This window comes from Streptomyces sp. NPDC025273 (genome assembly GCF_040638585.1).
In the GTDB taxonomy this organism is placed as follows: Bacteria; Actinomycetota; Actinomycetes; order Streptomycetales; family Streptomycetaceae; genus Streptomyces; species Streptomyces cinereorectus.
In genome coordinates, this window is sequence record NZ_JBEZYP010000013.1 from 1 (window position 1) to 57,671 (window position 57,671).

At 72.4% G+C, this 57,671-nt stretch carries 36 protein-coding genes and 3 pseudogenes (1 of these 39 running past the window's edge); 17 read left to right on the forward strand and 22 right to left on the reverse strand.

What is annotated here, in order from left to right; genetic code table 11:
* Both AB0F38_RS21230 and AB0F38_RS21235 read right to left on the reverse strand, forming a co-directional pair.
* On the reverse strand, window positions 1–1,418 hold a 1,418-nt coding region (locus tag AB0F38_RS21230), incomplete at its 3' end, for a condensation domain-containing protein (RefSeq protein ID WP_361895486.1).
* Window positions 1,419–1,482: 64 nt separating this feature from the next.
* A complete protein-coding gene (locus AB0F38_RS21235; protein ID WP_361895489.1) occupies window positions 1,483–3,477 on the reverse strand; it encodes an AMP-binding protein in 1,995 nt (664 codons plus the stop codon).
* Between the two features lie 325 nt (window positions 3,478–3,802).
* Here AB0F38_RS21235 and AB0F38_RS21240 point away from each other — a divergent pair, with 325 nt between their 5' ends.
* The 8 genes from AB0F38_RS21240 to AB0F38_RS21275 all read left to right on the forward strand — a co-directional run bounded on the left by AB0F38_RS21240 (window position 3,803) and on the right by AB0F38_RS21275 (window position 20,807).
* Entirely contained in the window at window positions 3,803–4,576 is a 774-nt protein-coding gene (locus AB0F38_RS21240) for an alpha/beta fold hydrolase (RefSeq protein ID WP_361895492.1), read from the forward strand.
* Window positions 4,573–7,680: a condensation domain-containing protein gene (locus AB0F38_RS21245; protein ID WP_361895495.1), complete on the forward strand. Its 3,108-nt coding sequence runs from the start codon at window positions 4,573–4,575 to the stop codon at window positions 7,678–7,680. Before AB0F38_RS21240 ends, AB0F38_RS21245 begins: the two co-directional genes overlap by 4 nt.
* Window positions 7,681–7,725: 45 nt before the next feature.
* A complete protein-coding gene (locus AB0F38_RS21250; RefSeq protein WP_361895497.1) occupies window positions 7,726–7,926 on the forward strand; it encodes an MbtH family protein in 201 nt (66 codons plus the stop codon).
* 33 nt (window positions 7,927–7,959) lie between these two features.
* Window positions 7,960–12,411 (forward strand): amino acid adenylation domain-containing protein, encoded by a 4,452-nt coding sequence (locus AB0F38_RS21255; RefSeq protein ID WP_361895499.1) that lies wholly within the window; start codon window positions 7,960–7,962, stop codon window positions 12,409–12,411.
* A gap of 71 nt (window positions 12,412–12,482) precedes the next feature.
* Window positions 12,483–13,487, forward strand: coding sequence for a guanitoxin biosynthesis L-enduracididine beta-hydroxylase GntD (gntD, locus tag AB0F38_RS21260; RefSeq protein WP_361895502.1), 1,005 nt, complete (start codon window positions 12,483–12,485; stop codon window positions 13,485–13,487).
* A gap of 81 nt (window positions 13,488–13,568) precedes the next feature.
* Entirely contained in the window at window positions 13,569–16,199 is a 2,631-nt protein-coding gene (locus AB0F38_RS21265; protein WP_361895505.1) for an amino acid adenylation domain-containing protein, read from the forward strand.
* A gap of 317 nt (window positions 16,200–16,516) precedes the next feature.
* Entirely contained in the window at window positions 16,517–18,373 is a 1,857-nt protein-coding gene (locus tag AB0F38_RS21270; protein WP_361895509.1) for a BTAD domain-containing putative transcriptional regulator, read from the forward strand.
* Window positions 18,354–20,807 (forward strand): M28 family peptidase, encoded by a 2,454-nt coding sequence (locus AB0F38_RS21275; protein ID WP_361895511.1) that lies wholly within the window; start codon window positions 18,354–18,356, stop codon window positions 20,805–20,807. Before AB0F38_RS21270 ends, AB0F38_RS21275 begins: the two co-directional genes overlap by 20 nt.
* A gap of 479 nt (window positions 20,808–21,286) precedes the next feature.
* Here AB0F38_RS21275 and AB0F38_RS21280 read toward each other — a convergent pair whose 3' ends face one another.
* The 5 genes from AB0F38_RS21280 to AB0F38_RS21300 form a co-directional block, all read right to left on the reverse strand.
* The gene (locus AB0F38_RS21280; protein WP_361895514.1) at window positions 21,287–21,799 is read right to left on the reverse strand and encodes a hypothetical protein; all 513 of its coding nucleotides are present in this window, start codon (window positions 21,797–21,799) and stop codon (window positions 21,287–21,289) included.
* Between the two features lie 64 nt (window positions 21,800–21,863).
* Entirely contained in the window at window positions 21,864–22,868 is a 1,005-nt protein-coding gene (locus AB0F38_RS21285) for a 3-oxoacyl-[acyl-carrier-protein] synthase III C-terminal domain-containing protein (RefSeq protein WP_361895516.1), read from the reverse strand.
* A 347-nt stretch (window positions 22,869–23,215) separates the two neighbouring features.
* Complete coding sequence (locus AB0F38_RS21290; protein WP_361895519.1) at window positions 23,216–25,375, reverse strand: 2-oxo acid dehydrogenase subunit E2; 2,160 nt, start codon at window positions 25,373–25,375, stop codon at window positions 23,216–23,218.
* On the reverse strand, window positions 25,372–25,629 hold the full coding sequence (locus tag AB0F38_RS21295; RefSeq protein WP_361895522.1) for an acyl carrier protein: 258 nt from the start codon (window positions 25,627–25,629) through the stop codon (window positions 25,372–25,374). The genes AB0F38_RS21290 and AB0F38_RS21295 overlap by 4 nt, the downstream gene beginning before the upstream one ends.
* Window positions 25,617–26,633, reverse strand: a complete 1,017-nt coding sequence (locus AB0F38_RS21300) for a thiamine pyrophosphate-dependent dehydrogenase E1 component subunit alpha (RefSeq protein WP_361895524.1) — start codon at window positions 26,631–26,633, stop codon at window positions 25,617–25,619. Before AB0F38_RS21300 ends, AB0F38_RS21295 begins: the two co-directional genes overlap by 13 nt.
* A gap of 302 nt (window positions 26,634–26,935) precedes the next feature.
* Here AB0F38_RS21300 and AB0F38_RS21305 point away from each other — a divergent pair, with 302 nt between their 5' ends.
* Together AB0F38_RS21305 and AB0F38_RS21310 are read left to right on the forward strand one after the other, a co-directional pair.
* Window positions 26,936–28,414, forward strand: a complete 1,479-nt coding sequence (locus tag AB0F38_RS21305) for an FAD-dependent monooxygenase (protein WP_361895526.1) — start codon at window positions 26,936–26,938, stop codon at window positions 28,412–28,414.
* Between the two features lie 12 nt (window positions 28,415–28,426).
* Window positions 28,427–29,674 (forward strand): metallophosphoesterase, encoded by a 1,248-nt coding sequence (locus tag AB0F38_RS21310; protein ID WP_361895529.1) that lies wholly within the window; start codon window positions 28,427–28,429, stop codon window positions 29,672–29,674.
* Window positions 29,675–29,715: 41 nt separating this feature from the next.
* Here the strand turns inward: AB0F38_RS21310 and AB0F38_RS21315 are convergent, their stop codons facing one another.
* The 7 genes from AB0F38_RS21315 to AB0F38_RS21345 form a co-directional block, all read right to left on the reverse strand.
* The gene (locus tag AB0F38_RS21315) at window positions 29,716–32,208 is read right to left on the reverse strand and encodes an excinuclease ABC subunit UvrA (RefSeq protein ID WP_361895532.1); all 2,493 of its coding nucleotides are present in this window, start codon (window positions 32,206–32,208) and stop codon (window positions 29,716–29,718) included.
* A gap of 120 nt (window positions 32,209–32,328) precedes the next feature.
* Window positions 32,329–32,739, reverse strand: a complete 411-nt coding sequence (locus AB0F38_RS21320; RefSeq protein ID WP_361895535.1) for an ACT domain-containing protein — start codon at window positions 32,737–32,739, stop codon at window positions 32,329–32,331.
* A gap of 501 nt (window positions 32,740–33,240) precedes the next feature.
* Window positions 33,241–35,076: a hypothetical protein gene (locus AB0F38_RS21325; RefSeq protein ID WP_361895538.1), complete on the reverse strand. Its 1,836-nt coding sequence runs from the start codon at window positions 35,074–35,076 to the stop codon at window positions 33,241–33,243.
* Complete coding sequence (locus tag AB0F38_RS21330; protein WP_361895541.1) at window positions 35,073–38,957, reverse strand: DUF5682 family protein; 3,885 nt, start codon at window positions 38,955–38,957, stop codon at window positions 35,073–35,075. Before AB0F38_RS21330 ends, AB0F38_RS21325 begins: the two co-directional genes overlap by 4 nt.
* Before the next feature lie 3 nt (window positions 38,958–38,960).
* Entirely contained in the window at window positions 38,961–40,196 is a 1,236-nt protein-coding gene (locus AB0F38_RS21335; protein WP_361895544.1) for an AAA family ATPase, read from the reverse strand.
* Window positions 40,193–45,364 (reverse strand): hypothetical protein, encoded by a 5,172-nt coding sequence (locus tag AB0F38_RS21340; protein ID WP_361895546.1) that lies wholly within the window; start codon window positions 45,362–45,364, stop codon window positions 40,193–40,195. The genes AB0F38_RS21335 and AB0F38_RS21340 overlap by 4 nt, the downstream gene beginning before the upstream one ends.
* Window positions 45,361–46,221, reverse strand: coding sequence for a DUF4132 domain-containing protein (locus tag AB0F38_RS21345; RefSeq protein ID WP_361895549.1), 861 nt, complete (start codon window positions 46,219–46,221; stop codon window positions 45,361–45,363). The genes AB0F38_RS21340 and AB0F38_RS21345 overlap by 4 nt, the downstream gene beginning before the upstream one ends.
* 226 nt (window positions 46,222–46,447) lie before the next feature.
* On the opposite strand from AB0F38_RS21345, the pseudogene AB0F38_RS21350 reads away from it, so the two are divergent.
* Window positions 46,448–46,582: pseudogene (locus AB0F38_RS21350) on the forward strand (plasmid stabilization protein); the annotation flags it as partial.
* A 214-nt stretch (window positions 46,583–46,796) separates the two neighbouring features.
* Window positions 46,797–48,329 carry an FAD-dependent oxidoreductase gene (locus tag AB0F38_RS21355; RefSeq protein ID WP_361895552.1) on the forward strand — a complete coding sequence of 511 codons (1,533 nt, stop codon included), beginning with the start codon at window positions 46,797–46,799 and terminating at the stop codon, window positions 48,327–48,329.
* A gap of 442 nt (window positions 48,330–48,771) precedes the next feature.
* Here AB0F38_RS21355 and AB0F38_RS21360 read toward each other — a convergent pair whose 3' ends face one another.
* Entirely contained in the window at window positions 48,772–49,086 is a 315-nt protein-coding gene (locus AB0F38_RS21360) for a CDGSH iron-sulfur domain-containing protein (RefSeq protein ID WP_361895554.1), read from the reverse strand.
* A 697-nt stretch (window positions 49,087–49,783) separates the two neighbouring features.
* On the opposite strand from AB0F38_RS21360, the gene AB0F38_RS21365 reads away from it, so the two are divergent.
* Window positions 49,784–50,320, forward strand: coding sequence for an isochorismatase family cysteine hydrolase (locus AB0F38_RS21365; protein ID WP_361895557.1), 537 nt, complete (start codon window positions 49,784–49,786; stop codon window positions 50,318–50,320).
* A gap of 400 nt (window positions 50,321–50,720) precedes the next feature.
* Complete coding sequence (locus AB0F38_RS21370; protein WP_361895560.1) at window positions 50,721–50,942, forward strand: SDR family NAD(P)-dependent oxidoreductase; 222 nt, start codon at window positions 50,721–50,723, stop codon at window positions 50,940–50,942.
* 190 nt (window positions 50,943–51,132) lie between these two features.
* On the opposite strand, the pseudogene AB0F38_RS21375 reads toward AB0F38_RS21370, so the two are convergent.
* Window positions 51,133–51,373 (reverse strand): annotated as a pseudogene (locus AB0F38_RS21375) (ISAzo13 family transposase); the annotation flags it as partial.
* Window positions 51,374–51,662: 289 nt separating this feature from the next.
* On the opposite strand from AB0F38_RS21375, the gene AB0F38_RS21380 reads away from it, so the two are divergent.
* Window positions 51,663–53,057 carry a serine/threonine-protein kinase gene (locus AB0F38_RS21380; RefSeq protein ID WP_361895562.1) on the forward strand — a complete coding sequence of 465 codons (1,395 nt, stop codon included), beginning with the start codon at window positions 51,663–51,665 and terminating at the stop codon, window positions 53,055–53,057.
* A gap of 130 nt (window positions 53,058–53,187) precedes the next feature.
* Window positions 53,188–53,319 (forward strand): annotated as a pseudogene (locus AB0F38_RS21385) (IS701 family transposase); the annotation flags it as partial.
* 32 nt (window positions 53,320–53,351) lie between these two features.
* On the opposite strand, the gene AB0F38_RS21390 reads toward AB0F38_RS21385, so the two are convergent.
* A complete protein-coding gene (locus tag AB0F38_RS21390) occupies window positions 53,352–54,317 on the reverse strand; it encodes a pirin family protein (RefSeq protein WP_361895565.1) in 966 nt (321 codons plus the stop codon).
* 120 nt (window positions 54,318–54,437) lie between these two features.
* Between AB0F38_RS21390 and AB0F38_RS21395 the strand changes: the two genes are divergently transcribed.
* Entirely contained in the window at window positions 54,438–54,794 is a 357-nt protein-coding gene (locus tag AB0F38_RS21395; protein WP_361895568.1) for a tetratricopeptide repeat protein, read from the forward strand.
* 72 nt (window positions 54,795–54,866) lie between these two features.
* Here AB0F38_RS21395 and AB0F38_RS21400 read toward each other — a convergent pair whose 3' ends face one another.
* From AB0F38_RS21400 to AB0F38_RS21420, 5 genes are all read right to left on the reverse strand, one after another.
* Window positions 54,867–55,571 (reverse strand): TetR/AcrR family transcriptional regulator, encoded by a 705-nt coding sequence (locus AB0F38_RS21400; protein ID WP_361895571.1) that lies wholly within the window; start codon window positions 55,569–55,571, stop codon window positions 54,867–54,869.
* A 13-nt stretch (window positions 55,572–55,584) separates the two neighbouring features.
* Window positions 55,585–55,719, reverse strand: a complete 135-nt coding sequence (locus tag AB0F38_RS21405) for a hypothetical protein (RefSeq protein ID WP_361895574.1) — start codon at window positions 55,717–55,719, stop codon at window positions 55,585–55,587.
* Window positions 55,720–55,863: 144 nt separating this feature from the next.
* Entirely contained in the window at window positions 55,864–56,613 is a 750-nt protein-coding gene (locus tag AB0F38_RS21410) for an SDR family oxidoreductase (protein ID WP_361895577.1), read from the reverse strand.
* 244 nt (window positions 56,614–56,857) lie between these two features.
* Complete coding sequence (locus tag AB0F38_RS21415) at window positions 56,858–57,643, reverse strand: CbtA family protein (protein ID WP_361895580.1); 786 nt, start codon at window positions 57,641–57,643, stop codon at window positions 56,858–56,860.
* A gap of 27 nt (window positions 57,644–57,670) precedes the next feature.
* Window position 57,671: a 1-nt sliver of a CbtB-domain containing protein gene (locus AB0F38_RS21420; protein ID WP_361895583.1), read on the reverse strand. It continues 215 nt past the right edge of the window; just 1 of its 216 coding nucleotides falls inside the window; its start codon lies off the right edge, out of view; the stop codon is cut by the window's right edge — 1 of its three bases falls inside, at window position 57,671.

A 57,671-nucleotide genomic window follows, 5' to 3' on the forward strand; every position in this document is an offset into this window, starting at 1 on the left:
TCCACCCGACCAGCCACCCTCCCCACCAACCGCCCACCCACCGACAACACACCCAACCGCTCCCGCTCCCCCACCGACCGCACATCCACCCCGGCCAACTCACCGTCCGGGTCCCCCACCAGTGCGGTGAGAGCGGAGAGGAAGCGGCCGGCGAGGAGGGCGGCGGTGTCGGCGGAATACAGGTCGGTGTCGTAGCCGAGGAAGCCGGTGACGCCGTCGTCGCCCTGCCAGAGGTACAGCTCGCAGTCGTTGCGGATGGTGGCGGGTGCCATCACCATCGGCCGGACGGGCAGGTCTCCCAGGCGGGCCTCGGGCGGTCGCGGCTGGAGCACGAAGAGCACGTCGAACAGGGCGGTGCCCCGTTGCCCGGCCTGTTCCGCCACGGTCTCGATGGGCACGTGGGCGCCGCTGTACGCGTCCAGGCAGGTGTCCCGGACCGTGTGGAGCACATCACGGACGGTACGGGCACCGGTGGTGTCGGTGCGCAGCGCGAGCATGGTCGCGAGGGGACCGATGGCGCCCGGCGCGCGGTGGCGTTCACGGGTCGCGACGGGTGATCCGACGGTGATGTCCGAGTGTCCGGCCGTCCTTGCGAGGGTCAGATGGAAGGCGGCGAGCAGCACCATGAAGGGCGTCATTCCGGTGCTGTCGGCCACGTCCTTCACCCGGCGCATCAGTTCGGCGTCCACGGTGACATCGACGTGGTCGGAGCGGAAGCGCCGGGTGCCCGGTCGGGGCCGGTCCGTGGGCAGCGAGAGCGGGCTGGCGTCGGCCAGGCGGTCCCGCCAGGCAGCGAGGTCGGCCGGGTCAGGGGTGGCGGGGACTGCGGGCAGCGGGGTGGCCGGGCCGAGGGGCCGGTCCGCGTACAGGGTGTCGAGTTCGGCGAGGAACACGCCGAGGGACCAGCCGTCGGCCACGATGTGGTGGGCGAGGAACTGGAGCCGGGCGGTGCCGTCGGCGAGGGTCCAGACGGCGACGCGCCACAGCGGGCCGGTCGCGAGGTCCATGGGGGCGGCTGCGCGGGCGTCCGCCTCGGCACGCGCCCGGGCGCGGCCGGCGTCGGGGCCGAGCTGGCCGAGGCCGGTGACGGTCAGGTCGGGTACGGCGTCGGCCTCTGGTGTGACGGCGCAGGCGGTACGGTCCCCGTGGGGGAAGGTGGTGCGCAGCACTGCGTGCCGACGGGCGAGGGTGCGCAGGGCGGTGGCGAGGCGGTCGGTGTCGAGGGGGCCGTCGATCTCGGCGTCGAAGCGGAGAATGTTGGCCGCGGTGCCCGGGTGGATCTCCTCGAACAGCCGCAGGCCCAGTTGGATGGGACTGACCTGGGGGACGACGGGTGCGGTGGTGTCCGGTGTGCGGGCACGCCAGCGGGCGAGGAGGTCGCGGCCGAGGTCGGCGGGTACCTGAAGGTTGTCTGACACAGGCGTCGTCCTCCGTGTTGTCACCGGACGTGGTCCTCCGCTTGGTTGCCGGGTGTGGGCGGCCTCATTCGTGGGCCATGAGGGTCCTGACGCGTTCCATTGCGTCGGCGTAGGGCACCTCGTGGTCGGCCCAGCGCTGGGCGAGGCGGGCGGTCAGCTCTCGGGGCGACTGGGCGCGGAGCACGTCCTCGACCCGTACCTGGAGGGTGAGGGCGTCCTCGGCCACGGCGGCGATCTCGGCGGCGCGCAGGGAGTCCCCGCCCATGGCGGCCAGGGTCTCGTCGGGTCCGCAGGAGGGGACCTGGCAGACGGCGGCGAAGATGGAGGAGAGGAAGAGGGTGAGGAGTCCCGCGTCCTCGGCCGTGGCGGTGACCGGTGTGGCGGTGACGGCGGTTCCCCTGAGGTCGCCCGCGAGGTGGCGGGTGCGGGCCAGGGAGTGCTGGACCTTTCCGCTGGTGGTGCGGGGGATGGTTCGGGGCGGGCAGAGGACCACGGTGTGGACGCGGACGCCGGTGGCGGTGAGGACGCGGGTGCGGATGTCGGCGGCGAGGGCCGCCGGGTCGTGGTCCTTGCCGGCGACCTCGATGGCGATGACGACTTCATCGTCGGGTCCGCCGAAGGCCGCGGCGGTGGGCCGTACGGCGGGGTTGTCCTCGGTCGCGGCGGAACACAGGTCGTGGGCGTGGTGGTTGACGCCGTTCTGGATGAGGACGTCCTTACGGCGGCCGGTGACGGTGAGGTGTCCGGCGCGCAGCCGGCCGAGGTCGCCGGTGCGCAGATGACGGGTGCCGTCGAGGACGCCGAAGAGTTCGCTGTCGGGGGTGCCGGTGCTGTTCCAGTACCCGTTGCTGATGCTGGGGCCGCTGATCCAGATCTCGCCTTCGTCGCCTTCGGGGACGGGTGTGCCGGTGGCGGGGTCGACCAGGGCGAGGAGGTGTCCGTCGACGACGGGGCCGCAGTCGACGCGGCCGTCCTCGTCCACGCCGCGGTCCGGCCCGGTCCAGTGGTGTCCGGTGACGATGAGGGTGGCCTCGGCCAGGCCGTAGCAGGGCAGGAACGCCTCGGGGCGGAAGCCGTGGGCGGCGAAGCGGTCGGCGAACCGGTGGAGGGTCGCGGGACGGATGGGTTCGGCGCCGTTGAAGGCGAGCCGCCAGGTGCTCAGGTCGAGTCCGGTGAGGTCGGCGGTGGCTGCGCGCCGGTCGCACAGGTCGTAGGCGAAATTCGGTCCGCCGGTGTGGGTGATGCCGAGTTCGCTGATCTGCCGTAGCCAGGCGAGCGGATTCTTGAGGAAATGTACGGGGGACATCAATCTGACCGGAAATGCCCCGTGGACGGGTGTGAGGATGAATCCGATGAGCCCCATGTCGTGATAGGGCGGCAGCCAGGACACGACCCGGGCGGTTTCATCGAGTTGGAACACCTCGGTGATCGCCCTGATGTTGGCGAGAAGATTCCGGTGTTCCAGGACGACGCCTTTCGGCTGTCCCGTACTGCCCGAGGTGTACTGGATGAGAGCGGGGTCCTCGGGTGCGGCGGCGGTGCGCAGGAGGTCGGCCAGGACGTCCGGGTCTGGATTCCCGTCCGCGTTCTCCTTTGCGGTTGCGTCGCCGTTATCGCCGTCGGCGTCGTCGAGGGTGAGGACGCGTGGCATGTCCTCGGGGCTCATGCCGGCGGTGAACAGTCCGAGCACCGCCGGGTCGGCCAGCAGGGTGCCGGCCCGGGAGTCCTCGAGCATCCGGGTGAAGCGGGCCGCGATGCGGTCGGTGGAGCCGAAGATCGGCGGATAGGCGGGAACGGCGGGCACCCCGGCGAGGAAGCAGGCCCAGACGGCGACGACGAAGTCCAGGCCGGGCGGGTAAAGCAGCAGTACGGGCCCGTTGCCCCTGGTGTCGGCGCGCAGCAGCGGCGCCACCCTGGTGGCTCGTACCAGCAGTTCGCGGTAAGTGAGGCTGTCCACTCGCCCGTCGTCGTGCAGGTACTCGTAGGCCGTCTGATCGCCGCGGGTGGCGGCGTGCGCGACGAGGGTGTGCACGAGTGTGGGGCGAGCGGGGCTCGGCATCGGCGGACTCCATTCCCTCGGCCGCGGGCGGCCCGGTGTCGGATCGGCGGATCAGGAGAGTGTGGGGCTCGGTGACGGGACGGCATGACGGCGACACACTTCGGCGCCGACGCAATTAAAAGGGCGCTGTCTCTCACTCGGCTCTCACTTCCTTATCGCTCGCCTCTCAGTCAGGCATGGGGTCATTGAGTGCCCTCCGAGGGAACTGGTAGGGATTAGATCGGTGGGATTGGATTTCGCATCGCGGTCCGGTCGGAGATTCCGATCCGGTGCCGGTCCACCACATTCTCGCGTTCTGCGTTCGCCATCTCCGATGGAGGTAGAGGTGCGCCCGACCCGACTGAGTTCCCGTTGGTTCCGATCCTTCGGCGACGTCACCGATCCGGTCAGCGAGGTGGTGTGCTTTCCGCATGCCGGGGGCAGCGCCGCGATGTTCCAGAACTGGCACCGGTACACCTCGGCGCTGAAGATCACCGCGGTGCAGTTGCCCGGCCGGGAGGTACGCCTCGGGGAGCGCCCGTTCCTGGAGATGACCGCGCTCGTGGACGCGCTGGCACCGGCGCTCAGCCCGCTGACCGGGCGGCCGTACGCGTTCTACGGGCACAGCATGGGCGCGCTGGTCGCCTTCGAGGTGCTGCGGCGGTTCACGGAGCTGGAACTGCCCCTGCCCACGGCGTTGTTCGTGTCCGGCCGGGACGCCCCGCAGTACGGGGACCAGGAGCAGGTCCACCATCTGCCGGACGCGGAGCTGCTGGAGCGGCTGCGGGCCTGGGAGGGGATGGAGCCGCAGGACCTCTCCACGTACGAGGAGCTGGTCACGCTGATGCTGCCCACCATCCGGGCCGATCTGACCCTGGCGGAGACCTACGGGTACGTGCCCGGGCCGCCGCTGCCGGTGCCGGTGCGGGTGCTGCGCGGCAGGCGGGACCCGCTGGTGCGGGACGGGGACGCGGGCTGGGCCCGGCAGACCTCGGCGGACTGCTCGGTGCACGAGTTCGACGGAGGTCATTTCTTCGTGCAGGACCACGAGAGGAGCGTCGTGACCCACATCGGGGCGGCGCTCGGCGTATCGGCCGCGAGGGAGGCGGGAACCCAGTGAGCAGTTCCTCGTACGCCGGGGGTGTCGGCAGCGGCGAGTCCCGCGACTACAGCGACTACTTCGTGCTGCCGGCCGCGCCGGCGCAGCGCAGTCTGTGGTTCGTCTGCCAGTTGAACCCGTCGAGCAACGCCGCGTACAACGTGGTGAGCGCGGTGCGGCTGACCGGTGAGCTGGACGTCGTACTGCTCCAGCAGGCGGTGAACGCGGTGGTGGCGCGGCACGAGAGCCTGCGCACCGGGGTCGGCCTGGTCGACGGCGATCCGCACCAGTTGGTGCTGCCGGAGGCGCTGGTGTCGCTGCCGGTGGTCGACTGCGCGGGCCTGCCACCCGGGGCGGCCGAGGCCCGGGTGCAGACGCTGGCCCGGGAACAGGCGGCGGTGCCGTTCGCGCTGGACGCGCCTCCGCTGCTGCGGCTGGTCCTGGTGCGGGAGGCACCGGACCGGCACACCCTCATCGTGACGATCCATCACCTCGTTTGCGACAGCTGGTCCATGGACGTGTTCTACGGGGATCTCGCCGACGCCTACCGCGGGTTGCGGGAGCACGGCGAGGCCGGTCTCGGTGAGCCGGCGGTGCAGTACGCCGATTATGTCGGCTGGCTCGATGAGCAGTTGGCCGGGGAGCGGATGGAGCGGATGATCGCCCACTGGCAGGCGGCGCTGTCCGGTACGGCGCCGCTGGAGCTGCCGGTCGACCGTCCCCGGGAGCTGGGTCGCGGCGGGGACGGCGGCCGGGTGGAGGCGCGCCTGGACGGTGTGACGACGGCAGCACTGGAGGAGCTGGCCAAGCGGTCCGGCGGGACGCTGTTCATGGTGCTGCTCACCGGTTTCATGGCGACGCTGGCCCGGGTGACGGGCCAGGAGGACGTGGTGGTGGGCACGCCGGTGGCGGGCCGGCACCATCCGGATGCGGAGCGGCTGGTCGGGTTCTTCGCGAACACCCTTGTGCTGCGGGCCCGGTTGCCCCTGCTCGGCGGGTTCGGGACGGCGGCCGAGGTGGTGCGGGACGCCTGTCTCAGCGCCTTCTCGCACGACCGGATGCCGTTCGACCGGCTGGTGCAGGAGATGCGGCAGACCCGCGCGCTGGAGCGCAATCCTCTCTTCGACGTGATGTTCTCCATGCCGAACACCCCGGCGGCGGAGGTGCGGTTGCCCGGTCTGACCATGGCGCCGGTGGAACTGACCCGTACGGCGGCCAAGTTCGACCTGTGGCTGACGGTGCTGCCGGACGGGGACGGGCTGCGGCTGCAGCTGGACTACGACCGGGGTCTGTACGACGAGGCGACAGCGGCCCGGATCGTGGAGCTCCACCGGCTGGTGCTGGCGGACGCGCTGCGGGACCCGGCGGTCCCGGTGGGGGCGCTGCCCCTGGCCGCGGACCCGGCCCCGGCCAGGACCGCGGGCGGGCAGGACCCGGCAGGGGTCCCGGCGAGGGTGACGGTGGCGGAACTGCTCGCGGAGCGCGGCGCGGACAGCATGGTGCTGTCGTCGGCGGACGCCGTGCTGACGCTGGGCGAGTTGCGTGAGTGGGCGGCGGATCTGGCCGGTCGGCTGCGCGCCGAGGGCATCGCCGGGCCGGACGTACGGGTGACCACTCCCCCGGTGCCGTCGGCGGCGCTGGTGGCCGTGCTGCTGGCGGTGTTCGAGGTCGGCGCGGTGCCCGCGTACGGGCAGCGGCACGACCGGGCAGGTGCCTTTGTCCGGCGGGCCGAGCAGGAGGACGGCGGCTGGCTGATCACCACCGGGCCGCGGTTCGACCCGGTGGAGGACACCGCGGCGTCCGGTCCGGATGCGCCGGCCTGGTCGGCGCAGGACACGGACCCGGAGGGCGCCGGGGCGGCTCTTTCGCACGGGGCGCTGGCCGCCGCGCTGGCGGCTGTCGCGGACCGGCTGGGGGTGACCCCGGAGGACGACGTGCTGCTGCTGGACGGCGGCGCCCCGCCGTCCCTGGTGGATCTGCTGATGCCCTTGGCCCACGCCCGCAGTCTGATGCTGTCGGGGGTGCAACTGGCTCCGGCCGGGCCGCCCGGCGCGTTCGTCCTGGCCGATCCGCCGACCTGGCGCCGGGTGCTGACCGAGGGCTGGGAGCCCCCGCCGGGGGCACGGCTGGTGTGTGTCGGTGAGGTGCTGGCGCCCGATCTGGTGGACATGCTGGCGCGGACCGGCCGCACGGTGTTCCTGGGCCGCCCCGGCCCCGGGGCGACGGCGGCGCCGGCCGCGCTCGCCCCGCTGGACGAGGGACGGGGTCGGCGGCTGGGACCGGCGCCCGCCGGGGTGGTGCGGAGTGCGCTGGATGTTCTGGGCAGGCCCGTGTCCGCCGGTCTGGTCGGCGAGTTGTCCGTCGCCGACGGGACGGGCGCCGCCGTACCGGTGGGGCTGCGGTGCCGCCTGGCCCGGGACGGGGCCCTGGATGTGGTCGGGCCCGGTGAGGGCCGGCTGTTCGCCGGGGACCGCGCCGTGCCGGCGGCGGCCGTCGAGAGGGTGCTCACCGGGTTCCCGGGGGTGGCGGCCTCGGCGGTGACCACCGATCTCGGGCAGAGCCGTCTGGTCGCCTGGCTGGTGCCGGACGGCACCGTCGCGGCCGGCACCGAGGCGGAACGTGAGGCGTTCGCCGCCGACGTCCGGGGCCGGGCCCGGTCCGCGCTGCCCGGCTACCGGGTCCCGGCGGTCTTCGGGGTCCTGGACGAACTGCCCCTGTGTCCCGGCGGCGGGCCCGACCGGGGTGCGCTGCCGGAGCCGCCTGCGCAGGCGCCGCGCGACCCGGTGGCACAGGTGCCGCCCCGCAACGGGGTGGAGCGCCGGGTGCTGTCCATCTTCCAGGACGTGCTCGGGCTGTCGGTGGTCGGTGTGCACGCCGACTTCTTCGGGCTCGGCGGGCACTCCCTGCTCGCCGCGAAGATGCTGAGTCGCGTCCGGGCCGAGTTCGGTCTCCAGGTGCCGGTGCGCGACTTCTTCCGTCTGCCGACACCGGCCGGGCTGGCCGCGGCCATCGAGGAACTCGAACGGGCCCGCGACCGCAGACCGACCGCCGACGAGGCGCTGCTCGCCCAGCTCGCCGGGATGTCCGACGACGAGATCGACCAGCTCCTTCGCCATCTGAACTGACCGGATCATCCGGACCGGTCATCCGACACACCACGAGGAGCCCACATGGGTATCGACGACGCCGACACCGTCTTCCAGGTCGTCATCAACGAGCAGGACCAGTACTCGATCTGGTTCGCCGACCGGGCGGTGCCCGCGGGCTGGGCCGCCGAAGGCCCGGCCGGCACGAAGCAGGAGTGCCTCAAGCACATCGAGCGGGTGTGGACCGACATGCGTCCTCGTTCGGTCCGCGAACGCTCCGCCTGACCGCATCCGACAGCTAGGACGGGAGTCCACCGAATGAGCGGGCAGCACGAGATCAGTTCCCTGACGTCCGAGGAGAAGCGCGCGCTCCTGGCGGGCCTCCTGGACGCTTCCACGAACGTCACCAGCAACCTGACCCTGGAACAGCGCCGACTGTGGCTGCTGATCCAACTGGACGAGAAGCGGCCCTGGCAGACCAGCACCGCGGTGCGGCTGACCGGCCGGACCGACGCGGCCGTACTCCAGCAGGCGCTGTCGACGGCCGTGCAGCGCCACGAGGTACTGCGTACGACCTTCCGCACGGTGGACGGCCATCCGCTGGCCACCGTCAGGCCGGTGGCGTCGCTGCGGCTGCCGGTGGTCCAGGTGGACCCGGAGCGGCTCGACGCCGAATTGGCCCGGATAGCGGCCTCCGAGACCCGCCGCCGGTTCGATCTGGCGCAGGGCCCGCTGGTGCGGGCGAGTCTGCTGCGGCTCGGCGAGGAGGACCATGTCCTGCTGCTGACGATCCATCAGCTCGTGGCCGACCGGCGCTCCGTGAGGCTGTTCACCGACGAGGTGCTCACCGGGTACGCGAACCTGCTCGGCGAGAGCGGGCAGGCCGCCGCCCTCGCCACCGAGCCGCAGGCGCTGGCCGCCGCCCAGCGCGCCTGGCTGACCAGCGACGACGCCGAGAAGGACATCGAGTACTGGCGGGCCCGTACGACGGGTCTGAGCACCCTGGAGCTGCCCACCGACCGGCCCCGGCCGCCGGTGAAGACCATCGGCGCCGACGTGGTGACGGTGCCGGTGCCGCGGGAGCTGCAAGCCAGGCTCGACGCGTTCACGTCCGGCACGGGTCAGCGGCTGTCCCGGCTGCTGCTCGCCGGCTACACCGCGGTGCTGTCCCGGCACGCCCAGCAGCAGGCGTTCGCGGTCGGTGTCCCCGTACCGCCGTCGTGGCAGGACGGTGCCGGGGACCTGGTCGGCCCGCTGGAGAACACCCTGCCGGTGCGCTTCGACCTGGAGGCCGGCGAGTCCCTGAACAGACTGCTGCGGCGGACCGACTCGGCCCTGGACGAAGCCCTGGAGCACGCCCGGCTGCCGTTCGAGCAGATCGTGGAGGCGGCGCACCCTCCACGCGACCTCAGCCACACCCCGCTCTTCCAGGTCCTGTTCGGCTTCGAGGAGGAGTGGAGCAGCCGGGAGCTGCCGGGAGCCATTGCCCGGCCGCTCAACCTGCCGGTGACCTGGACCCCGCACGACATCGACCTGTACGCGGTCCGCCGTGACGGGGAGTTGTCGCTGCGTGCCCACTACAACACCTCGCTGTTCGACCGGGCGACCACCGAACAGCTGCTGGAGCGGATGCTGTTGCTCCTGGACTCCGCGCTCGCGGACCCGGACCGCCCGCTGTCCGACCTGTCGCTGCTGTCCGGCCCGGACCGGGAGCGGCTGGCCGCGTGGAACGCCACGGCGACCGAGCACACCGGGCCCCGGCTGCTGCACGAGCTGGTCGGGGAGGCCGCGGCGGCCCATCCGGACGCGCTGGCGCTGACGTCGAGCTCGGCGGAGCTGACGTACGCCTCCATGGATCTGCGGGCCGAGGCGCTGGCCGCGCGGCTCACCGAACTCGGCGCGGGCCCGGAGTCCCTGGTCGGTGTGCTGGCCGACCGGTCGGTGCACACCATGGTCGCGCTGCTCGGTGTGCTGAAGTCGGGCGGCGCGTACGTGCCGCTGGACCCGTCGTACCCGGCGGACCGTATCGCGTCGATCGCCGAGGAAGCCGGGATCAGGGTGCTCGTCGGCAGCCGGGGCACACTGGAGGGGCTCGACGGCAAGGCTCCGGGCCTGGAGCGGGTGGCGGTGCCGACCGCCGACCCGGACGCTCCGGTGGCCCGGCCCGCCGTGGAGGTCACACCGGACAACCTGGCGTATGTCATCTACACCTCGGGTTCCACCGGCCGCCCGAAGGGTGTGGCCGTGGAGCACCGGCAGATCACGCACTCCACGCTGGCCCGTTCGGTCATCGAGGGGCCGGGGCTGCCCGAGCGCTACCTGGTGCTGGCCCCGTTCACGTTCGACGCCTCGGGCGGCGGTCTGTACTGGACGCTGCGGCGCGGCGGCACCGTCGTCGTGCCCTCCGAGGCGGAGGTGCTGGACCCGCGGCTGCTCGGTGAGCTGATCCGGGCGAAGGACGTCACCCATGTCGACGGGGTGCCTTCGCAGTACTCGGTGCTGCTGGAGGCCGAGTCGGAGCCGTTCCCCTCGGTGCGCACGACCGTGCTGGCCGGTGAGGTGCTGCCGCCCGGCCTGGTCGAGGCGCACCAGCGGCGCTCCCCCGGCGTGGCGCTGTTCAACGAGTACGGTCCGACCGAGGCGACCGTCTGGGCGTCGGTGCACCCGGTGACCGCCGAGGACGCCGGGGCCGGCCGGGTGCCGATCGGCCGCCCGATCCCCAACACCCGGCTGCATCTGCTGGACAAGCGGCTCAGCCCGGTGCCGCCCGGTGTGCCCGGTGAGCTGTACATCGGCGGCGGCGGTGTGGTCCGCGGTTACGTCAAGCGGCCGGGGATGACGGCGGGCAGCTTCCTGCCCGACCCGTTCTCCGAGGAGCCCGGCGCCCGGCTGTACCGGACCGGGGACCTCGCCCGCTACCGGCAGGACGGCAGCATCGAGTTCCTGGGCCGGGCCGACACCCAGGTCAAGATCCGTGGATTCCGGATCGAGCTGACCGAGATCGAGAACGTCCTGCTGCGCCACCCGCTGGTCGCCGAGACCTCGGTGATCGCGCGGGAGGACCAGCCGGGCGTGCCGCGTCTGGTGGCGTACGTGGTCCCCGTCGTCGGCCGGGTGCTGACCAAGGAGACCCTGGTCAAGCACGTACTGGCGCAGGTGCCGGACTACATGGTGCCGAGCGCGTTCGTGACGCTGGAGCGGATGCCGCTCACCCCGAACGGCAAGATCGACACCGCCGCGCTGCCCGCCCCGGACCTCGGTATCGAGGACTTCGTGGAGCCGGGAACGCAGCTGGAGGCGGAGATCGCGGAGACGTTCTGCTCGCTGCTGGGCGTCGCCAAGGTCAGCGCGATGGCCGACTTCTTCGAACTCGGCGGGAACTCGCTGCTGGTGGCGCGGCTCACCGCGCAGCTCTCCCGGACGCACGACGTGACCCTGCCGGTGGAGCAGATCTTCCGGGTGCCCACGGTGGCCGGCGTCGCCGCGGCGATCGAGGAGGACCGGCGGCAGCGGGACAACGTGGACAGCGAGGTCCTGTACGCGCAGCAGATCAAGGAGCTGCACGCGGAGATCAGGCTGCCCGAGGAGATCACGCCCGGGGACCTGCCGCACTCGGAGTGGTTCAACCCGCGCCATGTGCTGGTCACGGGCGCGACCGGCTATCTGGGCGCGTTCCTGGCGGTGGAGCTGATCCTGCGCACCGACGCGCTCGTGCACTGCCTGGTCCGGGCGGAGAACGAGGAGGCGGCGTGGGAGCGCATGGAGGCAACGCTCCGCAAGTACCACGCGTGGGACGAGTCCTACCGGTCCCGGATGCGGATGGTGGTCGGTGACCTGGCCAAGCCGAGGTTCGGTCTGAGCCCGGACGAGTTCGCCGCGGCCGCGGCCGAGCTGGACGTGATCTACCACAGCGGCGCGGTGGTCAACTTCACCTACCCGTACGAGGCGGCCCGCCCGGCCAACGTCGAGGGCACCAAGGAGGTGCTGCGGCTCGCCACGACCAGGACGCTCAAGTCGGTCCACTTCGTGTCCAGTGTGGACGTGTTCATGGGCACCGGGGCGGAACGGCCGTTCACCGAGGAGGACCTGGACAGCCGTCCGATCCGGATCCCCACCGGCTACCCGCGCAGCAAGTGGCTGGCCGAGAAGATCGTGTACCTGGCCCGTGACCGGGGCATCCCGGTGACCGTGCAGCGCCCGTGGATGATCACCGGCCACACCCAGACCGGCGCCTCGCACCACACCGACTACCTGTACGTGTATCTGCGGGGCTTCCTCGACCTCGGGGTGCTGCCGCTCTACAACGACGTCATCAACGCGGTGCCGGTGGACTTCACGGCGCAGGCCATCGTCTACACCTCACTCAGGGAGGAGAACTTCGGGAAGAACTTCAACATCACGAACCCGGCGCCCACCACGATGACGCAGTGCTACCAGTGGCTGCGGTCGTTCGGCTACGACCTCAACGTCATCGACGAGGAGGACGCCCGTCAGCGGGCGCTGGGCGTCGGCGAGGACCATGTCCTGTTCCCGATGACCCCGCTGCTGAGGGTCGCCTCGATGCGGCACGCCGCGCTCGACCCGGAACTGCAGAAGCAGATCAACCCGCAGGACGAGTGCCGGGTGCTGACCGAGGCCCTCGAAGGGTCGGGCATCAGTTGCCCGCCGGTGGCCGAGGACTGGGCGCACGCCTGCTTCCGGTTCCTGGTCGACGGCGGCTACCTGCCCGCGCCCGAGGACGTCGTCGTACCTCAGGACTCCGTCAACTGATCGTCAGGACAAGGAGGACTCGTGAAGACACGAGGCTACTCCCGTACGGATCAACCGGGAGATGAGCGCCGATGATCCGTTACGTGGACCTGGACGCGGCCGAAGGAGCCGCGCTGGACGAGCTGACCCGCTCGGTCCTGCGGGACCACGGGGCGAGCAGCGCCCCTGCCCTGCTGGACGACCTGTCGGTGGTCGCCCACCGGCTGCCGCCGCGCCTGATCCGGGAGTTGCGGCGGTTCCGGACCGCCGAGGAGGCGTCCTGCCTGGTCGTGCGCGGCCTTCCGGTGGACGACAGCCGGCTGGGGCCGACTCCGCTGGACTGGAGGGAGCCGCCCAGGGAGCCGGAGTCGGAGGTGCACGAGGTGTTCCTGATGCTGGCGACGGCGCACCTCGGTGACATCTTCGGCTGGTCGACGCTCCAGGACGGGCGGCTGGTGCACGACGTGCTGCCGGTCCCGTCACACGAGAACGATCAGAGCGGTCACGGCACGGTGGAGCTGGCCTGGCACACGGAGGACGGTTTCCACCCGTACCGCTGCGACTATCTGCTCCTGCTGGGGCTGCGGAACCACGACGCGGTGCCCACGGGCGTGGCCGGGGTGGACGAGGTGGTGCTGTCCGACGAGCATCGGGAGGTGCTGAGCCGGCCCCGGTTCCTGATCCGGCCGGACACCGAGCACCTCAGGCACGCCCGGACGCTCACCGCGAACCGGGGAAGCCTGCACGCGGTGCAGCGGATGCAGGAGGAACCGGAGCCGTGCGCGGTGCTGTTCGGGCATCCGGACCGGCCGTACCTGCGGATCGATCCCTCGTTCATGTCGCCGCTGCCGGGTGATCCGGAGGCGTCGGCGGCGCTGGACGCGCTGACCGGGGAGCTGCAACGGAACCTGACCGGGATCCCGTTGAGCCCCGGTGACCTGATGGTGATCGACAACTACCGGGCGGTGCACGGCAGAGGCGCGTTCAAGGCCCGGTTCGACGGAACGGACCGCTGGCTGAAGAAGGCGGTCGTCACCCGGGACCTGCGCAAGTCGCGGGCCCACCGGGAATCTCCGGCGGAGCGCGTTCTGCTCTGACGGGCGTGTGAGCGCACAGAGGCGACCGGGCGGTCCCGTCCGGTCGCCTCACCACGACTGCACATCAGGAGGAAACGAACCATGTCCCCGTCCGTGCCCGTGCCCCTGTCCGTACGTACGCCCGCTTCGGCGGCCGGTCCGGTGGATGTTCCTCCGGCCGGACCGGCCGGTGTCCCGGCGGGTGGCCGCGCCGGGCTCACCACCGGCTGCTGGGTGGTCGACGGCCTGCCGGATCCGGGGGCGCTGCGGGCGCGGGTCACGGAAGGTGACCGGGAGGTTCCGCTCACCGTGCACGACCTGGGGAGCGGTGGAACGGACCGTGCGGAGTGGGGCGAGCTGGTCCGTGAGGAGACGGCCGCCGCCGAGGCGGAGCCGGGCCCCGCCCGGGTGCTGCTGGCCCGGCTCGGCGAGGAACGGTTCCTCCTGGTGGTGGTCACCGGGGATGCGCTGGCCCCGGCGGCGGTGATGCGGTGGCTGCTGACGGAGGACGCCCCGTTCCCGGCGGCCGGTGACGGACCTGAGGTGCCGTCACCGGCCGTCGCCGGGGCGGGGAATGATCAGGCCGAGGGCGCGGTGCCGGGGCTGTCCGGTCTGCCGGGCGGCGGTGACCGGGCCTCCGGTTACGCACGGACGGTACGGGTCCCGGCCGGGCCGGCCGCCGCACGGCTGCGCTCCGCCGGGGTGCCCGTCGAGGCGTCGCTGGCCACGGCCCTGGCGGTTCTGCTGGTCCGCTGCGGCGGCTCGCCCGGTACGGGGCTGGTCGTGGCGTCGGACGTGCCCGTGGCGGTCACCCCGCGGGTGGCCGAGAGCGCGTCCGGGGCGGTCGCGCTGCGGGCCGTCGGGACGGCGGTCGCCTCCGGTGTCCGGGTGCACCCGGGGTTCCACGCGGCGCTCGCGGTGGCCCCCTGCGGAGAACCGGAGCCGGAACGGGTCGGCGCGTACACCGCGCTGGCGGTCCGGCTGCCGGACGCGGTCGCCCACCACGGAATGCTGGTGCTGCTGGAGGACGACCTGCTGCGGATGGACCACGACACCGGCCTGTACGAGGAGGGCGCCGTCGCCACGTTCGCGTTGCGGCTGCTCGCCGTCCTGGACGGGCTGCTCGACGACCGGCCGGTGCACGGGATCGTCGGCGCCGGGGCGTCGGAGCGGACCGCGCTCGCCGACTGGTCGCACGGTGCCGAGGCGGCCTTTCCCGCCGTCTGCCTGCACACGCTGGTCGAGGAACACGCCGCGCGGACCCCGGACGCGTCGGCCGTGCTGTGCGGGCAGACCGAACTGACCTACGGACAACTGGACGAGGACGCCAACCGGGTGGCCCGCCGGCTCCGCGCGGCCGGGGTCGGCCCAGGAGGGCTCGTGGCGCTGCTGACCGAACGCGCCGCCTGGTCGGTGACCGCGATGCTGGGCACCCTGAAGGCCGGTGCCGCCTACGTCCCGATCGAGCCGACGTATCCGCCCGAGCGCATCCGGCACATCCTTGCCGACTCGGGCGCCGCGGCACTGCTCGTCCGCCGGGAGCCGGAGTTCCCGGTGCCGGTGCCGGTGCTGACGGCCGGGGAGGCGGCCGGGCTGCCCGGCACCCCGCTCGGTGTGCCGGTCACCCCCGACGACCTCGCGTACGTCATCTACACCTCCGGTTCCACCGGAACGCCCAAGGGCATCGGCGTGCACCACCGGGCGATCGTGGCGTCCACGGCGGCCCGCTCGGTGGCCGGTCCACCGCCCGGCCGGGACCTGGTGCTGCCACCGCTGTGCTTCGACGGGGCGGCGGGCGGCATGTTCTGGGCGCTGACCTCCGGCGGCACGGTGGTGCTGCCCACCGAGAACGAGGCGCACGACCCGATGGCGCTGCGGAAACTGCTGGAGTCCACGGCCGTCACCCATGTCCACGCCGTGCCCTCGCACTACCGGATCGTGCTCCAGGTCGCGGACCGGGAGGTGCTCGGCCGGTTCTCGATGGTGGCCGTGGGCGGCGAGCCGCTGAGCCCGGAGATCGTCACCGAGCATCTGCGGCTGTGCCCGCAGGCGCCGCTGTTCAACGACTACGGGCCGACCGAGTGCGCGGTGTGGGCCACCACGCACCGCTGCGGTCCGGCGGAGGCGGCCGGCGCGGGCATCCCGATCGGGCGTCCGGTGCCCGGGTACCGGGCGTACGTGCTGGACGGCGGACTGCGGCCGGTCCCGCCCGGGGTGCCGGGCGAGATCCATCTCGGCGGACCGGGGGTGGCCCGCGGCTACCACGGGCGGGCGGCGCTGACGGCCGAGCGGTTCCTGCCCGATCCGTATCAGCCCGGCGGGCGGCTCTACCGGACGGGAGACCGCGGGCTGTGGGGGCGGGACGGCCGGCTGCGTATCCTCGGCCGGGCGGACCACCAGGTGAAGGTGCGCGGCTTCCGGATCGAGCTGGGTGAGGTCGAGGCGGCGGTACGCAGACATCCGGCCGTCAGCGACTGCGCGGTGCTGCTGCGGCAGGACGACCCGGTGGAACGGCTTGTCGCTTTCGTGGTGCTGGGATCCGGGGCGACCGTCCCGGAGTTACAGCGGAAAATAGCCGAATCGGTCCCGGAGCAGATGCGCCCCGATCACATCACCGTGCTGCCGGAACTCCCGAGAACACCAGGAGGAAAGGTGGACGCACTGGCTCTTCGTACGATGTCGGTTTCAGGCCAGGCGGGCATAGTCGGCCGTCGATCGGAACACCGCCGATAGCCACATCCGGTACACCACCCCATTCAAGCCACTCCGCATTTTCCACAATGCATTGAACCCTCGCACCGGAAAGTTCTGGCTAAGAAAGCCCCATGACAGCCCCCAACCTGGGTATAGACATGACAAGTGATGCTCTGTAGCGTTCTTCACCGGCCCCGAATAACCACGACACCTGGAGGATGATCTTGCAGATCCGCAATGGATATTCATCTCTCAATACAGGTCGTTCACAAGAGGGGCTCGACGACAATGGTCGCGACATTTTCTTTCGCATCCTCGGACCCTTACAGGCAATCATCCACGGCAAACCGATTCGCGTGGGTCGAAATCGCCAACTGACTGTTCTGGCAGCCTTATTGCTTCATGCGAACCGCATCGTCCCGATTAATTCGCTCATCGACGCCGTATGGCGTTCCGCGCCGCCCGCCACGGCGGACAAGCAGATCCAGACCTGTGTGTGGCGGCTACGGAACGCCTTCGCCGCGGCCGGTGCTCCGGTCGATCTCATCGAGACCGAACAGGGCGGCTATCGCATACGGCTCGACGAGGAGGATCTCGACGCCCACGCGTTCGAGAAAGCGGTGCGCCGGGCCCGGGAGTTGGTGGCAGCCGGCGAACTGGAGACCGCGACCGCCGAATACCAGCGGGCACTCTCCTTCTACCGGGGGCAACCGCTCGCCGACATCTCCGGACCGCTGACCTACGCGGTGGCCGCGCACTGGGAGGAACGCCGCTTCTCGGTCCTGGAGGAATGGCTCGACGTGGGCCTGACCCTCGGCCGCCACGCGGAACTCATCAGCGAACTGAAGCCGTTGGTCGCTGAATATCCGATGCGTGAGCGGCTGTGCGCACAGTTGATGACCGCTCTGCATCAGTCCCAGCGCCGTGCGGAAGCCCTGACCGTCTACCGCAACAGCCGTCTGGCCCAGATCAAGAACCTCGGACTGGAGCCGAGCGCGGGGCTTCAGGAACTGCACCAGAAGATCCTGTCCGGCGACCCGATCGCCCCGCCCCCCGCCGCCGTGGCGCACCAGCCCTGGCCATCCGCCAAGGTGCCCGCTCAATTGCCGCCCCGGACGAAGGACTTCACCGGCCGACGCGACCTGCTCCAGCGCATCACCTCGGACCTGCGCGCGGGCGGCGGGCCGCGCGTGGTGGCGCTGGCGGGATGCGGGGGCACCGGCAAGACCGCCCTCGCGATCCACGCGGGTCTCGCCCTCCAGCAGCACTTCCCGGACGGCCAGCTCTACGCCGACCTGCGCGGGCAGACCGACCCCGCTCCCCCGCAGGAGGTGCTGAACGGATTCCTCGACGCGTTCGGGGTCCCCGAACAGCGCATTCCCCCGGGTCTCGCCGCCCGCGCCGCGCTGTTCCGCAGCATCACCGCCAGCAAACGACTGCTGATCGTCCTGGACGACGTGGCCGAGTCCACCCGCTACGAGGCCCTGCTCCCCAGCGGCGAGAGCGCGGTCCTGTGCACCGGCCGGGCCAGCCTGCTGAAGATCCCCGGCCTGACCGAGTACCGCGTCGACGGGCTGCCCTCCGACGAGGCACTGGACCTGCTCGCCTCCCTGGTGGGCGTGGAACGGCTCTTCGCCGAGGTCGACAGCGCCCGGCGGATCGCCCAGCTCTGCGGACATCTGCCGCTCGCCATCCGGGCCGCCGGAGCGCGGCTGCGGGCCCGCCCGCACTGCACCCTGCGCAGCTTCACCGAGCGTCTGGCGACGCGGCAGGACCGGATCGCCGAACTCTCCATCGGCTGCCTGGACATGGGGGCGCGGCTCACCTCGACCCTGGAGCAGCTGTCACCGGCCGCCTACCGGTTATGGCTCCGGCTCAGTCTGTGCGATCTGGATTTCGTCCCCGAGTGGATGGCCTCCGCCGTCTCCGACCGGCCCGGCGAGGACACCCAGCGGCTGCTGGACACCCTGGTCAATCTGCATCTGCTGGCGGTCGCCCCGGGCGAGGCGCCGGGCGGCCCCACCTACTCGTTCAACCCGCTGGTGCGCGACCACGCCCGGCAGCGCGCCGCGGCGGAACTCGGCGCCGTTGCCGGCCAGGACGTGGTGGACCGCATCGCGCTCGCCCTGTGCGGGCGGCAGAGCGCCGCCGGGGTGTCCGGCGGACACCGGTCGAACGAGGAGTGCACGGTCTATGGCACTCAGACGGTATGACAGCCGCGCGGGTGGCTCCCGGCCCGAGGACCGCGACCGGTCCGCCCCGGCCGGCCTGAGGGATCCCCGCCCCGGCACGGGGGCACGCGACAGCCCCGGCGACCACCACACCGACCGGTCCGGGCCACGGGGAACGGCCCGGGCCACCGGCGGGCGCTGGGTCTTCCCGGCGGCCGTCGCCGTGTTCGCCGCGCTCTGTCTCTCCCTGGTCGCCTGGAACAGCAGGATGCCCGCCGCCCGAGGGCTGGACGCGCCCGCCGACACCTTCTCTGCGGCCCGTGCCACCGCACACGTACGGGAGATCGCCACCTCCCCCCGGCCCAGCGGCTCCGCCGCACACACACGCGCCCGGGAGTACATCGTCCGCACCCTCACCGCGCTGGGCATCGACACCCGGGTGCACACGGGGGCGGCCGCGTCCCACCGCCCGGACCTCTCCCCCACCGGCGCCGACTCCCGCTACGCCGACCTGCGGCTGGAGAACGTGGTCGCCCGTGTACCCGGCACCGCGAACACGCGGCCGGTGGCGCTGGTCACCCACTACGACTCCACCGAGGCCGGGCCCGGCGCCAACGACGCCGGGGTCCCGGTGTCGGTGCTGCTGGAGACAGCCCGAGCGCTGCGGGAGGGACCGCCCCCGCGCAACGACGTCCTGTTCGTGTTCACCGACGCGGAGGAGAGCGGGCTGCTCGGCGCGCAGGCCCTGGTGAACGAGCCGGGGGTACTGGCGCCCGACACGGTGGTCCTGAACTTCGAAGCAAGGGGGAGCAGGGGGCCCAGCCTGATGTTCGAGGCGGGACCGGACACCGGCTGGCTGGTGAGCACCCTCGCCGGGACGGTGCCGGGCGCACGGACCGACTCGCTGCTCGACGCCGCGTACGGCTACATGCCCAACCTCACCGACTTCACGGTGTTCCAGGAGGCCGGGCACCAGGGCCTGAACCTGGCCTACCTCGACGGCTACACCCACTACCACGGGACGGGTGACACCCCGGACCGAGTGGACCCGGCCACCGTCCAGCACCAAGGGGCACAGGCCCTCGGCCTGGCCCGCGCGCTGGCCTCGGCCGACCTGGCGCGCACCCCCGCCGGGGACTCCGCGTACTTCCAGGCGGCCGGATGGTTCGTCTCCTACCCGCTGGGCGCGGCGCTGCCCGCCGCGCTGGCGACGGCCGGGCTCGGCCTGGCGCTGCTGCTGCGGCTGCGGGCGCGAGGCGCACTCGCCGTGGGTGGCGTCCTCCGGGGATTCGCCGTCGCCCTCGGGCAGTTGGTGCTCGCCGCCGGGGCAGCGTTCGCCCTGGCGCCGCTGGCCGCGTCGGGGCACACCGAGTTCGCCCACTACTACGACATCGGCGGGCACGGTCCGGCCCTCGCCGGGTTCCTGGTGCTCACCCTGGCTGTCGGCAGCGCGCTGGCTCTGTTCGCCCGGCGGTGGGCCGGCACCGGGGCGCAGGTGGCGGGGGCCGCGCTGCTGTGGATCCTGCTGTCCGTCGGGTCGGCGGTGATGCTGCCCGGCGGCAGCCATGTGTTCGTCTGGCCGACGCTGGGGCTGCTCACCGCCGCAGGTGTACTCACCTCGCGGGCCGGGACGACGGTACGGGGCCGGGTGCTGGCCGCCGCTCTGGGCACGGTCCCGGCCGCCCTGTTGGTGTTCCCGCTGGTGCCGCTGCTCACGAACGCGCTGGGCCTGGGCCTCGTAGCCGCGCCGGTGGCCGTGGCGGCGCTGCTCACGGCTCTGCTGCCGGGGGTGCTGCCGGTCCTGCCACGGCTGTTGCCGGTGACCGCCGCCGTGGTGGCGACGGCCGTGCTGGCGGGCACCGCGCTGCTGCCCCGGGAGCGCGAGAACCCGGTGCGGGCCGACCTCCTGTACCTGTGGGACGCGGACCGGCGTACGGCCCACTGGATCAGCGGGGCCCCGTCGGACGACTGGAGCGACGACTTCCTGCCCGCCGACGCCGAGCGCGGCTCGGTGGCGGATCTCTGGCCGGGCTGGCGGGTGCCGGTACGGCGGGGCCCCGCCGAGGCGTTCCCGCTGCCCGGCCCCCGGGTCACCACGACGGTGGTCGGGGACTCGGCGGACGGCGGACGGCGGGTCCGGCTGACGGCGGCCTCCAGGCGGGGCGCCGACGAACTGGTGGTCCTCGTCAGCGGGGCGGCCGTCCGCGGCTGGTCCGTGTCCGGGGTGCCCGGAGAGTTCGCCGACGACCCGGCCGGGGACGCCGCATGGGAGCTGTGGATCCGTCAGGTGCCGGCGCGGGGAGCGGAGCTGGAGCTGGAGCTGGGGGCGGGGCCGGCGACGGTCCGGGTCATCGACCGCACCCAGGGCCTGCCGGGGCCGGCGGCCGACGGACCGGACGGCACGCGGCCGCCCGCGCTCGGGGTCGCTTCCCTCGGGGAGGCGTCCCTGGCCGCGACCACGCGAACACTGGAGTGAGGAACGAGGTCCTCCGTAGGTCCCCGGTGTCCCGCCCGGTGCGCGGACCACCAGGCACTCCCTGCCCGACGCTCCGGGCCGGGGGACCGCTCCCCGCGTGGCCGGAGCCGACCGGGTGCGCCCCGTACCGGAGGCCGGTCTCCGTCGGCGCGGTCCACGGTCGGTCCCGCGCGTCACGGTGCGGTGCACCGCAACGGCGGCATCGGCCGGCGGGCATGGCCGTGCGCACGCACCCGTGTGCCGAAGCCCGGAAGGTGGTCGGGCTCCGGCACCGGGCCGTTCGACCGCACCGTGCGGCAGTGGGGGGCCGGCCCCGGCGGCCGGTGCGTGTCGTCGTGCGGCGGAGGGTCGTGCCCGTGACCGGCCTCACCCTGACGACGTCCGACGGGCACGCAAGACCCTCCCGTGCCCGTCGGGGCCAGGAGAAGGAGACGCCGCGACCGGGGGTGGCGCCGAAGGCACCATCCCCGGAGGCCGGGTCAGCCGGACGCGGAGGCCGGGGCCTGCGCGGCAAGCCCGTCGGCCACCTTCGCCGTCGCCTTCTTCAGTGAGGTGCACACCTGCGGGGTCATCGCCGTGGTCCGGCCGAGCCGCAGTTCCAGGGTGTTCTTCTCCCCCGAGTCCAGGAAGATCTTGCAGACACCGTTCAGCGAACCCATCAGCATCACCGCGTCGTGGTCGCCGAAGCGCATCGTGCTCCGTTTGCCCTGTCCGGTGGCCGCCGTTTCCAGCGGCCGGTCCCGCATGGTCACGGTGAGGGTGCCGAACTCGTGGCTGTGGGCGGTGCAGCCCTCCCCGGACATCTGACTCACCGAGGGCTCTCCGAGGCCGAACTCGACGGACACCGGCCGGAGCAGCTTGCAGGCGGGGGTGTCGGCCGCATCGGAGGACTGCACGGCCGTGTCGGGGTCGGTCCCGCAGGACACCAGCCCCAGGCCGGCGCAGACCAGCGCGGCGGCCATCCATGCACGCCGGGCGGGATGACGACTCATAGCGTGTTACTCCGATCTGTTCGGTGGCGGGAGGGGACTCCCCTGACAGGGCCTGGTCAGGTGTTCAGCACTGGAGGACCGCGCACGCCCAGTGCATGCCCCGGCCGTTGGCCGCGAGGGCCACGAGGTCCCCGGGCGACAGTTCCCCGGCCTCGTGCATCCGGGCCAGGGAGAACAGGTGGTCAGCGGCGCCGAAGTGCCCGTACCGGGAGGCCAGTCGGGCATTGGTGCGCTCCAGCGGCACCCCGACCAGTCCCGCCTGCGCCGCCAGGACCCGGGCGTTGTCGTTGAGCAGCAGCAGCCGGGCCAGGTCCTCCTCGGCGCATCCGGCCTGACGGCAGGCCCGGTGCACGGCGCGCGCGGTGCGGTCGTCGATCTCCTCGGCGTAGGCGGCCAGCCGCTCGGCGTCGTGCTCGAAGTGCTCGACGACGTCCCAGGAGTCCCGTACGGCGGGTGTCTCGGTGCCGGGCACGAAGGGCTGCCGGGCGCCCCCGACGTCCATCCGGAAGAAGTCGGCGTACCGGCCGTCGGTCTCCGCGTACGAGGACCGCCAGCGCAGGGTGGGCGCGTCGCGTACGGCGAGGGCGGCGGCGGCCCCGTCGGAGAACAGCAGCGAGTGGGTGTCCAGCCGGTTCCAGTACGCCTCGACGGTCCGGTTGGCGCCGACGACCAGCGCCGTGCCGTAGCCGGGATGGGTGGCGAAGCGTCCCGCGACGGTGTCGAACGCGGTGACCCCGCCCACACAGCCCTGGTCGACGAGCACCGCCTCGGCGCGGCTCAGGCCGAGTTCCCACTGGACCCGGGCCGCCGCGTCCCAGTACAGATGGTCCGCGAGGTCGGTCAGGGCGAGCACGAGCAGGTCCACCTCGCGCGGGTTCACCGACGCCAGCGCCCGCCGCCCCGCCTCGACGGCGAGATCGGTGACGCTGGTGCCGGGCGCGGCCCGGTGGATGTAGTCGTAGCCGTACCCGAGGACGCGTTCCACGTCCTCGGTGTAGTCGGCCACCACGTCCTTGACGGCGGTCTCCTCGCCGAGGGCCATGCCGAAGGCGGTCAACCCGTACGCCACGAGAACTCCTCACTGAGATGCTCCTGCGGCCGTCGAGCCGCTGGAGTCGGACTGGTCCGGGGACTTGGTTCGATTGCTGTGCCGGTCAGGGCGCGGCAGACCTCGCGGGCGGCGGATCGCTTGAGGCAGCGCAGTGGGTGCGGCCGTGGGCGGCCGGGAAGTCCTGGCGGGCGAGGTGCCGGACCCGGCTCGATCACCGCGGCGGGGTGCGTCAGGCCGCCGGTGGTCCACGGGCCGTCGTGCGTGGTGACGCCCGGCGGTCCGGCGCGTCCCGGAAGGACGGTCGAGACGTCAGTCAGTCGGAGGGCCAGGCCCTCCCGCGGCGTCACCACGTCACATCCTCACTGTCAGCCGATGAGTTTGACGAGCTGTTCCGAGTCGTTGAGGGCGTCCGCGACGGCGCGCAGGAAGGCGACCGCGTCCCGGCCGTTGACCACCCGGTGGTCGTAGGCGAGTCCGAGGGTGACCACGGTGGCGGGGGCGGGCACCCCGTCCGTGAGCACGAGCCGGGTGAGCGGGCCGCCCACCGAGACCATGCAGAGCTGCGGCCACATGACGATCGGCTGGACCAGCAGGACGCCGGGCTCCGTGTTCAGCGACACGCTCAGGGAGCCGCCGGACAGCTCACCCGCGGTGAACTCGGCGCGGAACGCCTTCATCCGGAAGTCCATCAGGTCGTCGGAGATGTCGGCGAGGGAACGGGCGGCACAGTCCCGCAGCACGGGAATGTAGAGGCCGTTCCCGGCATCCACGGTGACGCCGATGTCCACGGTGTCGGCGAGTCGCACGGTCCGTTCGTCCAGCAGGGTGCCGAACAGGTGCGGGAACGCGGGGTGTGCGGCGGCCACCGCCTTCACCACCGCCTCCGGCAGTCCGACCTCGGCACCGGTCTCCTCGGACAGGGTCCGCAGCCTGGCCAGCACCGCGTCCACCGTGACCTCGACCGCGGCGAAGGCGGCGGGCACCTCCCGGTGGGCACGGGTGACCACGGCGGCAGTCCCCTGCTGGGACCGGTCGAGCACATGGGTGCGGGCAGCGGGGCCCGGCTCCTCGGAGGGAGCGGGTACGGGTGCGGCAACGCGCCTCTCGGGCGCGGTGGGCGCCGAGGTGCCGGGCGATGGGGCGGCGGGCGGCTCGGCGAGGAGTTCGGCGAGGAGTTCCCCGACACCGGCCTCGGTGCCCTCGGCGGCGCGCACCCGCAGATACCCGGCGGCCGGGGCGGCGATCTCCTCGACCGCCTTGGAGGTCTCCACCTCGACCAGCGGGTCTCCCTCGTCGATGTGCGCGCCGTCGTCGGCGAGCCACCGGAGGACGAGGTAGGCGGTGTCGTTGTTGTTGAGTTTGGGTACGGCCACCGGCACCCCGGCCACGGGCCCGGCACTCTCCGGTCCGGCGGCCTCCGGTTCAAAGGTCTGCGGCTCACCGGCCCTCGTTGCGACGGTCTCCGGCCCGGCGGCGGCCACGTGCGGTGCGGCAGGCGCGCGGGGCGGCAGGGACCGGGCCGCTGCGGCCTCGATCTCCTCGGCGATCCGGTCCGCGCCGAGCAGCACACCCGCCTCCAGGTGCGGCGCGGTCGGCACCACCGAGTCGGCCGAGGACAACAGCAGGACGGGCGCGCGCAGTTCCGCCCAGATCCTCGTGTGCACCCGGGCGGCGATCTCGGCACCCCAGGTACCGCCCTCGGTGCTCTCCTCCGCCACGGCGACCAGCCGGGCACCCGCCAGCAGCGGCAGCACCGGCTCCAGATCGGGCGGGTAGAGCCGGGCCGGGACCAGGACGTGCGTGGTGAGCCCCCGGGCGCGCAGCAGCCGCGCGGCGTCGAGGGCCCGGTGCGCGGTGCCGCCCGGACAGACCAGCACCACGTCGGCGGAGGTGCCGTCCACGGGGGAGACGTGCGCCCAGCCGGTCGGCCCGCCCAGCAGCGCGTACCCGTGGTGCTCGTCCACCACCCCTTCGCGGAACATCCGCCGGGTGTAGAGGACCTTGTCCTCGAAGAGCATCGCGGGCCCCCGGTCGAGGCACTCGGCGAGTTGGGCGTACGGGTCGTGGAAGGGACTCGTCTCGTACAGCGCCAGGTTGGGCACGCCGAGGAAGTGCTTCTGGAGGCTCTGGCTGTGGGTGGGGCCGTATCCGCGGTTGCCGCCCACGGGGCAGCGCACCACGACCGGCATAGGCACCCGGTCGCCGTACATGGTCACCGATTTGGAGATCAGGTTGAGCACCTGGTCGAAGGCGAGCGCGGCGAAGTCGCCGAACATCATCTCCACGATCGCCTGGTCGCCCGCGAGCGCGAGACCGCCCGCCACGCCGGTGATGCCCGCCTCGCTGATCGGGGTGCCGAACACCCGGTCCGGGTGGCGGGTGGACAGACCGCGGGTCACCTTGAACGCGCCGCCGTACGGGTCGAGCACGTCCTCGCCGAGCAGATGCAGCGAGGGCCGTTCCTCGAACAGCCGGTGCAGGGCCGCGTTGAGCGTCTCCACCACACGGGGTGCGGGCCGGGTCACGGCGTCCCCCGCTTCGCGGTCAGCACCGCGCGCAGGGCGCCGACGCTCCGGCAGCCGCGCACCTCACGGGCGGTGAGCCGGACGCCGTAGGTCCGTTCGACACGGGAGACGATCTGGACGTGCCGCAGGCTGGTCCAGGCCGCCGTGGTGGCGGGCCCGGTCTCCTCCGTCACCTCGGCGGCGGGCGTCCGGAGCACATCGGCCACGAGGTCGGTCAGCCCGCTCAGGTCGGTCGGCTCGGTCAGTTCGGCCATCGGTCCTCCATCCTCGGGTCCGGGAGACCGGACCCCGTCCAGGCGGCGGGCGGCCGTGCCTCCACCTCGCGGGCCAGTTCTTCCAGGTCGGCGCGGACGCGCGCGTCAAGCTCCCGGAACGGCGCGCCCAGCCGTTCGGTCAGCTCCCGGTGCCAGTCGCCGGCCCGGAGCCGTTCCACCTCCGCCGGGTCGCGGGTGTCGTCGCCCTTGCTGTGGGGACCCAGCCGGTGGGTGGTGAACTGCACGACCGCCGGGCGGTGTTCCTCGCGGACCCGGCGCACCACGGGGGTGAGCCGCTCCCGGATCTCCGGAACGTGGTGGCCGGTGATCTCCACGAAGTCGATGCCGAAGGCGGCGGCCCGGTCGGCGATCGAACCGGCCATCTGGAGACGCGTCGGGGTGGACTGGGCGACCCCGTTGTGTTCGACGACCACCAGGACCGGCACCCGCCACAGAGCGGCCATGTTGAGTGCCTCGTAGACCGCTCCCTCGCCCCAGGTTCCGTCGCCGACGAACGCGGCGGCGATCCGGCCGGACCCCGTGCGCTTGCAGCGCAGTCCGATGCCCACGGCGAGCGGCAGGCTCTGGCCCTGCACCCCGGTGGAGAGATAGCCGTCGCGGCGTATGTGCTGGCTGCCGCCGACGCCCGAACACACCGCGCCGGCCCGGCCCATGATCTCCGCGAGCAGTCCGGCGGGGTCCCGGAACAGGGCGAGGTAGTGGCCGTGGCCCCGGTGGTTGCTGAGTACGTGGTCGCCGGCCAGCAGCGGGGCCAGGGAGACCGGCACGTACTCCTGTCCCAGACAGGTGTGCGTGGTGCCGTTGAGCCTGCCCTCGGCGAACATCCGCAGCAGCAGGTTCTCGAAGTGGCGGATACCCAGCAGGGATTCCAGGTCCTCGCGCCCGGGGACGGCCGGCGGCTCCGCGACGGACAGGGCGGCCGGTGGGTGCGCAGTGGCCGGGGCGGCCGGTGTACGGCGTGGTTCCGGCGGACGCGCGGTCATGGCGGGACTCCCCCTGCGGGCTGGACTGCATGGACACCACCTGATCGGTCGCCACGCTAGGACTCCCCGTTCTCAACCTGGTGCTCGATCCGGTCTCATCCACGGGACCTCGCTCTCCGGCGCCTCTCACCTCGTTCTCAGCGTGGTTGCGCCCGCCACGGACCCGCCCATTAACTGGCTGGCATCCCGACGGGAGGCGGCTCCGTGGTGCTCGTCCGGCCCGCCCCTGCCGTGGTTCCGTGCCCCGCACACCCCGCGCACTCCCCGTGCGGCGGGTCCGGCCGATCCGAAGGAGTCAGAAGATGCCGCCGTCCCCACAGGTGATCATCGTCGGCGCCGGACCCGCCGGGCTCGCGCTCGCGGCGGAGCTGGCCGGCTTCGGCGTCTCCTGCCAGGTGGTCGACAAGCGCACCGGGCGCAGCCGGCTGTCCCGTGCCTGCACGGTCGAGCCCCGCACCCTGGAGCTCCTCGACATGCGGGGCCGGGTGGGCGACCTGCTCGCCTGGGGCCGGGAGTGCCCGCATCCGCCGCTCGGCAACGAGGACGGCTATCTGGACTACGGGCTGCTCGACACCGGTTTCCCGTTCAGCCTGTCCATCCCGCAGGTGCGGACCGAGGACGCGTTGCAGGCCGCCGCCGAGAAGGCGGGCGCGCTGCTGCTGCCCGGAACCGAGATGACCGGGCTGTCGCAGGACGACGACGGGGTCGACGTCGAGCTGACCGGCCCGGAGGGTCCGACCACCGTCCGAGCCCGGTACGTCATCGGCTGCGACGGGGTGAACAGCACCGTCCGTGACGCCATCGGCGTGAGGTTCGACGGCTGGAACTACGACCAGTCGCTGATGATGGCCGACGCCCGGCTGAGCAGTCCGCCGGGGCCGGCGGAGTACGCGCGGATCACCCGGCGCGGCATGGCCGCCCTGTTCCCGTTCCGCGACGGCACGTACCGGGTCATCGTGCTGGACCGGCAGAAGTTCACCGTCCCCGCCGACGAGCCGCTGACGCCGGAGGATCTGAGCGAGAGCTGCGCCGCCATCCTGGGTTTGGACATCGGCATCCACGACCCGCTGTGGCTGTCCCGGTTCCGGAGCTCGCAGCGGCACGCCAAGAAGTACCGGGTCGGCAGGGTGCTGCTCGCCGGGGACGCCGCGCACACGCACATCCCGTCCGGCGGACAGGGGCTCCAGACCGGTATCCAGGACGCGTTCAACCTGGGCTGGAAGCTGCGGGCGGTACTCGACGGGTGGGCGCCGGAGGGGCTGCTCGACAGTTACGAGGCGGAGCGGTACCCGATCGCGGCGGAGACGCTGCGCAAGACCGACCTGTCCTTCCGCTTCGAGACCTCCGACAGTCTTCCCGCGCGGATGCTGCGGAGGGCCGCGATGTGGTCGATGCGGATCAAACCGGTCCACCGGCTGAACGTGCAGCACCTGTCGGGGCTGACCCTGCGCTACCCGGCGGCAGGGCATGACCGGTGGACGGGTCTGCGGGTACCGGACCGGCCACTCGTGGCGGCTCCCGGGGGCCCGGAGCGGCTGTACGAGCTGTTCCGGGGCGGTGGTTTCGTGCTGACCGGCACGGACGGCTGTCCGCCCGCCGCCACGGGCTGGGAGGCCCGGCTGCGTACGGGTGTGCTCGCCGAACCCCTCGGCGCCAAGTGGCCCGCGCATGTGCTGATCCGGCCCGACGGATACGTGGCCTGGGCGGGCGCCGAACCCGGCCGGGGGCTGACGAGGGCACTGCGCCGCTGGTGCGGCGAGCCGCGCCCGATCGCCGGCTGATCCGGAGGTCCGGTGTCCTCCGCGTTGTTCGTCGCGCTCGTCCTGCCGCTCCTGGCCGGTGTCCACTACTACGTGTGGCTGCGTACGGTCCGCGACACCACGTCCCCCGGTTCGTGGTGGCGCCGGGCCGGTACGGCGCTGATCGTCCTGCTGGCCCTGCTGCTGGTGGCCGCGCCGCCCGGGGAGCGTGCGCTGCCCGCGCCGCTGGCCACGGCGGTCGGCTGGCCCGGCTTCACCTGGATGGCGGGGATCTTCTACCTGACGCTGGCGCTGCTGGTGGGTGAGGCGTTCCGGCCGTTCCTGCTGCGGGCCCGGCAGAGGCGTCCGGCCGGCGACACGGAGCAGGGAGGCCCGCGTACGGCGTCCGTGACCGGCGGGGAGCACGCGTCCCGCCCGGACTCCCCGGTGCGCGCCTCCGCCGGTCAACTCGGCACCTCCCGGAGGATGTTCGTGAGCCGGGCCGTCGCACTGGCCGCCGGGACCGCCACCACCGCCGCCGTGGGGTACGGCGCGTACACCGCGCTCGGGCCGCCCCGGATCAAGCACATCACCGTGCCGCTCGCCCGGCTCGGCCCGGAGGCCCACGGCTTCCGGATCGCGCTGATCAGCGACATCCATCTGAACGTGCTGGTGGGGCGCTCCCGGACCCGGCAGTTGGTGGACCTCCTCAACGGCACCGAGCCGGACCTGGTGGCCCTCGTCGGCGACCTGGTGGAGGACGCCGACGTGGCCGACCAGGGGCGGGCCGCCGAACCGCTCGCGGACCTCCGGGCGCCGCACGGCGCGTACTACGTCACCGGGAACCACGAGTTCTACTCGGGCGCCGAGCAGTGGGTCCGCTTCGTGAGCGGGCTCGGGCTGCGCACCCTGCGCAACGAGCGGGTCGCCCTGCCCGGCTTCGACCTGGCCGGGGTCGAGGACGCGAGCGGCGCCGAACACGACGACGGCCCCGACTACGAGGCCGCACTCGGCGGACGCGACCGGGACCGGGCCGTCGTCCTCCTCGCCCACCAGCCGGCGCAGGTCACGGAGGCCGCCCGGTACGGGGTGGATCTCCAGTTGTCCGGCCACACCCACGGCGGTCAGCTCTGGCCCTTCACCCATCTCACGGCCCTGGCCAACCCGGACGTCGCCGGGCTGAGCCGACACGGGGACACCCTGCTCTACGTCACCCGGGGCACCGGCTTCTGGGGGCCGCCCGTCCGGCTGGGCGCCGACCCGGACATCACCGTCGTGGAACTGGCCTCGCCCCGCGCCTGACCGTGTACGCCACGGCCGGGCGCGGGGCGCCCACCGGTGTCTCAGTGGTCGCCGGGCCCGCCCAGCAGCGGCAGGCCCGCCGTGTACCGGCGGAAGAAGCCCGCGGTCGGGGTGTCGGCTTCGGCGACCTGGTCGGGGGTGCCCGCCGCCACGACCGCGCCGCCGTCCGGGCCGGCGCCCGGCCCCAGGTCGATCACCCAGTCCGCGGAGGCCGCGACGGGGATGTCGTGCTCGGCGACGACCACCGTGTTGCCCGAGTCCAGCAGCAGGTCGAAGGCGTCCACCATGCGCTGGATGTCGGAGGGGTGCAGACCGGAGACGGGCTCGTCGAGCACGACCAGTCCCGCCTTGCGGCCCGCGGATCCGCGCTGGATCGCCGACGCCAGCTTCAGGCGCTGTGCCTCGCCGCCGGAGAGTTCCGTGGCGTTCTGGCCGAGTTGCAGATAGCCGAGGCCGACCCGGTCCATGGCCTCCAGTGCCTCCGCCAACTGCCGGTGTCCCGTGAGGCGTTCGACGGCCTCAGCGATGGTCAGCTCCAGCACCCCGTCGATGGTCAGCCCCTGATAGGTGATCTCCAAGGCCTCCGGTGTGTAGCGGCGGCCCTCACAGGCGTCGCAGACCACCCACACGTCCGGCAGGAAGTGCATGTTGACCAGCTTGCGGCCGTACCCGGTGCAGGTCTCGCAGCGTCCGCCGTTGGCCGTGTTGAAGGAGAACCAGGAGGCCTTGATGCCACGCTTGCGTGCCTCGCCGGTCTCCGCGAACAGCTTGCGGACGATGTCGAACGCCTTGCTGTACGTGGCGGGGTTGGACCGGGGTGTCCGGCCGATCGGCTCCTGGTCGACCACGGCGACCCAACTGAAGCGCTCGCTCCCGGTGACCCGGCGGACGGTGTCGGCAGCCGTTCCCGTCAAAGCCGCCTCCGTCCCGGAACCGAGCGCGCCGAGCAGACTGCTCTTGCCGCTGCCGCTGACCCCGGTCAGGCACGTCAGCCGGCCCACGGGGAAGCGGACCAGGTCCGTCGTCACGTTGTGCGCGGACAGCCCGTGCAGCTCCACCCAGCCGGTGCCCTCCCCGACCGGCCGCCGGGCACGGCGCAGCCGCGGCCCCTTCCCGGCGAGGTAGTGGCCGGTGAGCGAGCTTGGGTGCCCGGCGACGTCCGCGGGGGTGCCGGAGACGAGCACCTCGCCGCCCAGCCGTCCGGCGCCCGGTCCCATGTCGATCACCCAGTCGGCGCGGGCGATCAGTTCCGGGTCGTGCTCGACCAGCAGCACGGTGTTCCCGGCGGCGCGCAGTTCCAGCGCGATGTCCAGCAGATGGGCCTTGTCCGCAGGGTGGAGGCCGGTGCCCGGTTCGTCCAGGACGAAGATGATGTCGCTGAGTTCGGTGCTGAGCTGGGCGGCGAGACGGGTGCGCTGGAGTTCGCCGCCGGACAGGGTCGCCGCGCCGCGCGACAGTTGGAGATGGGCGAGCCCGAGGCGGTCCAGCACCCGGAGTCTGCGGGCGAGGTCCTGGAGGAGGGGTTCGCCGACCGCGCGCTGTCCGGTGCCGAGGCCGGAGGTGACCCGGTCGCCCCAGGCGCGTACCTCGCGGACGTCGACCTCCAGCAGTTCGGGGTAGGCGAGACCGCCGAGCCGTACCGACCGGGCGATCGCGTCGTAGCCGGTGCCGCCGCAGGTGGTGCAGGGCATCTTCCGCATGTACGGCAGATACCGCTCCTTCGCGCTGGGTGTGGCCGCGTTCGCGAAGACCCTCTCCACCTCGGCGAGCGCTCCGCGCAGCGGCTCGCTGGAGGTGTACGTCCAGGAGGACGTCTCGTTCTTGTTCGGCATGTCGACGGTCGCCTCGATCTTCTCGTCACCCGTGCCGTACAGCACGTCGTGCCGGAAGCCCTCGGGCAGCGACTGCCAGGGCTGTGCGAGGTCCACACCGCGTTTCTCGGCCAGTGCAGGAATGAACGCGTGCTCGCCGGAGCGCCACTTCGCGTACCAGGGGGAAGCTCCGTCGAAGAGCGCCAGCTCCGGGTGCGTGATGACGAGTTCTTCCCGTGCCTGCCAGCGTCCGCCGACGCCGTGGCAGTCGGAGCAGCTTCCCTCCGGGGTGTGCCGGTCGAAGTGGGCGGAGCTGAGATGGCCGTCGCCGGGAATCACGTCCGGGCCGATGCCGGGCAGCCGGGAGTAGAGCAGCCCGAGGTGGCCGTCGATACCGGTGATGGTGGCCACGGTGGAGCGGGGGTTGCGGTTGAGCCGGCGCTGGTCGACGGCGAGGGTGGCACCGAGACCGAGGACCCGGTCCACCTTGGGACGGTTGCGCTGGGTGATGTACTGCCGGACGAACGGCGAGAGCCCTTCCAGGTAACGGAGTTGGGCCTCGCTGTGCAGGGTGTCGATCGCTAACGAGGTCTTGCCGCTGCCGCTGACCCCGGTGAAGGCCACCACCCGCCCCTTGGGGATGCTCACGGTGACATCGCGGAGGTTGTTGGTCCGTGCCCCCACCACCTCGATGGTCTCCGAGGTACGCACGCTGTCTGCCATTCCTTCAGTCCTCTCCCGACGGCGGGAAGGGGAACGTACGGGCCCGGAGCGCCCGGGAGGGGCCCGGCGTCCTCGTCCCGAGCACCTCGAAGGCCCTTCCCGGACAAACCACTGAGGCTACTACGCGACGCCGGCCGCAGATCTGCGGGAAAGCCCTTCGAGCAGTTCCATGGCACGGTCCACCGTCTCGTACGGCACGAAGAGGTGGTCGTGGTGGAATCCGGCCACCACGTTGCAACTGACCCCGGCCCGCGCGAGTTCATGGGCGACGGCGGCGGTCAGGCCCACCGCGTCCAGGGCGGAGTGCACCCGCAGGACCAGCCACCCGGCCACGTAGTCGTACCCCAGCCCCGCCGCCTCGGCGTCCTCCTGCCGCAATACCAGGGTGAGGCCCTCGAGTTCGGCCACCGTGACGACCGGGGTCACCCCGGGCGGGATGCCACCGGCCACGGTGGTGAACACGTAGCGCCCCGGATTCATCTCCGGCCGCATGTCGATCAGAAGTCGTCGCAGGTCAGTCTCGCCAGGCACGGAAGACACCCTATACAGCCGGGCGGGCGGACGGCGCACCGAGAGCGGTGGGCCGGGCTGTCGTTCGATCGACCGGGGATCGGGTGATGTGTCGTCGCGGTGATTCGTACGCCGCGGAACACCCGAGGCGTCGGTGCGCGGACCGCCCGCGCGGGCTCCGCGAGGACACCGGTCCCCCGGCAGGGCTGATGCGTTCTCAGCCGACGGGACGAGCTGATCGTCTGCCTACGCGCCGCCGTGGGCGGTTGCCCGCTTCGGGAGTTCCGCACGGCGTGCACCACGCGGTGCGGATGCCGCCCCGGGCTCGAGCCCGGGGCGGCATCGGACTCGTCCCGGACAGCACCGTCCGGTTCGGCGCGTGGTGCTCCCCGGAGTGCTGATCGCGCTCCTGGGATTCACCGAATCCGTCCGCGGCTGACGGTGGTTCCGGACAGGTTCGCAGGCGGCCGAGGCACGGGGTCGCGACCCGCTCCGCAGCGGCGGCTCGCCCGCACGGGGCTGCTACGGCCGAGCAGCCTGATCGAACGAGGACGGTAGCTCGTCCGGGGCGGCCGGGCTCTCCTGCGCCGGTTCCCAGGCAGCCGCGCACAGGGACTCGGACACGGCGGATGTGTAACGGGCGGCGGAGAGCCAGTGGGTGGCGAAGCCGTCGGTGTCGGCGGGGAGGAGACGGCCGAAGGGGTCGCGTTCGCGTCGGGCCGCCGAGGCGCACAGGGCGACGAGAAGGCCGGCGGCTGTGGGAAGGCCCGCCCGGCGGAGGCGGCGGGCCTCGGCGGAGACATCACCGAGCATGCCGAGGGCAGCACGGCCCGCGGGGACCGTCTGTTCGACGCGTCGCTCCAGGAGGTGCAGGGGTGAGTGCGCGCCGGAGTTGCCGGACTCGGGCGGGGCGGGGTGCACGCGAGCGTCCGGGACGGGAAGGTCGGCGCGGCGCAGACGGTCGAAGCCAAGGTCGATCGTGCCCTCGCCGGTGGGGTGCGAGCAGGCCAGGAGGGCGAGCCTGGCGTGGAGCGCGGGTACCAGGCGGCCGATGATCCGCAGCCGTGTCCCCGGTGCCGTGGCCAGGAGCATCAGGTTGTCCCGGTGGGCCAGCGCGGGATCGTCGTCGGCGACCGTGAGGCGGACGGGGACACCACCGTCGCACCACGCGAGCAGACAGGTGCCGCCTGGCTCCCGTACGGCGCCGCGAAGTTCGACATCCAGGAAGAGCAGGTCGCTGCCACCGTCGTCCGGGTCCGCGTAGCGGGATGTGGATCGCAGAGCCTGGGTGGCCTGCTGAAACGGTGGCGTCTCCCACAGGGCGGCGAGCGGCGGCTCCGTCCACGCCGCGCCCCGTGCGGTGACGGCCTTGACCCCCTTCCCCGCGCCCAGTCTGCCGTCCGGCGAGAGTGTCGCCCCCGAGACCGCCAGCCCGGCCCGGCCCAGCTCCCGGTGGGTGAGCGCGCTCTCCCCGAGGCGCACCGCACGGTCGGCCACGCCCAGGGCACGTCCGACGCCGCCGGGTGCCACGTCGCCGACCGTGCAGAGCCGGCCGTCGGGTCCGGCGACCCAGGTGCGGACGCCGCCGTGCCCCGAGTCGGTGACCACGGGTTCGGTGAACAGACCGTACAGGCGCAACGAGCCGTCCGGGCTGTAGGGGCGGCGTGCCCGGCCCCTGACGGCGGCCAGTTCCGCGCCGGACGCGGTCCCCACCCGGTGTGCGGTCCCCAGGAGTTCGGCCAGGGCGGTGACGAGGTCGGCGGTGCGGTAGGACGGGTCCCCCGCGCGGGCCGCGCGCAGCAGCGTCACGACGGACAGTGCGGCGCCCGCGGCGCGCGGCAGGTGCTGGAGCCGGGCGGTGTGCGCGGCGCGGAGAAGCGCCGCTTGGGCGACGGCACCGGCCCCGTCGACACCGGCCTCCAGCACGGCGGCAGCCGCCGACCACACGGCGTCGGCCGCGGCGCGCTGGGCCGGGCTCGCCAGGTCGGGCGCGGGGGCGGTGTCGTCGGCGTGCGAGGTGGATTCGGCTTCAGCCGGGACCGGTTGCCCGGCGGGCTCAGGGGCCGGGTCCGCCGTGGGGGCGGCGCAGGCGGCGGCCGCCCGGTGGACGCAGGCCGGGGCGAGGAGACAGCCACAGGTGATGGCGTCCGCCGTCGCCACCACGCCGCCCGGGGCGTGCAGGCGCAGTTCGGTCTCCTCGTCCACCGCGATCGTCACCGTGTCCCCGTCGCGGTGGGCCGGGCGGGCGCCGAGCTTGGTGACCGCCGCGTCCAGCCGCTTGCGCAGCCGGGGCGAGAGGTCCTCCACCAGGGTGGCCGTGACCTCCGGCGCGACAGGTGGCAACTGGGCGGCGCTCATGCGGTTCTCTCCCCTATCCAGCGGGCCAGTTCGAGTGGGCTGAGTGCTGCCACGGGCATGCCGGCGGCCACGAGCCGGCCGGCGACACCCGTCGAGTAACGGGGCCGGCCCGCGTCGTCGAGACTCGCGCATCCGAGGACGTGGGCCCCGGTGGCCACCAGGGCCCGTACCTCGGCCAGCAGTCCGCCGAGCGGAGCGCCCTCCTCGAAGTCGCTGATGACGACGATGAGGGTTCGGGTGGGCACCGTGATCAGGCTGCGCGCGTGCCGCAGCCCGGCGGCGATGTGTGTGCCGCCGCCCACGCTCACCTCGAGAAGGAGGGCGAGGGGATCGTGCACATGACCGGTGAGGTCGACGACCTCCGTGGAGAAGGCGAGGAAGTGGGTGCTCAGGGCCGGCACCCCGGCCAGCACGGAGGCCGTCAGCGCGGACCAGATCGTGGACGCCTCCATGGATCCGGAGACGTCGGTGACCAGGATCAGGCGCCAGTCGGCCGACCGGCGGGCGCGGCTGCGGAACACCGGCTTCTCGGGAATCACCTGGACCGTTCCCTCGGCCGTTCTGCGGGCGGTGGCCAGATTGGCGCGCAGCGTGCGCGGCAGGTCCAGTCGGCCACCTGGGCGGCGGGTGGGCCGGGCCAGCATGGTGCCGGTGAGGGCGGGCCGCAGCCGGGTGGCGAGTTGCCGGGTCAGTTCGTCGACCAGGCGGCGGACCAGGGGCCGGAGCACCGCCAGACGCGCCTCTGGGAGGCCACCGGCGTAGCGCAGGACCGTGCGGAGCAGTTCCACGGAGGGGGTGGCGGCCGCCGGGTCGATTTCGGCGAGGACGTCCTGCCGGCCGGTCGCGGCGGCGGCGGCGAGGACCTCCTCCCGGATGCCTGGGCCGAACAGTGCGGCCAGTTCCTCGGACCACTCGCGGACGCCGGGATACGGCGCCTCGCGGCCGCCACGCCGGCCGCCGCCCTGACCGGGACCGGGCATGCCGCCACGTGATCCCTCGCCGCGTCCTTCTCCGTACAGCTCGTCCAGTGCGGTCGCCAGCCGGGCGGCACCGGACGGCAGTCGATCGGGGCGCCGGCCGAGTACGAGCCGCCACCGGTCGGCGGGTGCGAGGGTCCGCGCGGGGGTGGCTCCGGTGAGGCGGCGGGCATGCACCGGCACGGGGACGGCGGAGGTGCCGCCCCCGGTGGGGGGTGTGCCGGCGAAGGACGCCGTGGTGGCGGGTGGCGTGGGCGCGGCGAGGTGGTCCGACTGCGGCGGGTACCGGTCGTCGTGCGCGGGGGGTGGTACGGGCAGGCCCAGGCCGGTGAGGAGTCCGCGGGCCGAGAGGTCGGCGGCCGTTCGGGCCGCCAGGTCGGCCGGGTCGTCGGCGTCGAGGCTGTCCACCCGTTCGCCGAGCCTCTCCTCGACGGTGTCCAGCAGCCGGTCGCGTGCGGCCGGGCTGAGGGTGTCGAAGCCGCCGCGCAGGGCGGGCAGCCGTGCCAGGAACGCGGTGTCCTCCAGCTCGACGACACGGTGCAGCAACGGGTCCAGGGTGCCGGCTCCGACGGTCAGGAGCGGGCCGGCCGCCGTCAGGACGCCGGTGAGGCGGGCGGTGAGCGCGGTCCGGGAGGCGCTGTCGACAGCGCTGTCCACCCAGGAGGCGACGCGCACTCCGAAGACCTCGGCCTCCTCGTGACCCGTGAGCACCCGCACGGCCCCGGCAGCCGCGGCGATCAGCGGCGTGCCGTCGGCGGCCAGCCGGACGAGGGCGTCGGTGAGCCGGATGCCGCCCACCCTGTCGGCGCGCCGGGCCAGTTCGAGCAGGGCGCGGGCGTCCTCCGGCTCGTCGGATCCGGTCAGGCCGTCGACCTGACGGACCGCCGCCGAGGTCAGGAGTTCCGCCGCGTGCGCGATACGGGCTGAGGCGGTGAGGGAGGCGGGGGCGGGCGGGTCTTCGGTGGTCCCGGAAGCCGGCGGGGCGTCGGGGGCGGCCAGGCCCGGCAGATGGCCGGCGTCGATGCGGTCCAGGAGGTCGAGCCCGGTGAGGAGTTCGGGAAGGGTGCCGCTGGAGGGGAGCACGGCCGCCAGTTCCGTGAGCCGTTCGTCGGCCAGGGCGGGGAGTCCGCACCCGGCGGCCTCCGTCAGGCCCCTCACGACCTGGGCGGCCGTGGGGCCGCCCTGCGCGCGCTCGGCCGCGTGCCGCTGCCGCAGTACCCCTTCGGCCGCCTGGGCCGGGGTGACGCCGCGGGCCCCGGCCGCGGTGAGCATCGCGGCCGTCGCCGGGGTCCACCTCACCTGCCAGCGGGTCGTCAGTCCTTCCGAGCCCGCGGCACCCGTCACCGCCTGTTCCTGCGCGTAGGGGATGCCGCACACGCCGAGCCTGCGCAGCAGTAGTTCGCGCCGCCGGTCGAGGGTGGAGCGGGCCGGGTCGAGCCGGAGATCACGCGGCGTCTTCTCATGGGTCTCCCCCGGTCCGGGGAGCGCGAGCGCCGCGGTCTCGGCCTCCACGGCCGGACCCAGGCCGCTGCGCGGAGCGGCGGGGGCGGGCCGTCCCGTGCGTGTTCCGACGAGTACGCGTTCGAGGGCTTGGGCGACGGCTCGGCCGGTCCCGTAGGTCTCGCCGCGCCCGAGCACCGTCTGCACGGCCTCCAGGAATTCGCCGCGACCGGGGGCGGGCAGTTCGCGCAGGCGCGCCAGGTCCCCGGCGACTCGGACGACCTCCCGGCCGTCTGCCGGGCCGTAGGGGTGGCCTTGTTCGCGCAGGGCGGTACAGACACGGACCGTGGTGCGGATCAGCGCCTCGTGCAGCGCGGGCGGGGACCCGGCGGCCTCCAGGACGGTGTGCTGCCACTCCGGGTCCCGGATGCCGGCCGGGTACCCGGACCGTGAGTCGAGGAGTGGGTACGTGTAGGGGATCAGGGAGACCGTACACGCCACCGCGGCGGCGGTACCGGTCACGCGGCCGGCCGCGTCCGCCTCGCGCGGGAGGGCGGACGTGGCCCGCTCCCGGGGGGCGGGTGCCTCGGCGGCCCCGGGGGCGGACGCCAGCAGCGCCGGGGTGTGGAAGGCTCCCACCACCACGGCGGGCCGCCGCCCGCTCGCCAGGGCCTCGGCGACATGTCCGCGCATACAGTCCTCGCGCACCAGGTCCTCGGCGTCCACGCCGCCCCTTGCCTCGGCCTCGTACCGCAGCGCCCAGCCGGTGAGGAGGGCGGCACGGCGGAGTGCCTCGGGTGTCGAACCGGGTGCGGGGGCCTCCACCAGCCGGTCCCAGAGGTCGTCGCCGTGGCGGCCGGTGAGCCGGGACCGGAGGGCGGCGGACAGCCCGGGCCCCTCTCCCCGCGCGGGTGCGGAGCCGGTGCCCGGGAAGGGTACGGGGGCGGGGGTGTCCGGCCCGTCCCGTGCCCAGGACCGGTCGGCCAGGGGCAGATCGCAGGCCACGGCAGGGACGCCGTTCCGCGCGGCCCAGCGCAGGGCGGCCAGTTCGGGCGAGAAGTCCGCGAACGGATAGAAGGCGGGTCCTCGTTCGCCGGCCGCCCCCGTCCCGTCGGCGGGGACGGCGGCCAGCGCCACCGGAGCCTCGGTGTCCTCGTGGGCGAGCCAGCCCAGCCAGGGCTGGAATTCGGCGGGCAGTTCGACGAGGAGGATGTCGGGGGCCGCCGCTTCCAGGAGCGCCGGCAGGGCGGCCGCGAGCGAGGGCGCGTGGTGGCGTACCCCGATCAGGAAGGGCAGCCCGGGGCCGGCCGCCGCGAGGGCCGCGACCGCGGCCTCCGGAGTGGTGGGCCCGGCCGTGGGGCCTCGCAGGACACCGGTAGGGGGCACCTCGGTGCCGGGCAGGGCACCAGCGGTGAGCAGCGTCTCGGCGGTGGCGCACCTGTCCGGGGTGGTCGACTGGCTCATCCGTCAGCTCTCCAGTACCGCGCGAAGCTCCCACAGGGCACGCCAGGTGGCCGACCCTTGTTCCGCGCGCCTGCGCACCGGTCCGTCCCAGTACCCCAGCAGCCGTGCCGCGTCGGCCGGGTCGTCCTTGCGCACGACGCCGAGCAGATGGCCGGGCAGGAGGGAGAGCACGTCCCGGTCGCCGGGGAAGTAGGCGGTGGCCAGGCCCAGGGATCCCGCGACGGAGACCGCCTCCGCCGTGCTCATCACCGTGGAGGGGCGCTCGACCTCCCAGCCTTCCGCGGAGTGGCCGTCGCGCAGGTCCCGGAAAGCGGTGACGAGGGCTTCGAGGACCGCGTCGTCCACCTGGTAGGCGGCACCCGCCCGTTCGACGGCCGCCCGCGACTGGCGCCGGACGAGCGCGGTCTCGGCGTCCACGTCCCCGATCGGGCCGACGGTCTCGAAGTTGAAGCGCCGCTTCAGCGCGGCTGACATCTCCGAGACGCCCTTGTCCCGCAGGTTGGCAGTGGCGATGAGGGTGAATCCGGGGGCCGCGTGCACCTGGGCGCCCTCGCTTCCCGCGAGTTCCGGCACCGCGATCCGCCGTTCGGACAGCAGTGACACGAGCGCGTCCTGGACCTCGGGCAGGCAACGGGTGACCTCCTCGACACGGGCGACGGCGCCCCGGGTCATGGCGGTGAGCACCGGGGAGGGCACCAGGGCCTGCCGGGTGGGGCCCTGGGCGAGCAGCAGCGCGTAGTTCCAGCCGTACTTGAGCTGGTCCTCGGTGGTGCCCGCGGTGCCCTGCACGGTGAGCGCGCTGGTCCCGCAGACGGCCGCCGACAGCAGTTCCGAGAGCATGGACTTGGCGGTGCCGGGTTCGCCCACCAGCAGCAGTCCGCGCTCCCCGGCGAGGGTGACCACGCAGCGTTCGACCAGGGCTCGTTCGCCGACGAACTTCTGCTCGATCACCAGGCGGCGCGGCACTCCGGCACCAGGCTGCGCGGACTTCGGCAGGCCGAGCGCCTCGCCCGCGCTGCCCATCACGAAGGTGACGACGGCGCGCGGGGTGAGCAGCCAGCCGGGCGGGCGCGGCCCCGGGTCGTGGGCGGCGAGGAAGGCCAGCTCGGTACCGTACTGGTCCTCCGGCAGGGTGACCTGGCGGTCCTCCCGGCCGGAGACACCGACAGGGGGCGTCGCCTGACCGGGGACCCCGCCCGTGTCGGTGCTCTCGATGGTGGTCGTGGTGTCGCTCGTCATCGGCGGCGGCCCTTCCGGGGTGCGCGGGTGTCCAGTTCTTCGAAGGCGGGGGCGTCGCCGCCCCGGGCCCGTGCCCAGGCCGTGGCGAACAGCTCGGGCACGGGGATGTCCGGCAGGGTCCGGGTGGACCCTGCCACGGGGTACAGCCGTTCCTTCCAGGTCTCCAGCGGCAGACCGGGCGCGCCGCGTTCGAGCCAGCCGCAGGGGAGGAACAGGGTGCGGCCGGCGCGGGAGCGCTTGGCCTCCACCACGAGGTCGGTGGCGGCGAGCTCCGCCCTGGTCTTCTTGATCCGTGCGGGCTTCCACTCGGTCCAGCGGGCGCAGTTGCGGTCCGTCGGGTCGGGCAGGGCGAGCAGCATGAGGTACAGGGCGGCGGCGTCGGCGCTCAGCCCGAGGGCTGCGGCGGCCTCGGCCACCAGGTCCGGCACCGCACGCGTCGGGTCCTGGGCAGGGTGGTGCGGGGTGCCGTCGGGGGCGCCCGCCGAGACCAGGGCATCGCTCTCTTTGCCCAGCAGGGAGCGCAGGGCACGGAGTTCACCCACCCGGTACTGCGCGACGGTGCCCTCGACCAGGCCGAACGCCGGGTCCTCGGGGCCTTCCAGGCCGGCCGGGCGGATCAGGAGTTTCTCGTGACTGCCGTGGCCGGCCGTGAGGAGCAGCGCCGCACCCGCCCGGACAAGGCCGTCGGGCCCCGCGCCGCCGGACTCGGGAAGCTGGTGGGCGGCCCGGACCACGGGGCCGATCGAGCCGCCCGCCTCCGTCCAGTCCAGCCCGAGGTCCAGCACCAGGTCCGGGTCGGCGAGGGTGCGGCGCAGGGCCGCGAGCCCGACGGGCAGGTGCGCCCGCAGGGGGTGCCCGTACGGCAGTGTGTAGGCGAGGGTCCGCAGCGCGGTCAGGGCCCGGGAGAGCGAGCCGTGCGCACTCACCCGGCGCAGACCGGGCCGGCCGGTGCCGTCCTCGACCGGGGAGCCTTGGCCCAGCCACGTCAAGGAGCCCGAGTTGAGGACCAGGTCGACGGCGCCGGGGGTGGTGCCCGACAGGTCGAGGTCGAGCTCCTCCGGGACGCGGACGAGGAAGGCGAGACGTGCCTGCCAGACCTCGGTGGCGGCCCGGACGTCCGGGCCCGTGGACCACAGCTCGGCCGGGTCGGCGGGCAGCAGTGCCTGGAGCAGGGCGTGGCGGTCGGCGCGGGGCAGGGCGCCCAGCCTGGCCAGGGCCGCCTCGAAGGCACGGGGCTTCGCCCCGAGCAGCCCGAGCGCCTCGGCGCCCGGCTCATCGACGGCGGCCGACACCAGGGCGGCGGACTGGAGGGGACCGATCCCGGTGGCCGTGTGGAAGGCCTCGGCGGCCTCGGGGTGCCAGGGTGCCGGGCCCTGCTCCCGTACCAGGGTGGTGAGCCGGGTGAGCCGGGTGCGGGTGATGCCCTGCCGGTGGACGTGCTCGCGGTCCAGGGTGAAGCCGGGCACGGGGCCGAAGGCGCCGGTGGGGTCGTGGTCCAGGGCCAGCCAGCGTGCCGCGTCGTTCCGGGTGTTCCGGCCGCGGTCGGCGAGGATCACGACGGTGCGGGCGCCCTTGCGCAGTACCTGACCGAGCCGGTGCACGGCTTCGAGGCGCCCCTGCCCGGGCGTTCCGCCGTACGGCTCGGTGAGCTCCACCTGCCGGACCGTGCCAGCCGGGTCCGCCAGCGGGCCCTCCGCGAGCGTGTCGAGCAGGACCAGGAGAGCTGCGCGGTGCTCGGGCGAGGTGGTCGCCGAGGCGGCCCGGTACGCCAGTTCGGGCAGCTTGTCGAGCAGGGAGGTCCAGTCCAGGGACTGACCGGGGACGATGTACTCGTCGCGCTGCCAGCCGTCCACCGGGGCGAACGGGACCCTGGACGGCACGGGCTGGCCGAAAGCCGGCTCACCGCCGAGGACGTGATTGACGGCGAGGATCTGCCGGATCGCGGTCCACCGGCTCCCCGCTCCCCACCAGCCGCTGTACATCCGCTCGGAACCCCAGGCGGTGGCGTGCAGCAGGGTCGTGTCGTCGCCGTGCTCGGGCGAGTGGTCGAAGAACATGCCCTGGGTGCGCGTGGTGTCCCGGGGGGCGGCGGGCTGAGGCGGTTCCAGATATCGGGCGACCGCGGCGGCCCTGTCCACCGCGTCGCGGACGAGCGCGGTGACGCCCGCGAGGAGCCGCGCGTCGGACACCTCGGGCAGCACCCGGGCGACGGCTTCCCGGCTCAGCTCACGCGAGGAGGGCCCGGTGTAGTCCTGCACGGCGCGGAAGGCTTCCAGGTGCCGGGCGACCGCGGTGGCGACCTCCTTGAACAGCTCTCCCGCCCGGGAGTCCGTCAGGTTCCGCAGGGCGGTGGAGCCTCGCTCGTCCCTGGGGCGCATGGCGTGCCAGTAGGCGACGGGAGGGACGTAGGGGGTGCCTGCGGCGTCGTTGCCGCCCGAGGAGCCGGGGGTGACGGACCACAGGCTTCCGCCGGTGCCCTCCGTGTCCGCCGGGTGGGCCTCGACGAATCGCCCGGCGAGGGCCATGACGGGGCGTGATCCGCCGGGAAGGGCGAGGGCGCCGAGCGGCACCGGGGAGCCGCCGGGCAGCGGGTGCTGCAGGCTCACCGTGTGGCCGTCGGGGGTACCGGCGACGATCCGGTGCCCGTCCGCGGGGGCAGGCATCCCCGGTTCGGTGACGGTGTGGCGGACCCAGCGGCCGAGGACCGTGCCGTCCGTCCCGAACGGGGTGCTCTCCAGCCCGGGCTGGAGGGGCAGCACCTGGCAGTGCTCGGTGAGCAGCCGGGTGCCGTCCCGCACCCCGGAGTGGAGGAAGGCGGGCAGGGACGCGCGGCCGTGCGTGCCGCTGACCGGGTCGTACTCCAGCCAGACCCGCCGTGTGCCCTGGTGGCCGTCCCGCCAGTGACCGGTGCCGTCGGAGAGGACGGCACGCTGCGGCGGGATGGAGGTGTCGCCCGCGTGCAGGGCCTTGCCGCCGGTGGCGCGGCCACCGCCGGGCAATGGCAGGCAGACGTCGTCGGAGGGGCCGGAAGCACCCCAGCGGGGGACCTGCTCGCCGCCTACGGTGAACACCTCGGCGGGGCGGTGTGACCAGTAGCCGCGCTGCTTGCCGTCCTCCCACCAGATGACGAGCAACTCGCCGTCGGTGTAACGGAAGGCGAGCTGACGCCAGTGGTCGACGGTGGCGGGCAGCCGCAGGGTGTGCCGCAGCAGCACGCCTTCCGGGCCGACGACGACGGCGCGTTCGAGGGTGTTCAGGATCAGCGCGGGCCAGGCGCCGGTGACGCCGACGCCCACCGACCGGTTGTGCCGCTGACGCGTGGCGGCCGCCTCCGTGGCCAGTTCGACGTAGGTCTCGTCCAGCGCGGCCCAGCCCAGTTCGTCGAGGACGCCCGTGCGCAGGGTCGAGGCGAGCAGCGGGACGACATCGTGGCCCTTGAGGAGCCGCACCGCCTCCGGGGCGACCTCTGCGATCACGGAGCGGTACGCCGAGAGCTTGTCGAGGGCGAGGTGCAGCCCGGGGAGCCCTTGCGCGGCCGTGTACTCCTCGGCGCAGGCGGTCAGCCACTCCCGCAGGATGACGGACAGCACCGGATGCGCCGCCAGTTTCGCCATGCCGCTGTCGCCCGGTCCCTGACCGCGTCCGCTGCCGAGGCTGCCGACGGTCCGGCTCAGCAGGGCGCGGAAGACCGGCCGTTCGGCGACGGCGGTGAGGTCCCGGGCTCCGGGAGCGGTGTCGGTGAGCCAGGAGCCGAGCGGGACGCCGGGGCGCTGCGTGGTACCCGTGTCCTGGTCGTCCGGCTCGGCGACGGGGATGCCGGAGGCCAGGCAGAGGTCGAGGAGGTCCAGGTCGGCGGTGCGCTGCCAGCGGCCCTGGAACAGCTCGACGGGGCGTCCGTCGGCGCGCAGCCGGTGTGCCATCCGGGCGGCCAGGTCAAGGGTCTGCGGGCTGCGGCCGGTGGTGGCCCGGTTGCGCCGGCGGTGCGCCTCCCAGCGGGCGATCCAGTCCGCCGGGGAGACGGACGGGTCACCGGGGGCGGCGGAATCGGAGGTGCCCGGGAGGGCGGTCAGCAGGTCCTCGGCGCCGGATTCGGCCAGCAGCACGAGCCAGCCGTGTTCGCAGTCGGTGTCCCGGCCGCTCTCGCTGAACGTCTCCGGGAAGAAGCCGAGGAGCCGGGCTCGCACGGCAGCCTCCCGTTGGGCGAGGGTGACGAGCGCGGAGCGGTAGGCCGTCCAGAACGAGGCGGGGGCACGCACGATTCCTGGGGAGCCGATCAGATCGGCCACCAGATCACGTTCGGCGGCCTCGCGGTCCAGTCCGGCGGCCTTGACCAGTGCGCGTACGTCCTGCGGCAGCGCCGCGTACGGTGGCATGCCGGCGGCGCAGCGCTCGACCAGCAGGCGGCGGAACTGTGCCCAGGCGTCCGCCGGTGCGAGCCGGGCCACCAGGTCACGCACGTACTGCCGCAGTGCCTTGACGGTCAGCGCGCCGGCGAAGGCGAACTCCAGGAAGACGGCCCGCTGCCGGTCCTCGTCCACGACCAGCCCGTGCACCCGTTCCGCCTCGCGGGCCTTGCCGAAGAAGGAGGCGGCGTAGCTGGTGTTCTCCGCCTGGAGGAAGAGGCGCGCCACCTGCTCGTAGTAGGTGGGAAGGAAGTGGGGAACGGCCCGGCCGAGCCGGGTGCCGAGTGCGTCGAAGCCCTCCTTGGCCGCTCCCGCGCGGCTCCTGGCCTGCCGGCCCAGCCGCTCGATGTCCTTGACCAGGGCCAGGGCGTGGTGCCCGTTGGCCGGGTCGTTGACCAGGGCCCAGGCCGGGAAGCCCAGCGTCTCGCGGCGCACCTGGCCCACGACGGGGGTCTCGGCGGTCCGGGCCAGCCCGAGGAACTCCAGGGCCAGGTCCTCGGCCTCGCCGAGAGTGCCGGGCACGAGCCGGACCACGGGGCGGTCGCCGAGGGCGGTGTGCGTGTAGGTGCGGGCGGTCAGCGCGTCGACGTCGTCCCGGTCGGTGGTAGCGGCGGGGAGGACCGCGCCCGCGTCCAGCAGGGCCGCCACGCGGGTCTCGGCCGCGGGGGTGGAGATGGAGGTCTGGGCGGGGAGGGACACCGTGCCCGCTGCAGTCGTGTTCACGTGGGTGTTCATCGCCGTTGTCTTCGTCGTGATGGTGTTCATGCCGCCTGCTCCTCGTCCTCCACGTCGCGGCCGGCATAGAGCGCCGCCGCCATGCGCATGCCTTCGGACCAGGTGACAGGTCCGACCCCGGCAGCCGTCAACGCGCGCCCCGCGGGGTCGGTCCAGCCCAGAGGGCCCGTCTCCGTGCCGTACTCGTCGTATCCGTCGTGCTCGCCGATCCAGATGCGAGCCTCGGCGGTGGCGCCGTCCTCGACGACCGAGCAGACCGCGTACCCCCCGCGCGACCGGTACCCGAGCTGGGTGACGCGGCCGTGCAGGAAGCGCAGTTCCTTGAACACTCCGCCGGCGTAGGTGTCGACGGAGGTGGTGTCCGGGGCGAGGCCCTGCGGCCGGCGCCACACCTCGCGGAACAGCTGCTCCACGTTCTGGCGCACCTCCAGTTCGACCGCGAACTCCCGCAGCTCGTCGAGGTCGTCGAGGAGGACGGGGTGAGGCACTCTGACGACGTCCGGGGTGATGCGGACCGTGTCACCGTCCAGGTCGACGAGGCCGAGACCGCGCGCGGGGTCGACATCGCGCAGGAACCCTGCGACCCCACCGTCCGTGCCGGTCACCACCACGTCCCGCAGGGCCGCCTGCCATGCCGGGTCGGGCCAGACCCGGGCGAGAACAGCCGTGGGAACGGGCAGCGAACGCACCATCCACTGCTCGACGTCGGTCAGGCACCGGCGTTCGTGCCGCTCCAGCCACTCGGTCAACTGCCGGAGTCCGACGACCGCCGGATCATCCTTCAGCTTGGCCGGGACGGACTTCAGCCGCCGGCCCTTCCCGTTGCGGCACACCACCTTGCCCGCCTCCAGGGCGACTTCGTAGTCGCCCGCCGGTACCCACCCCATGCGCTGTTCTCCCCGTTGTTCCGGACACCACCGGTCTGGCGGCACTCTGATGAGACCCGTCGACGGCAACGCGCCGTGACGAGTGGAAAAGACTCTAGGCGTACCCAGTGACAATGAGTCCGGGCCCCGTCCGCCGGGTCGTACGGGCACGCACCACCAGCGGCCGGGAACGGTCCGCGGCACGCGGGGTGCGCACGTCTCGGAAGACAACGAGGAGGAGAGCGCCATGCCGGCAGGATCCAGCCCCGAGCGTGAGCGCCGGTACGAGCACGTCAAGGAGACTGCCGAGAAGCGCGGCACGTCCGAGAAGCGGGAGAAGATCATCCGTCAGCGGTCGACTTCGGGGCTCGTCAGGACGAGCAAGGCGCGCGGGACTGGGTGGCGCGGGCTGGATCGGCGCGGAGTTTGGTGAGGGCCGCCAGTTCTTGAGGTGGGCGAGACTGTGCTCGACCGGTACACGTCCGACGGTGAGGGACGCACATTTCTCTTGAGTTTCCCTTGAGAGCACCTGGGCCGCTCAGGGGAAGAAGTGACCTGCCGGGTCTCCTTCCAGCTGCTGAGGGAACACGTGGTTCATGACCACACGAAATGAACTACCTGGCATGGCAGAGTCCTACTGGATGGCCACGACTCCTGGCACCCAGTGGCCGACGCTGGACACCGACACGACGGCGGACGTCGTCGTGATCGGCGCAGGTATGGCCGGCCTGAGCACCGCCTGGGAACTGACCCGCATCGGGCGGGACGTGGTCGTGCTGGAAGCGGACCGTGTTGCTGCCGGGGTATCCGGCTACACAACGGCGAAGCTCACCGCGGCTCACTCCCTCATCTACGAACGGCTACGCCGTACGCGTGGGAAGGCAGGCGCACGTCAGTACGCTCACTCCCAGCAGGCAGCAGTGGAGCGGGTTGCATCCGTGGCGGACGAACTCGGCATCGGCTGCGACTTCGAGCGGACCTCGGCTCTGACCTTCACCACCGACCCGCACCGACGTGGCACTTTCGAAGCCGAGGCCGAGGCTGCCGCAGAAGCGGGTCTGGACGCCGGCTTCGTGACAGAGACGGACCTGCCATTTTCCGTGCCCGCAGCTGTACGCGTCGCACGCCAGGCGCAATTCCACCCGCGCAAGTATCTTCTGGCCCTGGCCGAGGACATCACCACACGCGGCGGTGTCATCCACGAGCGAACCCGCGTGACCGGCCTTTCCGAGGGCAGTCCGTGCAAGGTGACGACCGAGCGGGGCATGACGGTCACGGCGAAGGACGTGGTCGTCGCCACGCACTACCCGGTCTTCGACCGGGCGCTTCACTTCGCGCGCTTGTCACCGCGCCGGGAGCTGGTCGTCGCAGCGCCCCTGCCCGCCTCCGAGGCACCGGAGCACATGTACATCACGGACGACATGGGGAAGCGATCGGTCCGTACCGCTCCGCTCGACGAGGGCCGGCGGCTGCTGATCGTCACGGGCGAGAGTTTCACGCCGGGCACGGGCGACACCCGCGAGCGGTTCCTGCGGCTGGACGGATGGATGCACGAACATTTCCCCGTCGGCGACACGGAGTACCGGTGGGCCGCCCAGGACAATGACGTGAGCGACGGCGTTCCGCTTGTCGGCCCCTTCCATCCGGGCGCACGCCATGTGTACGTGGCGACCGGATTCGGCGGCTGGGGCATGAGTGGAGGCGCCATGGCCGGACAGTTGCTGGCATCGACACTTACCGGTGCGGAACCCGAGTGGGCAGGTCTGTACGACCCGCGCCGTCTGTGGAGCACCATCCGTGGAGGCGCGGCCCTGTTGAAGCAGCAGGCGGAGGTCGCCCGGCACTTCGTAGGTGACAGGTTGAGGACCACCCACGTCGACTCGGTCGCCGAGATCACCCCGGGATCAGGTGCGGTCGTACGGGTCGAAGGCCGCCGCTGCGCCGTCTACCGCGACAAGGACGGTACCGCCCACGCAGTGTCGGCGCGTTGTACCCATCTCGGCTGCCTGGTCGCGTTCAACGAGGCGGAGACCGCATGGGAGTGCCCTTGCCACGGCTCGCGGTTCGGCATCGACGGCGAAGTACTTCACGGTCCGGCACTGCGCCCACTGCCTCACCGGAGCGTCTGAGCACGGCTGCGGGGCAAGCCAGAACCGCGGGCAGGAACGAGGTACGTGTGCATGTTCTCGGCGCGCCCTGCGCCGAGCCCGTCATGTGCGGTGGCGACCATGCCCGCCTCGGCCCGCCCGCGCAGTCGCGGGATGACCCGGGCGTGCCCGTCTGCCTCCTTCAGGTGATGGAGCGGCGTGCTCGCGGATCTGCCGCGGCTCCCCCTCGTGATCAGGAGTGAGCGACGCTGCCCGGCGATCGGCGTACTCCACCAACAGCTCGTCGAACTCCCCGTCGGTCGAGCGGCCTCCAGGCACATCGGCGCGCAGAGCATCAAGAAGATCGCTCTTCGAGCGCCCGGCACATGGGCATGGGGGCCAGGGTCCCACTCGCGGTGCAGGTCCTCCCCGTACGGGTCGGCGGCTGCGAGGCCGGCCACGTCCGGCGGAGCACAGGTGGTGGTCAGGGGCCGTCGCCGTCATGGGTTTCCTTCAGGTTGCCGCCGGAACGCCGGACGCGGCCTTCTCGGCGACCATGTCCGGGAGGCTCCGTGCGGCGGCGGTGGCTGGTGTCGCACCACCGGTACATGCGGCTGCGGCGGCAGAAGCAGACAGCGAACCGGCCGGAAGTGGCGATCGTGCCATTCTCCCGCACGATCGCCACGGGCCCTTCGATCAGGGTCGGGCCGTTGCCGTCAACGGATATACGCCTGGCAGTGCCCACAGGCTCCCGAGGTCGGCGGGCCGTACGGCAGCGGTCGTCATCTGGAGCCTCCATGAGCTACGAACAGATGCAGGTCCTTGTTCGTCCGCCAGGCGCGCGCCCACCTCATTGAATGAGCCTGCGGTCCGCCGCGACCCGAGCAGCGGTCTTTCGCGTCTGCCCTGCGCATGCCTCGCATGCCGAGGTGCGCCGGTGCCCGCCACTTGTCGAAACCCGCTGACCCCGCCCGCCACCGCCGCGCCCTCCCCAGCACGCAACGCCGTACCTGCGCGGCGTGATGTGCGGGTGGTGCCGGGCCTGCCCTTGCCCCTCTACGGTCAGTTGGCGCCGACGTCGTGCACGGACACGCGGATCGTCTGGAATCTCATGTGCCGGGAGCACCGCCTCCTCGACCTTCTCCACAACCTTTGCAGCGGCAGCCGACACGGGGTTCTTCTTCTCGCTCACTGGGTTCCGATCCGTTGACGGGCAGCGCCGTGCACAGAGTGATCAGTACTCGGGCAGGCACATCGACTGCCCACGGATGCCCCTCGATTCACTACCTGACACCCGAACTGCGCCATCCGGCGGTACAGCACAGTGGTATATCGCCCAGGCCCGGTCCGTACAGCGGCCCGATCACGGACTCAGCCGCCACCCCGTCCCGGCGGCAGTTCTCGTTTCTTCGTCGGTCCGGGGTCCTCGCCGCTGAAGCGTTGGCAGGGCCGGGCCGACAACATGCGCTCTATCCAATCGGTGACATCATGAGGCGATGGGGAAACACGCTCTCATCCTGATCGACCTGATCAACACCTATGAGCACCCTGATGCCGAGTTTCTTATTCCGTCCGTACGCAAGGCGTTACCTCACATCGTCCGGCTTCTGGCGAGAGCGCGCGCCGAAGGTGTGCCCGTCATTTACGTTAATGACAATTTCGGCGAGTGGCGCTCTCATCACGGCGAAATCGTCGAGGCTGCCCTGGCCGGGCCGAGAGCCGACCTTGTCCGACCGGTGCAACCGGATGCAGACTCGCTGTTCGTGGTCAAAGCAAGACACTCGATCTTCTACGAAACCCCTCTCGCTTACCTCCTTTCCCAGCTCGACGTGGACCATGTCATTCTTTCCGGCCAGGTCACCGAGCAGTGCGTGCTGTATTCCGCTCTGGACGCACACATCCGTCATCTGCGGGTAACCATTCCCGAGAACGCCGTCGCCCACATCCACAGTGACCTTGCCGAAGCCGCACTGCTCATGATGGAGCGCAACATGCAAGCGACCATCACGGCAGCCGAGAACATCGAACTGTAGTGCTCGCCAATGGGAATCATTCTCGCCACGCGGGCAGCACCGTGAGCCGGCACTGTCCCGAAGTGCGTCGCTCGTTCCGTCCGGGCCGCCCTCACCGGCCACTGTTTGCGCCTGACCGAGGCCGCGTGCGGCACCGGTCACCACGGCTGCGCGGCCGCTCAGGGCGCGCTTACGGTCGGTCACGAGAGCTCCTGCGAGTGTGGCGGAGATGGGTGGAGAGGCCGCCGCCCGAGAGTCGGCCGAAAGGGGCGCCCGCGTGGCTCTGCTCGGCCTGGAGGAGACGCACTCGCCCGGACGGCAGGCGACTCCCGACAGCGTCTCACTGGCATGAAGGCGTCACTGACGACGAGGCGATGGCCTGCGTGGCCGATGAGGTGGTCCGCCGTCTGGCGCCTGGCGCGTGATCGAGGTCAACCTCGGGGGCAGCGCGAGCACCGCACGGTCGTTCCTTCCCCGACTGCTCAGTACCCGCGGTCAGTACTTTCGGAGCGCCTCCCTCGCATCCATCGGCACCGCGCCGATGATGAGCGTGTACTGCGCTTCCAAGGCGGGCGTGGAGTCCTTGTCGCACTCCCTGCGCGCCGAACTGGCTCCCCATCGGGTCGGCGCGGGAATCGCGTAGCTCAACTGGATCGACACGGACGTGATCCGCGACGCCGCCCAGCACGCCGAGCTTCGGGAGCTTCGGGCCCATAGGCCATGCCGGTCGGTTCCGGATTGCGCAGGCCACGGGCGCAGGACTGTGGGGCCAGGCACTCGGCTGACCGCGGGTCCTTGGCCGCGCCGACCGCGTCGCGGTGTCATGGGTGGAAGGTGTAGTTCCAGTCGCCGTGGGAGCGGGCCGGTGCATGGGCAGGACGTCGATGTGCGAGTCGGTGACCTTGGTGCCGGTTTCGTAGGTGCCCGGATCGAGTTCGGCGTGGGCTGTCAGCCCGGCGGGGGTTGTGGTGCCTTGACGCTGTTCACGATGACGTCGTGGCTGGTCAGGAGCCCGCCGCGCCAGTTCATGGAGATGTGGGAGAACAGCCGGTGCTCGATCTTGTTCCACTCAGACACACACCTGAGCGCAGAGCTGGGGCCCTCCGGCTCGAGGGCAGGGCACAGCAGTAGGGACAGACAGCACGCGAGTTTGACGTCTCAAGCAAGAAGGCTGCGCCAGCCGCTTCATCTGAGTTCAAGCCGCACACCAGGGACGTGCAGGTGACCGTTCAGTCACTGCCGGGATCGGCCGTGACCGCGAAAGCGCGAGGCTACTCCAGCTCCTGGCGGGTACCCGCGTCGCGGAGGCACGTCGTCACGGACTCGCCAAGGGTGCGAGCCCTCCGATGAAGAGGGAGTGTGAATGAGGCTGCGAGACTTCGCTCAGGCCACTACTTCCCGGTGCTCAGCAGAGGTGCTGAGCGGCCGGTACCGTTTGGACGGCCGCCTCGGCTGGGGCGGCGCTGCGGACGTGCACCGCGGGTTCGATCTGTTGCTGAGACGACCGGTCGCGGTCAAGATTTTCCGGCCCGATTCATGCATCGGCGGGGAGGAGAGCCTGGACAGCGAAGCGCGGATCTTGGCCCGGCTCCACCACCCCGGACTCGTTACCGCTTTCGACGCCGGGCAGCACGAAGGACGTTCCTTCCTGGTCATGCAACTGATCGAAGGCATCACGCTGAAGGAGCGCATCGCCCAGGGCTCGCTGCTCCCCGACGCCACCGCCGCCCTCGGTTCCAACCTCGCGCAGGCGCTGGGTCACGCACATGAAACCGGGATCGTCCACCGCGACATCAAACCCTCCAACATCCTTCTGGACCACGCCAACCGGCCCCACCTGGCTGACTTCGGCATATCGCGAGGTCCGGACACCACCCACACGGCCACCGGCACGCTCATCGGCACGCCTGCCTACCTTTCTCCCGAACAGGTCCTCGGCCAGCCCGTCGGTCGGCCTGCCGACATCTACGCCCTCGGCCTGGTACTCCTCGAATGCCTCACGGGAAAGCTCGAGTACGACGGCGGCCCTCTCGAGGCCGCGATCGCACGACTGCACCGCCCTCCCGTCCTGCCTCCTGAGCTCCCCGAGCGACTGAGTCGCCTGCTGCGCAAGATGACGGCCCTGGACGAACAGGATCGGCCACCGGCCCGCGACTGCGTCCGCGAACTGATCGCAGTGGCCCACACAGCCCTCGTTCCTCCCGCCCCCTCGACGTCCACCACGAGCCTCGTCGCCACTCGAGCGTCATCACGAACGGCCGGCCACACACACGCAAATCCGATGCTCACCGAAATGCACGACACTCACCCACGCCCGCCCGCCCGACGAAGGCGCACCCTCGTAGCCGGCACGACCGCCGCACTCACCGCAGTCGTGGCGACCGCACTCGGCGTCACCGGCACCTCCGCTCCGCAAAACAACGACCGAACCGCGACCAGGGCCACCGGCACTCCCAGCAACACGACGGACATCTCAGACAAAACAGGACAGAAAGGGGTGCCGACTGCCTCGCCGACAGCACCTCTGCCGACACACGCCCCGGCACTACAACCCAACCAAGACCTACGCACCGCGACGTCCCGCCATTCGCACGGCGGATCCTCGGGCAGCTCAACAGACGGGCCGAAACAACCTCGGCCAATAGACAAAGGCACTTCAGGAGCGTCACCGGGAAGTGACACGGCACCCCAGGCCCCTTCTCAACCACCCGGTCAGGCAAAGAAGAAGGATGCGGCCGAGAACAAGGCCCGGCAGTAGACCACGTCGGGCTCCCCGGGACGCCGACGTGCACCCAATGCCACCGACCATCACGACGAACCCCTGAGGGATCGCCCCACATACGGCAACGGTGCTTGCTGGGACGGGCACGTCGATCGTTGATCGTGTCATGGGTGGGGATCTTGCTGGGTTCAGGTTGCGGACCGGCGAGCTGGGTGTGGCGCAGGGACGGTTTCTGCACCGTTTCAGCAGGTCGGAGCCGCGTGGGTCCACTCTTGCCTATATGCGGGGGCTCATAGCCGGTTGCGGTGCTGGAGGACACATCACTGCAGCTCAGCGCACCCGACCCCGAGGCTTCAGGGCCACCGGCGGCAAGGCAGGGGCCGACAGCCGGGCGCCGTCGTAGCCTTTCACCTCGCCGAAGCGGGGTCCCTCCATCCAGTCCAGCCGGGCCGCCTCGATCTCCGCCTGCGACCGCCCGATGAAGTTCCACCACATGACGATCTCCTCCTCGAACGGCTCACCGCCGAGCAGCATCAGCCCCGCGTCGGATTCGGCGCGCAGCGGAAGCTCCGTGCGGCCGCAGCCGAGGTAGAGCATCGAGCCCGGCAGCACCGGGACACCGTCGACCTCGGCCTCGCCGGACATCGCGAGCACGGCGTACTCGAAGTCGGGGTCGAGGGGCAGCCGGGCCTCGGCACCGCGCGTCAGGGCGAGGTCGGCTCCGACGATCGGGGTGTAGGCCGTGCCGGGTGACAGGGCGCCGTCGAGTGCGCCGAGGATCACGGTGGCGGTGAGGCCCGGCGCCGTCACGGTCGGCAGGTCGGTGTGGTGCTGGAAGTGCGGTTCGACGTTCCTGTGGGCATCGGGGAGGGCCACCCAGAGCTGGGCGCCGTGCAGAAGTCGGGCGTGGGGCTTCGGGCTCTCCTCGGAGTGGCTGATGGCCCTGCCGGACGTCATCAGGCCCAGCTCGCGGGGGCGGATCGTCCTGAGACTGCCCAGGCTGTCACGGTGCAGCACCTCGCCCTCGTGCAGCCAGCTGACCGTCTGCAGGCCCATGTGCGGGTGCGGGGGCACCTGCATCCCGGGCTCCTCGGCGATGTCGTCGGGGCCGTAGTGATCCACGAAGGCCCAGGCTCCGACCATGCGGCGTCCGAGGTTGGGCAACAGCCTGCGGACCTCCGTGGACTCGCCGAGCTGCACCCGGCGCGGGGTGAGGAGTTCACGTACCGGTTCGGCTACGACGAAGCCCCGCCCTCCGCAGACGGAGAGTGTCGCCTGGCGATCGAGATTGCTCATGGCGCTCAACCTATTCCCGTGCGGACGCGGAGCGCCGGTCCCCACGCCGAAATTTTAGTGGAATGTTGAACCACCCTCCCGTGTTGACGCATCTGCAAGCGTTTCGGCCGAGGAGGAGAAGTGGACGACACCTACTACGAATTCGGTACGCCCGCCGACCGCTGGGACCGGGCGCAGCTGTTCTTCGAGGCGAAGGAGTACATGACCGCGGCGCGGATTCTCGGCGGGCTGGTCGAGGAGGTGCCGGAGCAGATCGCCCCGCGCCTGCTGCTGGCGCGCGCCTACTACCACTCCGCGCGGCTCGCGAAGGCTGAGGCGGAGCTGCGTGAGGTGCTGGAGCGCAACCCCGTCGAGGACTACGCACGGCTGATGCTCGGGCGCACCCTCGAACGCCAGGGCCGGCCCGCGGAAGCGGCCCCGCACCTGCGGATGGCCGCCGCCCTGACGGGCGACTTCGGGCCGGACCAGGTGCGGTAGGGCGAAGCCGAGATACCGGCCTGCGGGGCCGGGGCCCAGGGCACGGCCTCCCACCCCGGAGGCCGTGCCCTCTCAGGTGCCCTCCCGCGCCGAGTTCGACACGCGGTCCAGCCACTCGGTCATCAGCGCGGATTCCGCCGTGCTGAGCCCGGAGCCGTGCGACCGGCGCAGCAGGGCACTCAACCGGGCCGCGGTGGAGGGGACTTCCGTGTCCGCCGGTGTGCCCACTCCTACATCCGGCGTGAACACGGCGGCGTGCACGGCATCACGTACGCGGGTCGAGGTGCTGGCCTCCGAGAAGGTCGCGGGACGGGACACCAGCATGAGAGCCACGCCGGTGGTGGCCGACATGATCATCTGGGCGGCGAGTGCGGGAGCGATGCGCAGCTTCCCCTGCTCCGCGGCCCGTTCCAGATCCCGGGTGAGGATGCGGTGGGCTTCGGCCGCGGAGGCCGGCGGCGTACGCATCGCCGGGGAATTCATCAGCCGGTAGAGGTTCGGGTTACGCAGGGCGAACTCGACATGGCTGTCCCAGCCGTTACGGAGGTCCTCGACGGGATCCGAGGTGTCGCCGCGCTCCCGCTTGGTCGCCAGGTAGGCGTCGAAACCGTGATCGACCACCGCCGAGAGCAGCCCCTCCTTGTCGCCGAAGTGCCGGTAGAGGGCCGGCGCCCCGACCTGGGCGGCCTCGCACACGGCCCGCGTGGAGATGTCCCCGTCCGGGGACTCGGCGACCAGCCTGGCCGCCACTTCGAGGATGCGTGCTCGTGTACTCATCGCACGGACGCTATCAAGCGTCGTACGGCTCCGGGCGGTCGGCGGCCTGAGGAGCCGGCAGGTCATCGAGCCCGGTCAGGGCGAGGAACGCGGCGCGGGTCCGGCCGTCGGCGACGCGCTCCACGCCGCGCGCCCGGGTGTCCCGCATCGCGGCACGCGCCGCGGGCCGGACCTCTGGCCGCGAGCGTTCCGAAGCCGCTCCCCGCGCCGGTGAGGACGATGACGTTGCTCATGGTCCCGTTTCTCCGTGAGGCGTTGACGGGGGTGGACGGGAAGAGAAGGCTCCTTCCCGTCAGGCGATGCCGCCGTTGGCGCGCAGCACCTGACCGTTCACCCAGCGGGCGGGGCCGGCGAGGAAGGACACGACCTCCGCGATGTCCTGGGGGGTACCGAGCCGCTCCAGGGGCGGCTGGGCCGCCATCCGCGCGACGGTCTCCTCGTCCTTGCCTTCCAGGAACAGTGCGGTGGCGGTCGGCCCGGGGGCGACGGCGTTGACCGTGATGTCCCGGCCGCGCAGCTCACGGGCCAGGATCAGCGTCATGGCCTCGACGGCGCCCTTGGTAGCCGCGTAGGCGCTGTAGCCGGGGAGGGACAACGACAGCACCGAGCTCGAGAAGTTGATGATCGACCCGCCGCTCCTCAGCCGGCGCGCCGCCTGCTGGTCGACGACGAAGGTGCCGCGGATGTTGGTGCGGTGCATCCGGTCCAGCGCGTCCAGGTCGGTGTCGACCAGCGGGGCGAGTGTCATGACGCCCGCGGCGTGGACCACCACGTCGATCCCTCCGAAAGCTCGCTCGGCCGCGTCGAAGAGGGCGGCGACGGCCACCTCGTCGGCGACGTCCGCCCGGTACGCGACGGCCTCGCCACCCGCGGAGACCACGGCGGCCACCGCGGCTTCGGCCTCGGTCCGGTTGCCCGCGTAGTTGATGACGACGGCGAATCCGTCCGCCGCCAGCCTCTCGGCGCTCTCCCTGCCGATGCCTCGCGACCCTCCGGTGACGAGAGCGACCCGGCGCGCAGGAGTGGTGTGCTGCTCGGTCATGACGCTGCTCCAGGGGCTGGTGGGCCGCGGCTGTCTCCGCGGACCCGACAAGAGCAACGCTAACACCACTATGTTAGCAACGCTACCTTTTCCGGAGTAGTGGCGCTACCCTGCTCGGGCGCCCCGCTCACCGGACCGGCGCCAAGACGCACCGGAACGCGCCGAGGTCCACCGAGACGCAGTACGACGGAACCCGCCGGGATTTCCCCAGCGGGTTCCGTCGTGCGGTCGGCAGGCGTGAGGGTCAGCTCACGGCACTCGCCGAGCGGGCTGCGGCGCGGTCGGCCGCCACCGCGCCCCCGGTGCTCTGACGCGGCACCAGCAGCCGTTCCGTGAGGTAGCCGAACACGAGGCCGAAACCGACCCAGAGCGTCGCCTGGACGGCGAGCGTGGCCAGCCGGAACTCCCACAGCAGGCTGGCGGGGAAGTCCGTTCCGACCTCGTTGAACGAGGGCAGGAAGGCGTACGCGAGTCCGATCAGCAGGACATAGGCCCCACCCGCGGTGATCGTCGCGTTCCAGTTGCCCAGCCGCGGTGCCAGCCGTTTGCCGACGATGACCGCTGCCACCGCCAGCAGCACGCTGAGCGCGACCATCAGGAAGAACAGCCCGGTGCGCTGATCAAGGGTGTCGGGGTTCCCCACGGCCGGCGGGTTGGCCGGGTACTTCAGGAACGGCACGACGTACACCGTCAACAGGGCGCCCCCCGCCACGAGTGCGGCCGTGGCCCGCGGGCCGAAGGAGCCGATACGGCCCAGGGCGTAACAGAAGACGAGTGCGGCGATGCCACCGACGGCGACTCCGAAGACCAGGACGCCGGTGGCGAGACCGCCGGTGGCCTGCATCGTGCGGGTGACGAGTTCCTCGCCGTGCTCGTGGGCGTGCGTGTGTGCCTGCGCCTCTTCCAGGGCGATGGCGGCGTCCACCCTGGATTCACCGAGGAAGTAGGCCACGGCAAGGGCGAGCGCGCCGGCCAGGAGGCCGGCGAGCATGCCGCGGATGAGCAGGGCTCGGACCGATACGGAGTTCATGAGGCGTATTCCTTGGCTCCCGACGACT

Bases quoted from the DNA above. Each gene is read 5' to 3' on its own strand.
- AB0F38_RS21235 (WP_361895489.1), bottom strand. From the start codon at position 3,477: ATGCCGAGCCCCGCTCGCCCCACACTCGTGCACACCCTCGTCGCGCAC.
- AB0F38_RS21250 (WP_361895497.1), top strand. From the start codon at position 7,726: ATGGGTATCGACGACGCCGACACCGTCTTCCAGGTCGTCATCAACGAG.
- AB0F38_RS21255 (WP_361895499.1), top strand. From the start codon at position 7,960: ATGAGCGGGCAGCACGAGATCAGTTCCCTGACGTCCGAGGAGAAGCGC.
- gntD (WP_361895502.1), top strand. From the start codon at position 12,483: ATGATCCGTTACGTGGACCTGGACGCGGCCGAAGGAGCCGCGCTGGAC.
- AB0F38_RS21265 (WP_361895505.1), top strand. From the start codon at position 13,569: ATGTCCCCGTCCGTGCCCGTGCCCCTGTCCGTACGTACGCCCGCTTCG.
- AB0F38_RS21275 (WP_361895511.1), top strand. From the start codon at position 18,354: ATGGCACTCAGACGGTATGACAGCCGCGCGGGTGGCTCCCGGCCCGAG.
- AB0F38_RS21280 (WP_361895514.1), bottom strand. From the start codon at position 21,799: ATGAGTCGTCATCCCGCCCGGCGTGCATGGATGGCCGCCGCGCTGGTC.
- AB0F38_RS21295 (WP_361895522.1), bottom strand. From the start codon at position 25,629: ATGGCCGAACTGACCGAGCCGACCGACCTGAGCGGGCTGACCGACCTC.
- AB0F38_RS21300 (WP_361895524.1), bottom strand. From the start codon at position 26,633: ATGACCGCGCGTCCGCCGGAACCACGCCGTACACCGGCCGCCCCGGCC.
- AB0F38_RS21305 (WP_361895526.1), top strand. From the start codon at position 26,936: ATGCCGCCGTCCCCACAGGTGATCATCGTCGGCGCCGGACCCGCCGGG.
- AB0F38_RS21315 (WP_361895532.1), bottom strand. From the start codon at position 32,208: ATGGCAGACAGCGTGCGTACCTCGGAGACCATCGAGGTGGTGGGGGCA.
- AB0F38_RS21325 (WP_361895538.1), bottom strand. From the start codon at position 35,076: ATGAGCGCCGCCCAGTTGCCACCTGTCGCGCCGGAGGTCACGGCCACC.
- AB0F38_RS21330 (WP_361895541.1), bottom strand. From the start codon at position 38,957: ATGAGCCAGTCGACCACCCCGGACAGGTGCGCCACCGCCGAGACGCTG.
- AB0F38_RS21335 (WP_361895544.1), bottom strand. From the start codon at position 40,196: ATGACGAGCGACACCACGACCACCATCGAGAGCACCGACACGGGCGGG.
- AB0F38_RS21340 (WP_361895546.1), bottom strand. From the start codon at position 45,364: ATGAACACCATCACGACGAAGACAACGGCGATGAACACCCACGTGAAC.
- AB0F38_RS21345 (WP_361895549.1), bottom strand. From the start codon at position 46,221: ATGGGGTGGGTACCGGCGGGCGACTACGAAGTCGCCCTGGAGGCGGGC.
- AB0F38_RS21355 (WP_361895552.1), top strand. From the start codon at position 46,797: ATGACCACACGAAATGAACTACCTGGCATGGCAGAGTCCTACTGGATG.
- AB0F38_RS21360 (WP_361895554.1), bottom strand. From the start codon at position 49,086: ATGGAGGCTCCAGATGACGACCGCTGCCGTACGGCCCGCCGACCTCGG.
- AB0F38_RS21365 (WP_361895557.1), top strand. From the start codon at position 49,784: ATGGGGAAACACGCTCTCATCCTGATCGACCTGATCAACACCTATGAG.
- AB0F38_RS21380 (WP_361895562.1), top strand. From the start codon at position 51,663: ATGAGGCTGCGAGACTTCGCTCAGGCCACTACTTCCCGGTGCTCAGCA.
- AB0F38_RS21390 (WP_361895565.1), bottom strand. From the start codon at position 54,317: ATGAGCAATCTCGATCGCCAGGCGACACTCTCCGTCTGCGGAGGGCGG.
- AB0F38_RS21400 (WP_361895571.1), bottom strand. From the start codon at position 55,571: ATGAGTACACGAGCACGCATCCTCGAAGTGGCGGCCAGGCTGGTCGCC.
- AB0F38_RS21405 (WP_361895574.1), bottom strand. From the start codon at position 55,719: ATGCGGGACACCCGGGCGCGCGGCGTGGAGCGCGTCGCCGACGGCCGG.
- AB0F38_RS21410 (WP_361895577.1), bottom strand. From the start codon at position 56,613: ATGACCGAGCAGCACACCACTCCTGCGCGCCGGGTCGCTCTCGTCACC.
- AB0F38_RS21415 (WP_361895580.1), bottom strand. From the start codon at position 57,643: ATGAACTCCGTATCGGTCCGAGCCCTGCTCATCCGCGGCATGCTCGCC.